Here is a 57671-nt window from a genome sequence, read left to right as displayed (position 1 = left end):
AGTCCGTCACCGCCCTCTCCGCCCTCCGCCTGCTGCCCCCCGCCGGCCGCAACCCCACCGGCCGCATCACCCTCGACGGCACCGATGTCCTCGCCGCCGACGAAACCGCGCTGCACCGGCTTCGCGGCGGCACCGCGGGCATCGTCTTCCAGGAGCCGATGACCTCGCTCAACCCGCTGCACACCATCGCCCGCCAGGTGGGGGAGGCGATCACCCTGCACCAGCCGCTCTCGGGCGGGGCGCTGCGCGACCGCGTGCTGCACCTGCTGCACCAGGCCGGCCTGCCCAATGCCGAGGAACGGCTGAACGCCTACCCGCACCAGCTCTCCGGCGGCCAGCGCCAGCGGGTGATGATCGCCGCCGCGCTCGCCAACGACCCCAGGCTGCTGATCGCCGACGAGCCGACGACCGCGCTCGACGTCACCATCCAGGCGCAGATCCTGGAATTGCTGCGGGACCTCAAGCGCCGCCTGGGCATGGCGATGCTGCTGATCACCCACGACCTGCAGATCGTCCGCCGCCATGCCGACCGCGTGGTGGTGATGAAGGACGGCGAGGCGGTGGAGCAGGGCGCGACCGATTCGGTCTTCGCCGACCCGCAGCATCCCTATACCCGCATGCTGCTGGCCACCGAGCCGCGCGGCCGCCCCGCCCCGGTGCCGGCGGGGGCCGGGCAGATCCTCGATGGCGACCGCATCAAGGTGCATTTCCCGATCCGCCGCGGCCTGCTCCGCCGCACGGTGGGTTTCGTGAAGGCGGTGGACGGCGTCAGCCTGGCCATCCGCGAGGGCGAGACCCTCGGCCTGGTCGGCGAGTCCGGCAGCGGCAAGACCACCCTCGGCCTCGCCCTGCTGCGGCTGGAGGACAGCCAGGGCACCATCCGCTTCGAAGGCCGCGACATCCAGCCGCTGTCCCGCGCCGCGCTGCGGCCGCTGCGCCGGCGCATGCAGATCGTCTTCCAGGACCCCTACGGCTCGCTCTCGCCGCGGCTCACGGCGGGGGAGATCGTCGGCGAGGGGCTGGAGGTGCACGAGCCCGGCCTGACCCGCGCCGCCCGCGACACGGCCGTGGCCCAGGCGCTGGAGGAGGTGGGGCTCGACCCCGCCGCCGCCGGCCGCTACCCGCACGAGTTCAGCGGCGGCCAGCGCCAGCGCATTGCCATCGCCCGCGCCCTGGTCCTGAAGCCCCGCCTGGTGGTGCTGGACGAACCGACCAGCGCGCTCGATGTCTCGGTCCAGGCCCAGGTGGTGGACCTGCTGCGCGACCTGCAGGCGCGGCACCGCCTGGCCTACCTGTTCATCAGCCACGACCTGCGGGTGGTGCGCGCCCTGGCCCACCGCATCATCGTGCTCAAGGACGGGGTGGTGGTGGAGGAAGGCGAGGCCGAGAGGCTTACCGCCGCGCCGGCCCAGCCCTATACCCGCGCCCTGATGGCCGCGGCATTCGATTTGCGTGCTCTCCGCACGACTGACCTGCGCGCCGTGGAGGGGACCCACCGCACGTGACGACCGAGTTGGACCGCCTGCGCGAGCTGCTGGATGCCGACAAGGCCAAGCTCGGCATCCATATCCGCAAGATGAACAGCCCGGGCACCCCGGTCTACCGGTCGCTGGAGAACGTGGTGCCGCCCGGGCTGATCCTGGTCGCCTCCTTCGCCGCCACCATGCTGGTCCACTTCTACCTTGGCGCCGCGATCCTCGCGGCCGGCTGCGCCTGGTGGCTGATGCGGCACCTGCCGCAGGTGAAGGACGGCGTCTTCGACCGGACCGCGGCCATGGTGCTGGCCAGCGAGAAGCAGTTCGACTTCTGGTGGTCGCAGGGTGTGCTCAGCCTCTATGCCAAGCTGCCGGACGGCAGCGAACGCGCGGCGACCCGCCGGCAGGACTGGCGCGCCTGGGTGCGCGACCTGCCCGACGGGCTGGAAACCCTGCCCAGCGGGCAGATGATGCAGGAGCAGTGATGGCCATTCTGCTGGCGACCAACAAGAGCGCCGCGGCAAGCACGGTCGAGGCCTGGCGGCAGGCGCTGCTCGCCGTCGATCCGGGGCTCGACATCCGCGGCCGGGACGAAGCCCCCGACCCGGCGGAGATCGACGTGGTGGTGATGTGGGGCGCGCAGGACCTGGCGGCGCTGCGGGCCTACCCGAACCTGAAGCTCATCTGTTCCATGGGCGCCGGCGTGGACCACCTGATGCGCCCGCCCGGGCCGCCGCCCGGCGTGCCGGTGGCGCGGCTGAAGGATGCGCGGCTGACCACGGGCATGACCGAATGGGTCCTGCTGAACGTGCTGCGCTTCCACCGCCAGGACCTGGACTACCGCGCCCAGCAGGCGGCGCGGATCTGGGACGAGCTCCCCGCCCCCGACACCGCCGGCCGCCGCATCGGCATCCTCGGCATCGGCGAGATCGGCGCGGCCTCGGCGAGGGCGTTGATGGCGCTTGGCTTCCCGGTCATGGGCTGGTCACGCGGGCCGAAGGACCTGCCCGGCCTGCAGGCCTTCCACGGGCCGGACGGGCTGGCGGCGATGCTGCCGCAGGCCGACATCCTGGTCTGCCTGCTGCCGCTGACGCCGGATACGCGCGGCGTGCTGAACGCGCGGACGTTGGGGCTGCTGCCGCGCGGCGCCTTCCTGGTGAACGGCGCCCGCGGCGGACATGTGGTGCAGCCGGACCTGCTGGCGGCGCTCGACAGCGGCCAAGTCGCCGCCGCCGCGCTCGACGTCTTCGAGCCCGAGCCGCTGCCGGCCGACCACCCCTTCTGGGCGCATCCACGGGTGATCATGACGCCGCATGCCGCCAGCATTACCATTCCGCAGTCGGCGGCGCCGCAGGTGGTGGAGAACATCCGGCGTGCCCGCAACGGACAGCCGGCGCTCAACCTGGTCGATTTCACACTTGGCTACTGAGACCCGCACGCAAGTAACGAGTACCGGGCAGGACCACCCCCTTGCGGTGGACCCATCCGTACCGCGGCCTGCGCAGCACCCACCCACCCAGAAATTGGGTGGGTGGCCCACATCAGCCGGCGCGGCGCGTTTCGCGGCCCTGGTCGGTATTCGCGGCCGGGGCGTCGCCCGACGACGCGTGCAGATGCGTCTCGGCCTCGGACATGATCTGCCGCATGTCGCGCAGGAAGGCGGTACCCTTCAGGGTCCGCTGCACGATCACGCTGCGGCGGTCCATCGGATCCACCTTGCGCCGCGCCAGATCCAGTTCGCCAAGGCGGTCAAGCGCCCGGGTGATGGCCGGCTTGGAGACGTTCAGTTCCGCCGCCAGGCCGCGCACGGTATGCGGGCCGTCGGTCAGGTAAACCGTCAGGAACACGCCGAGCTGGCGCGCCGACAGATCCGGACCATCCCGCCGCACCAGCGCGACGACCGTATCCCTCAGGATACCGACCAGTTGGTCGGGGTTGCTTTGTACCGCCATAGCTTCAATCCCCTCGCCCGTTATGGGCATTCTATGCTGACCGGCCCAAGGCCCATGCTCCCGGGTCGGCACAATCAGTTTGCAGGCACTACAGACGGGTAACGCATCCTGCTGTTGTGAGAGCCGTCCGACCCGAAAAGTTTCCACGGCATCTCGTTTTCGTTACCGGCCCGGCCCCGGTATGCCTCCGAACAGAGTCTCGATGGCGCCCACCAGCGCGCGTAGCGCCTGTGCTTCTCCGCCTTCCGGCCGTCCTGGCCGGTTGTTGTCGTTCCAGGCGTAGACGTCGAGATGGGCCCAACGCATAGCTCCCGGGACGAAACGACGCAAGAACAAGCCGCCGATGATCGCGCCCGCCATAGGACGCGACGAGACGTTGTTCAGATCAGCAACAGCGCTGTCGAGCCAGGAATCGTAGCCGCCATGTAACGGCAGCCGCCAGACCGGGTCGGCAGCAAGGTCACCGGCGGCGGACAGGACCGCCGCCAGCGCATCGTCCGGCGTCATGAGCGCCGGCAGGTCGGGGCCGAGCGCCACCCGCGCCGCCCCGGTCAAAGTGGCGCAGTCGACCAGCAGCTCCGGCTCCCGCTCCGCCGCGAAGGCCAGCAGGTCGGCCAGCACGAGCCGGCCCTCGGCATCGGTGTTGCCGATCTCGACCGTCAGCCCGGCCCGGGTACGCAGCACATCGAGCGGCCGGAAGGCATTGCCGGCCACCGCATTCTCCACCGCGCCGACCAGCACCAGCAGCCGCACCGGCAGGCCGAGCCGCATGACCAGCTCGGCCACGCCCAGCACCAGCGCCGCGCCGCCCATGTCCTTCTTCATCCGCAGCATGCCCGCCGCGGGCTTGAGGTCGAGCCCGCCCGAGTCGAAGCAGACCCCCTTGCCGCAGAGCGCGACCAGGGGCGCCTCCGGCCGGCCCCATTCCAGGATGGCGACGCGCGGCGTCCGCGGACTGGCCTGGCCGACCGCGGCCAGCGCCGGAAAGCCTTCCTCCAGCGCCGCGCCCTCGACGATCGTGCAGCGGCCGCCATGCCGCGCTGCCAGATCCTGCGCCGCCCAGGCAAGCTCGGCCGGGCCCAGCAGGTTCGGCGGGGTGTTCACCAGATCGCGCACCCGCAGTATGGCCGCGGCGGTGTGCTGTGCCCGCTCGGTCCCCGGCGGCGGCACCAGCCGCGCCGGCGCCCGGCCGGCCGGCTTGAAGCGGCCGTAGCGGTAGGCGCCCAGGGCCCAGCCGAGCACGGCATCCGCGCCATGCGCCGGATCTGCCAAGCGCCAAGTACTGCCGGCCGGCAGGGCATTCGCCAGGCCGCCGAAGGACCAGACGGTCGGTTCGGCCTCGCCCAGGCCGAGCACCGCACCGGCGACGCCGCCGCCGCCGGGCAGCAGGCGGACCTCCTGCGGCCGCGCCTCGAAGCCCGAGGCTTCGAGGAACCCGGCCGCCTCCGGCGCCAGCCGGTCGCGCAGCGCCGCCAGCCCACCGGGCGCGACGCAGTGGAGCGGCAAGGCAACGCTATCCGGCGGGGCTAGTCCATCGAGCGGCATACAATATCCCGGCGCGTGCGGCGCCTGAGCATCGCCGCAGCAGGGCGACGCCCCGGCGCCGGAATACTTCCGCTGAATTCATGCGGCGTTACGCGATTCCTGTCCAGTCTTGCGTGCCGCTGCCGTTTCGTTTTCCTGAGTCTGGATAGTTTGCGGGGCATCCATTGCCTGCAGATGCGCCTCGATCATCGGGACGGGGCAGGGCGAATCGGCTGGGACCAGGTCCCGCCACCCGGCGACTCCGGGCAGCCTGCCCGGGTTGCGGCGGATCAGCTCGGTCTTCAGGAAGGGGAAGCCCAACCGCCGCACCAGGGCATGCCAGAAATGGTGCGTCGGGTTCAGCGGCTGGCCCAGCAGCAGCGCCGCCCGCGCCGCCGGGTCGAGCGCCTCGAGGTCGCGCAGCAGCGGGTGGGAAGCGGCGAGCCGCGCCCGCTCATCCGGGTCGGCCAGTGCCGCCGCCACCAGCCGGTGGTAGCCGAACAGCGCCGCCACGTGGTGGCCGCGGCCGTGCATCCAGCGCGCCAGGCGCAATTCGCCACGCTGCACGACCAGCCATTTCGAATGGCTCATGTGCATGCCGGCCAGGAAGCCGAACAGGTCGCCCGTCGCGGCCGCGCCGCGCGCCAGCAGGAAGTAGCTCTGCAGGTGCGGGCCGCCCTGGATGCTCTCGGTCAGGCCGAACACCCCCTCCCCGCCCGCCCGCAGCGCGGCGAGCACCGGCGGCAGCGGCAGGATCGGGCCCAGCACGCTGTCGTTGGCCAGCAGCAATTCGGTGGCGCCGGGCCAGCGGCGCCGCGCCTCGACGGCCAGGTCCTGCCAGGCGCCGAAGTCGCGGCCGAAATTCCGTCGTTGCGCAACCAGGGCGCAATGCTGCCGGGCGGCCTGCCAGTCCGCCTCCGGCACTGTCCCGGCCATGCTGATGAAGACGATGGCGAAACCAGCCTCGGCCAGCCCGGCCAGCTGCCGCCGCACCATCTCGGACACCGTGCCCGCGGCGGCGAAATGCACGTAGAGCGCGACCGCCGCGGCACTGGGCCGCGGGTCCACCCCGGCTTCCAGCCGCAGCAACGGCGGCGCGCCGCCGCCGAGCGCACGGGCGGCGTCCTGCGGCAGGGCCCCGGCGATCTCCAGCCCCACCTGGCCGACCCGGTAGGCCAGCCGCCGCCATGTGCCGGCGGTGCTGTAGCCGTGGATGGCCCGGCGCAGCCCGGGATCCTGCGGGCTGAGCGGGGTGAGCATGTAGGGCAGTGGGGGGGCCGGCAGCGGCGGGACCTTCCGGGTGGGACAATCCCGGCGCTACCACGTGTCCGGCCGGCGCGGGTTCAGGAGGCCGGGAGACGCCCCCCCGGCATGGCCGGACAGCATACAACAGGGCGTGATGAGGCGGGCCGCTTTCCAGTCGATTCCAGGCGCTTGCCAGCCGAGCATGCCACGGCAACCGCCGCCTGACCGGGGCGTGACTCCCACGATCCAGGGCGGCGCCTATCAACCAAACCGATGGAATCCCTGCACCTGACCCTGAAACGCGGCTGGCGCGCCGCCTGGGAGCTGCTGCCAGACGAGCTGCTGCCGCTCCGCCTGCGCCTGGCCGGCCTGGCCCGGGCGCTGCTCGGCGAGCCGCCGACCGGCCGCTACGACCCGGAGGACCGGGCCGGCTATGCCGCCTGGATCGCCCGCTTCGACACGCTGTCGGCGGCCGACAGGGCGGCGATCCGCGCCCATGTCGCGGCGCTGCCGGCGGCGCCGCTGATCTCCGTCGTCATGCCGGCCCATGAGACGCCGGCGCCGCTGCTGCGTGCCGCCATCGCCTCGGTCGAGGCGCAGCTCTGGCCGCATTGGGAGCTCTGCATCGCCGACGACGCCTCGCCCTCCCCGCAGGTGGCGCAGGTGCTGGCCGAGGCGGCGGCGCGCGATCCGCGCATCCGCTGGGTTCGGCGGGCGACCAACGGCGATGTGGCGGCGGCGACCAACAGCGCGCTGGCCCTGGCGCGGGGCGACTATGTCGCGCTGATGGACCATGACGACCTGCTGCCGGACCATGCGCTGTACCAGGTGGCGGCCGAGATCGCGGCGCATCCGGAAGCCGAGGTCCTCTATTCCGACGAGGACCGGCTGGACGCCGCGGGCCGCCGCTTCGGCGCCTGCTTCAAGCCGGATTTCGATCCCGACCTGCTGCTCGGGCAGAACCTGGTCGGCCATCTCGGCGTCTACCGACGCGACCTGCTGACGGCGATCGGCGGGCTGCGGGAGGGCATGGAGGGCGGCCAGGACCATGACCTGGCGCTGCGGGCGACCGCCGCGGCTGGCCCGGGCACGGTGCGGCACATCCCGGCCATCCTGTACCATCGGCGGCTGACCGGGCGGCCGTCCCACCTCGCCCAGGCGCGGCTGGACCGCCGCATCGCGGCCAGCCGCCGCGCCGTGGCCGATGCGCTGGCGGCGCGCGGGATCGCCGCACGGCTGGAGCCGGCGCCGCTCGCGCCCGCGCATACCCGCGTCGTCTGGCCGCTGCCCGACCCGGCGCCGCTGGTCTCCGTCATCGTGCCGACCCGCGACCGGGCGGGGCTGCTGGCAACCTGCGCCGAGGGGGTGCTGGAGCGCACCGACTACCCGGCGATCGAGTTCCTGGTCGTCGACAACGGCTCGGTCGAGCCGGAGACGCTGGCCCTGTTCGACCGGCTGCGGGCCGATCCGCGCGTCCGCATCCTGGCGGCACCCGGCCCCTTCAACTACTCCGCGTTGAACAACCAGGCGGCGGAGATGGCGCGGGGCGAGATCCTGCTGCTGCTCAACAACGACATTGAGGTGATCGAGCCGCACTGGCTGCGCGAGATGGTGAGCCAGGCGGTGCGGCCGGAGATCGGCGCGGTCGGCGCCAAGCTGCTCTATGCCGATGGCAGGCTGCAGCATGGCGGCGTCGTCACCGGCGTCGGCGGGGTCGCCGACCACTACCTGCTGCGGGCGGCGCGCGACGATGCGGGCTATTGTAATTCCCTCGCCCTCGCCCGCGCCGCCGGGGCGGTGACCGGCGCCTGCCTGGCGCTGCGGCGCGCGGTCTACCGGGAGGTCGGCGGGCTCGACGCGGCCCAGCTTGTCGTCGCCTTCAACGACGTCGACCTTTGCGTGCGCATCCGGCAGGCCGGCTACCGCGTGCTCTGGACGCCCTTCGCCGAACTCTACCACCTCGAAAGCGCCTCCCGCGGGCAGGATCTGGCGCCCGAGAAGGCGCGGCGCTTCGCCGGGGAGATCGACACCATGCGCCGCCGCTGGGGCGACGTGCTGCTGCACGATCCCTTCTATTCGCCCTGGTTGAGCCTGGAAGGCGCGCATGGCGCCCTGGCGCGGCAGCCGCGGCGCATCCCGCCCTGGACGCCCTATATCGGCGCTCCCCATCCTCGCGCCACGGTCAGTCCCGCGCGGCGAGCCACGCCGCCGCCGCCCGCACCGAGGGCAGCACCAGCGTCCCCGGCGGGACCGCCGCAGCCGGATCCGCGCTGACCAGGATGCGGGTGTCGATGCCGGCGCGAAACCCGGCCTCGGCGTCGCCGGGCTGGTCGCCGACGATGATCGAGCCGGGCAGGTCGAGACCAAGCGCGGCGGCGGCATCCAGCAGCATGCCCGGCGCCGGCTTGCGGCGCGGCGTCGCGCGCCCCGGGTGGTCGGGGCAATGCTCGATCCGGGCGAGCGGCGTGCCGCGGGCGGCGAATTCGGCCGCGACCCACGCCATCAGCGCCTGGAAATCGGCTTCGGAGTAGAGGCCACGGCCGATGCCGGACTGGTTGGTGACGACCACCAGCAGCAGGCCGCGGCGGGTGGCCGCGGCGGCCAGGTCGAAGATGCCGTCGACGAAGTCGAATTCCTCCCGGCGATGGACATAGCCGTGGTCGAGATTGATGACCCCGTCGCGGTCGAGGAAGAGCGCGCGCCGGAGCATCAGGCGCGCGGAAACATCCGCCGCTCGATCATGGCGCAGATGGCGTGGCCGGCGACCTCGTGCGCTTCCTGGATCAGCGGCGTCGAACTGGCGGGAACGCAGAGGCAGAGATCGCAGAGCGCGGCGAAATCGGCACCGCCGGCGCCGGTGAAGCCGACCACCGCCATCCCCTTCGCCCGTGCCGCGGCCAAGGCGGCCAGGATGTTGGGCGAGCGGCCGGAGGTGGTGAGGGCGAACAGCACGTCGCCCGGGGCGCCCAGCGCCTCGACCTGCCGGGCGAAGAGGCGGTCGTAGCCATAGTCATTGCCGACCGCGGTCATGATCGAGCTGTCGGTGGTCAACGCGATCGCCGCCAGGCCGGGCCGGTCGTAGTGGAAGCGGGCGACCAGCTCGCCGGCCCAATGCTGCGCATCGGCCGCGCTGCCGCCGTTGCCGCAGAACAGCAGCTTGTGCCCGGCGCGCAGTGCCGCGACCGAGCGGTCGACGATGCCGGCGATGGCGGCGACGGCGGCGGCATCCTCGGCCATCCGCTGCAGCGTCGCGGCGGAATCGAGGATGGCGGCACGGATTTCGGCGGTCATGGAGCGCATCCGGTTGCGAGACGCCGGTCTAGGGCAGATCGCCACAGGGTGAAAATGCCCGGCGCCGTGAATCTGCTCCGCGCTTCAGGAGCCAGGGCATTTCCGGGCAGCGTGGGGATGTGCCGGCCCGCGAGCGGCATGGCTGGGGACGGTTGCCGGATGCCCGGCTCAGAAGTTGTCGCTGGTGCCTTCGGCCAGGGCAGTGATGGCCGCCACGTTCAGCAGCTCCACCTTGTGGTGCACCGGCTCGTGGATCCAGCCACGCTTGCGGAAGGCGGTCAGGCTGCGACTGACGGTTTCCAGGGTCAGGCCGAGGAAATCGGCGATGTCCGCCCGGGTCATCGGCATCTCGAGCACCTGACGCGGCTGGCCGCGACGGCGGCTGGCCTCGACGAGGGAAAGCAGGAACGCGGCGACCCGTGCCTCGGCCGAGCGGCGGCCGACGGTGACGAGCTGTTCCTGCGTCGCGGTGAGTTCCTGGACGCAGAGGTCGAGCATCCGGCGTTCCAGCTTCGGGTACCGGCGCAGCAGGCCGTCGAGCTGGGCGCGGTCGAGCCGGCACAGCTTGGCATCGGTCAGCAGCTCGGCATCGAAGGGGTAGTTCTTCAACGTGGTGTAGCCGATGACGTCGCCGGCGAAGCGGAAGCCGACCACCTGCTGCTTGCCGTCCGGCAACAGCCGCGACAGCTTGGCGAAGCCGTCGACCAGGGTGAAGATCCGACCGGCCGGGTCGCCCTCCCGGAACACCGCGCTATGCGCCGGCAGCACGAAATGCGTCGCCTCGGAGGTGATCTCGTCCAGCGCCGCGGCATCCAGCGGCTGGCAGAGCCCGGACACGCGGCTGCCGCATCGCTCGCAGGCCTGCCCGGCGGCATTCACCTCATGCGTCGGGTGCGGGGCGTCGAACGGGTTCAAGTGGGTCTCCGGTCCTCGGCCATCAGGCTAACCGAACGGCGCCTTCGAGCACAAGCCGTCGCTAATGCACGCGGTCGCCAATGTTCCCTAAGCGATACACGCATGGCGGGCCGAAGGGAAGGGTGATGACGGCACGGCCGCCGGCCGTGCCGTCATCCTGCGCGGTCAGCTGGCAGTCAGCACCAGCGACGCGGCGTTGAGCGTGACCGTGCCGGCCCCGGTGACCGCGGCCGGCTGCGCCAGTGCCGACCAGGTCAGCGGGTTGCCGCCGCTGGCGGCGTCGAACAGGCCGACATGGGTCAAGGTGCCGGCCGTGCCGGTGAAAGTGAAGCGAATGGCATCGGTGTTCTGCTGCGCCCCGGTGCCGGTGAAGGTCACCCGCTGCCGGGCATAGCCGGTGCCGGCAGGCTCGCCGACCAGGCCGGTGGCATCGGCGCCGCCGGTGCCGAGGCCGAGGAAGACTTGGCTGGGCAGCGCCGGCACCCGGGCGCAGAGGGCGCGGCCGAGCAGGTTCTTCGCATAATCGGTGAGGTCGGGCATGCGTCTCTCCTCTCAATCGGTGCAGGTGGGGTCAGGCATCCAGGGCATCGGCGAACCAGACCGTGCCGTCTTCGGCCGGCTGGGCGCGGGCCGCGGCGTAGAGCGTCGCGCTGGTCACCGCATGCAGGTCGGGCAGGCCGAGCGCAGCGGCCGTCGCGCGGTAGTTGAGCCCGGGCAGCGGCTGCTTGCCGGCGGCCCGCGCGTCGCGGCTCGGGTAGCCGTGCAGACGGAATTCGGCGATGCCGGCGGCATGGTCGATCTGGCAATGCGTCAACCGCCAATAGGCGGCGAGGAGACCCGTGTTGCGGATCTCGATCGGCTTCATCAGCGCCATGGATTGGTCTCCGGGGTGAAAGGGGGTCAGCCGACGACCTCGACCGAGAGGATGCGGGCGACCCAGTTGATCGATTTGCCGGCCGCGCCGGTGACGCTCAGCGACAGGCCGCCGTTGCTGGTGTCCGGCGCATGCACGACCCGCCAGGCCGTCGCCCCGCTGTCGCTGGCGGTCGGGCTGGCGGCGGTCTGCGACACGCCGGTGATCTGGGTGGTGGCCGCGCCGGTGCCGCGCTTCACCAGGAAGTCGCGGACCCAGAGCGCACTGTCGCCGACGGCCCCGGCCGTGCCGTCGACCTGGCGTGCCACGATCATGACGCGGACCGCGTAGGTCGCATCGTTCGGCAGGTTGACGAGGTTGGTGGCGCCCGGCGTGCCGCCATCCGCGGTCAGCACGGCGGGGGTCGCATCGGTGGTCTGCCGGCGGAGCACGAACTCCCCCGCCTGCGCATCGCCGTTGCTGGCGAAGCGGCCGGCGGACCAGGCACCCCGCGCATGCAGGCCGCGGCTGTCCGCCTGGACGCCGCCGGGCACCCAGCTGTACGGGCCGCCCGCGGTGTTGCTGTTGCCGCCGGCGACGGTGGCGGCGGTGGCGGAGGCGGTGTTGCCGCCGCCGCCGCCGATGGTGGCCTGGGTCGCGCTCGCCACCTGGTTGGGAGCGCTGCGGATGCCCTGCCAGTCGGTGGCGTTGGTCCCGCGCGGATTGCCGCCGGCGACGGTGGCGTCGGCCAATTGCTGCTGCGGCGGCCGCGACCAGGCCCAGGCGGTGGTGGCCAGCGCCGTGCTGTTGTCGGTCGCAGCCGGCGTCGGCGCGGTCGGGCTGCCGCTGAAGCCCGGCGAGGCGAGCGGCGCCGCGCCGGCGATGTCGGACATGGTCAGGACCACGTCGCCGATCCGGCCCGCCACGCTGGTCACCGGCGCCACGCCGCCGCCGCCCGATGCGGTGGAATAGCCCTGCGCCCGCACCCAGGCGGTGGTGGCCAGGGCGGAGGAATTGTCGGCCGCCGCGGCGGTCACGGTGCGGACCAGGCCGCTGCCCTTGGCGGTGACCCAGAAGTCGATATTGGCATCCGCCCCCTGCGCCTGGGCGGTGACGGCGCCTCCGGTGCCGCCGCCGGTCACCTGCAGGCGATTGGCCCCGGACAGCGGCGTCGCCACTTCCAGCGCATGGCCGCCCGGGGCGGCGCCGAGCGTGACCGTGCCGCCGGCGGTGGTGCGCAGCAATTCGGTGCCACCGGCGGCGGCGGCGAGGCTGCCGCCGGTTGGCTGGAACAGGCCGGTGTCGGCGCTGCCGAGCGCCAGGCCCGGCCGCGCGGCGCGGCCGGCCGGCGCGCCAAGGGCCAGGACCGCGTTGGTGCCGGTATTGACCAGCAGGTCCCCGTTGCCGCCTTCCAGCAGCGGCGGGCTGCCGAGATAGACACGGTTGGGCGCGGCGGCCCCGCTATCGCCCAGCAGGATCGCGGTGGATCCGTTGTTGCGGTAATTGTAGCGCACGCAACGCAGCGAGAAGACGTCCAGCCGGTTGCCGCTGCCGGCGATGCGGATGGCGTTGTCCTCGACCGCGTCGATGCGGAGATTGGCCGCCTGGATGCGGGTGTTGGAGGCATTGACGAAGATGCCGCTGCCGCCGGCCAGCGGCGGGCCGCCGGCGTTGAAGATCTCGCCCTGGTGGGTCAGGTTGGCGATCTGGCCATCGGTGCCGTTGGCCTCGACCCAGACGCCGTACTGGCAGAAATCGGTATAGGCTTGGCCGATGTAGAATTTGGTCGTGATGCCGCTGGCCGAGGACCCGAAGCGGAACATGCTGCGGTAGCCGAGCACGAAGGCCTGGTCGATGAAGACGCCGTCGCAGCGGCGGAAGACCATGGCGTCGCCGTTCGCCTGGGCCCAGCGGATGACATTGTTGTCGCTGGTCCAGAAGGGCCAGAAATGCACGCTGTGGATGCGTGGGATGTCCAGGCACTGGTCGATCTCGACGCCGGTGCGCAGCACCTGGCCGCGCAGCCGGCGGATGTCGAGCCGACCGGAATTCCGCGCGTAGATGCCGCGGGTGATGTTGCTGAGGAAGACGTTGTCGAAATCGACCCCACCGAGGCAGTCCTCCACCCGGAAGACGAAGTCGTAGTCGACCGGCGCCCAGGCGGCGTTCAGCGCGGCGGTGTGGTGCTGCGCCACGGCGATGTCGCGCACCGCCGCGCCCCGGGTGTAGATGCCGGTGAAGGTGAAGGGGGTGAAGCCGGTGGCATCGATCTTCAGCCAGGTGCCCTGGGCGGGGGACGGGCCTTCGGTGAAGCCGGCGCCCTGCAGCCGGATTGTGGCATCCGCGAGCACGATGGCGGAGGCGATGCGGTAGACCCGCGGGCCGAAGCTCAGCGTGCCGCCGCCCCTGGTCTTCAGGTCGTTGATCGCCGCCTGGATGGCGGGCGCGTCGTTGGTGACGCCGTCGCCCACCGCGCCGTAGTCGCGCACATGCGCGCCGCGGTCGGCCAGCACCGCGTTGCGGAGCTGCGCGACGGTGGCGCGGCGGGTCTCGAGGGTGGCGCCGCTGGATTGCACCAGCGGCGCGAGGTCCGCATCCGCGGGGGTGACGGCGGCGGGAAGCTCGCTGATCCTGACGTCGGGCATTGGTCTCCGGTCCGGAAGGGCGCGCAGCGGTGGGGCTGCGGGCGGATGGCGGGATGGGGCGGCGCGGCGCGGGTCAGCGCTTCAGCGGGTCGCCCGCCTCGGTGGCCAGGCCGTCGCCGGACTCGATCAGCAGGTGGGCGATGTCGGGCGCCACGCTGAAGCTGCGGGAGGTCTCGGCGATCGCCGGATCGGCGGCATCCTCCACCTGGATGCGGTAGCCGCTGCCGACCGGCGGGGCGGGAAAGCTGGTGGCGGCGAGGCCGCCCTGCACCGCCACGGCCTTGACCGGCGGGATGATGGCGCCGCTGGCGTCGCGCAGGCTGAAGACCACCTGGGCGATCGGCCCGGTGACGCTGGCGGAGACCGGGATGCTGCCGCCGGCGAGGATCCCGGCGGCGATCGGCGCCAGCAGGATGGTCCGCACCACGGCGGAGGCCGCTTGGCCGAAGCGGAAGCCCTGGGTGGCCGCGCGGAGCAGGGTGATCGGCCCGACCGCGCCGTCCAGCGTCACGCCGGTGCCGAGCACGGCATTGGAGCGGAAGGGCACCAGCGCCATGGCGTCCACGGTCTGCAGCACCATCAGGTCGCCGGGCTTCAGGCTGGCGGCGACCGGGGTGAAGTAGCCGGCGGCACTGACCACGGCACGGGTATCCGCGGTGCGGTAGTGCCAGAGATTGAAGGCGCTGGTCTGGAGCAAGGCATTGAGGTTGGCCGGGCTGAAGGGCACGGGGTTCTCTCCGTCTCGGCAGCGGCCGGTCGCGCCGGCGGGCCACGCGGCGCGGGTGCGCGGCGCGGGGGACCGGGTGCGGCGGGCTCGGATGGTGCGGGGGGAGCGTCGGGCGCATCTCGGCCGTCGGCGTGGTGGGGATAGCGCGGAGCAAGCCGCGCTGTCAAGGAAAATGATCCTAGTTTTGCGAATGATGGGACCGCAGTCTTCGGCAGGCGCTGCCGACCCTTCCGGAATCGCCGCGTCCTGCTAGCCTCGGCGCGACCCAACCGGAGCGGGATGGCGATGCGCCGAGGCCTTCTTCTTGCAGCCATCCTGGCCAGCCTGGCGGGCCTGCCCGCCGCGGCGCAGCCGGTGCTCAACGTCTACAACTGGACCGACTACATCGCCCCCTCCGTGGTCCAGCGCTTCCAGCAGCAGACCGGCATCCGCATCCGCTACGACGTCTACGACAGCCTGGAGACGCTGGAGGGCAAGCTCTCGGCCGGGCGGTCGGGCTACGACATCATCGTCCCGACCGGCGAGCCGACCTTCGCCCGGCTGGTGAAGGCCGGTGCGCTGCGGCCCTTGGATCGCGACAAGATCCCGAATTGGAAGAACCTCGACCCGCGGCTGATGCAGCGGGTGGCCACCGTCGATCCCGGCAACCGCTTCGGCGCGATCTATCTGTGGGGCACGGTCGGGCTCGGCATCAGGCTGGACAGGGTGCGGGCGCTCTGGCCGGAGGCGCCGCTCGACGGCCTCGATCTGCTGCTGAAGCCGGAGAATGCGGCGAAGCTGGCCAAATGCGGGCTGGCGGTGATGGACAGCGCGACGGACGTGCTGCCCTCGGTGCTGGCATGGCTGGGGAAGGACCCCGACACCACGGATGCCGCCGACCTGAAGGCGGCCGAGCAGGCGCTGCTGGCGATCCGGCCGCATCTGCGCGCCATCCCCGGCTCGGGCGCGCTGCTCGACATGCTGGCGAGCGGGGAGATCTGCGTCGCGCTGACCTATAGCGGCGACGTCATCCAGGCCGCGGCCCGGGCGCGGGAGGCGGCAAAAGGCGTCGAGCTCGGCTATGCCGCGCCGAAGTCGGGCGCGCATCTCTGGTTCGACCTGCTGGCGATCCCGGCCGACGCGCCGAACCCGGACGCGGCACAGGCCTTCATCGACTTCGTGCTGCAGCCGGAGATGATGGCGGCGATCACCAGCCAGGTGCGCTACCCCAACGCGGTGCCGGCCAGCCGGCCGCTGGTGGCAGAGGCGGTGCGGGACGACCCGAATGTCTACCCGTCCGAGGCGGCGCTGGCCCATGCCTTCGTCCCGGCCACGCCGAGCCAGGCCGCGGAGCGGGCGCGCACCCGGCTCTGGAGCCGCTTCCGGGCGGGGCGCTGAGGTTTTGGCGGCACCGATGGAGACCTCCGGGCCTGGCGGCTCCCCGGTCATCGGTGCCGCGCCGCTGCTGCGCATCGAGGGGGTGACGAAGCGTTTCGGCGCGACGCTCGCTTTGGACGCGCTGAGCCTCGACGTGGCGCCGGGCGAGTTCGTGGCGCTGCTGGGCGGCAGCGGATCCGGCAAGTCGACGCTGCTGCGGATCGTCGCCGGGTTCGAGACGGCGGAGGCCGGCCGCGTGCTGCTGCAGGACCGCGACATCGGCGCGCTGCCGCCGCATGCGCGGCCGGTCAGCATGGTGTTCCAGAGCTACGCGCTGTTCCCGCATCTGAGCGTCTTCGACAACGTCGCCTACGGGCTGCGCCGCGACCGGGTGGCGAAGCCGGAGATCGCCCGGCGGGTCGAGGAGGCGCTGGCCCTGGTCGGGCTGCAGGGCTTCGCGGCGCGGCGGCCGGCGCAGCTGTCCGGCGGCCAGCGGCAGCGCGTGGCGCTGGTCCGCAGCCTGGTGAAGCGCCCGCCGCTGCTGCTGCTGGACGAACCGCTGGGGGCGCTGGATGCCTCCCTGCGGGAACGCACGGGGCTTGAGCTGCGCGCGCTGCAGCGGGCGACCGGCGCGGGGTTCGTCATGGTGACGCACGACCAGGCGGAGGCGCTGGCGCTGGCCGACCGGGTGGCGGTGCTGCAGGGCGGGCGGGTGGCGCAATACGGCCCGCCGCAGGCGCTGTACGACCGGCCGGCGACAAGGCACGTGGCTGAATTCCTAGGTTCCGCGAATATCCTGGAAGGCCGGCCGCAGCCGGACGGGGCGGTGGCGTGCATCGCCGGCTGCCGGCTGCGCCCGGTGCAGCCGGCAGCCGCCTATGCCCTGCGGCCGGAGCGGATCCGGTTGGTGGCCGAGGCCCCGGCCGAGAACGGCGTGACGGCGCGGGTGCGCGAACTGGCCTATCGCGGCGACGGCTGGCTGGCGGTGGTGGCGTTGCCGGGCGGCGCGGAATGGCGGGTGGCGCTGCCGGCCGATGTGCCGCCGCCGGCGCCGGGGGCGGCGATCGCGCTCGCCTGGGCGGCCGAGAGCCTGGCGCCGCTGGCCGGATGATTCGCCGTGCGCTGATCCTGCTGCCGCCCTTCGCTTGGCTGCTGGTGCTGGTGGCGGCGCCGGTGGCGATCCTGGCTGCCATCGCGCTGAGCCGGGGCGCACCGGGGGTGCCGCCCTTCCTGCCGCCGGTGTCGCTGACCGAAGGCTGGCAGGGCAGCTTCGAGTCGCTGCTGACCCTGGTGCAGGACGGTTACTATGCCGGCGCCTTCCTGCGCTCGCTGGTGGTGGCCGGGGTGTCCGCGGCGCTGTGCCTCGGCCTGGCCTATCCCATGGCGCTGGGGATCGCGGCGGCGCGGGAGGGCTGGCGGCTGCCCTTGCTGGCGCTTGTGCTGCTGCCCTTCTGGACCGGCTTCCTGCCGCGCTTGGGTGCCTGGATCGGGCTGCTGCGGGATGGCGGCTGGGTGAACGGGGTGCTGATGCGGCTGGGACTGACGGAGGCTCCGCTGCCGCTGCTCTATAGCGATGCGGCGATGTATCTCGGCATGGTGCATGCGTATCTGCCCTTCGCCGTGCTGCCGCTGACCGCCACGCTGCTGCGGCGCGACCTGAGCGTGGAGGAGGCCGCGGCGGACCTGGGCGCCGGCCCCTGGGTGGTGTTCCGCACGGTGACGCTGCCCTTGAGCCTGCCCGGGGCGGCGGCGGCTTTCCTGCTGGTCTTCATCCCGGCGGCCGGGGAATACGTGATCCCGGAATTGCTTGGCCCGCCGGAGGCCTTGCTGGCCGGCCGCGTCTTGTGGGCCGAGTTCTTCCAGAACCGCGACTGGCCCCTGGCCGCGGCCCTGGCGGTGGCCCTGCTGGTCCTCCTGATCGTCCCGATCCGCCTGTTCCAGGGCTTGGATGAAGGGGGGTCTCGAAGGGGGGCTTCGCCCCCTTCGCGGGGTCCGGGGCGGCGCCCCGGGATATCGCCATGAAGCGGGCTGGCCTGGCCTTGGGCTTGGCTTTTCTCTGGCTGCCGATCTTGCTGCTGGTCGGTTACGCCTTCAGCGCCGACCGCATCCCCTTCCAGTGGGGCGGCTTCTCCCTGCGCTGGTTCCAGGCGCTTACGGCGAACGAACGCATGCTGGAGGCTGCCTGGCTGTCGCTGCGGATCGCCGCGGGCGCCGCGACGCTGGCGGTGCTGCTGGGCGGCATGGCGGGCTGGGTGCTGGCGCGGCACGGGCGGTTCCGCGGCCGGGCGCTGTTCGGCGCCCTGGCCGGCGCGCCGCTGGTCTTGCCGGAGGTGGTGACCGGCCTGTCGCTGCTGCTGCTGTTCGTGGTGCTGCAGGGCGCGGCGGAGGCGGCCTTCGGCTGGCAGGCCGGGCGCGGCGCGGCGACCGTGCTGCTGGCGCATGCGACGCTGGGCCTGGCCTATGTCGCCGTGGTGGTGCAGGCGCGGCTGGCCGGCCTCGACCCGGCGCTGGAGGAAGCCGCAGCCGACCTGGGTGCTGCACCCTTCACGGTATTCCGCACGGTGACCCTGCCGCTGATCGCCCCGGCGCTGGTGGCGGGCTGGCTGCTGGCCTTCACCCTGTCGCTGGACGACGTGGTGGTGGCCAGCTTCGTCTCCGGCCCGGCCGGGACGACGCTGCCGATGCTGGTCTTCTCCCAGTTGCGGGTGGGGCTGACGCCGGAGATCAACGCGCTGGCCGCCGTCATCCTGGCGGTGGCGGGGGTCTGCCTTGGCCTCGCGGCCGTCATTCTCGGGCGGAATGGCCGGGGTGGCGCTCGCGCGGGTTGAAGCGGCGGGGGGTGGCCTGTAGGGTCCCCGCCCTTCGCCAGACCACAGGCCCCTGTCCCATGAAGCTCATCGCCGACCGGCTCGACCGGATCTCCCCGTCCCTCACCATCGCCATGACCAGCAAGGCGCGGGCGCTGAAGGCGGCGGGCAAGGACGTCATCGGCCTGGCCGCGGGCGAGCCCGACTTCGACACCCCGGACAACGTCAAGGAGGCGGCGATCGCCGCCATCCGGCGCGGCGAGACGCGCTACACCGACGTCGCCGGCACGCCGGCGCTGCGCCAGGCGGTGGCCGCCCGTTTCAAGGCCGACCACGGGATCGACTACAAGCCGGAGGAAATCCTGGTCGCCACCGGCGGCAAGCAGGTGATCTTCGACGCCTTCCTCGCCACCATCCAGGCGGGCGACGAGGTCATCATCCCCTCCCCCTGCTGGGTCTCCTACCCGGACATCGTCGAGCTCGCCGAAGGCAAGCCGGTGATCGTCCGCGGCGACGAGAACATGGGCTTCAAGCTGCGCGCCGAGCAGCTCGAAGCCGCGATCACGCCGAAGACCAAGTGGTTCCTGCTGAACAACCCGTCCAACCCGACCGGTGCGGCCTATTCGGCCGAGGAACTGAAGGCGTTGACGGACGTGCTGATGCGGCACCCCGATGTCTGGGTCTTCACCGACGACATCTACAACAAGCTGGCCTATGACGGCTTTCGCCCGGCGACGGTGCTGGAGGTCGAGCCACGGCTGCGCGACCGCACCGTGACCATGAACGGCTGCTCCAAGGCCTATGCGATGACCGGCTGGCGGATCGGCTATGCCGGCGCGCCGGCGCACCTCATCAAGCAGATGGACAAGCTGCAGAGCCAGTCCACCAGCAACACCAGCAGCATCAGCCAGGCCGCGGCGGTCGAGGCGCTGACCGGGCCGCAGGAATTCATCGACACGATGAAGGTGGCCTACAAGCGCCGCCGCGACATGGTGGTGGAGATGCTGAACGCCGCCCAGGGCATCCGCTGCCACAAGCCGGAAGGCGCCTTCTACGTCTTCCCGTCCATGCAGGGCTGCATCGGCAAGACCACGGCGGGCGGCAAGCGGATCGAGACGGACGAGGATTTCTGCCTCGCCTTGCTGGAGGAGGAAGGGGTCGCCTGCGTGCACGGCACCGCCTTCATGTATCCCGGCTATTTCCGCATCAGCTACGCCACCAGCGACGACCAGCTGGTGGATGCCTGCACGCGTATCCAGCGCTTCTGCGCCGGGCTGAAGTAACACGATGCCCGAGCTCGCCCAGCGCCTGTCCGGCGTCCGCGTCTCGCCCTCCGCCGCCATGACGGCGAAGGCGCGGGAGATGCGGGCAAAGGGCATCAACGTCATCAGCCTGGCCAACGGCGAGCCCGACTTCGCCTCGCCCCGCCATGCGATCGAGGCCGCCTACCAGGCGGCGCTCGCCGGCGACACCAAGTACCCGCCGCAGGGCGGCACGCCGGCGCTGAAGGCGGCCATCGCGCGGAAGTTCAAGCGCGACAACGCCCTCGACTACACGGCGGACGAGATCATCGTCGGCAACGGCGGCAAGCAGGTGATCTTCAACGCCTTCATGGCGACGCTCGACCCGGGCGACGAGGTGGTGATCCCCTCGCCCTTCTGGGTCTCCTATGCCGACATGGCGAAGGTCGCCGGCGGCGTGCCGGTCACCGTCTCCTGCCCGCAGAACAACGGCTTCAAGCCGCGGCCCGAGGATATCGAGGCCGCCATCACGCCGCGGACCAAGTGGGTGATGCTGAACTTCCCCGGCAACCCGACCGGCGCGGTGCCCTCGCGGGAGGAACTGGCCGCGATCGGCGAGGTGCTGCTGCGCCACCCGCATGTCTGGGTGCTGTCGGACGACATGTACGAGCACCTGCTCTATGACGGGCACAAATTCAGCACGATCGCCGAGGTGACGCCCGGGCTGCGCGACCGCACGCTGACGGTCAACGGCTGTTCCAAGACCTATGCCATGACCGGCTGGCGCATCGGCTTCGGCGGCGGCCCGGCCGCCTTGATCCGCGGCATGTTCAACATGCAGGGCCAGGCGACGGCGGGCGTCTCCTCGGTCGGCCAGGCGGCGGCGGTGGCGGCGCTCGACGGGCCGCAAGATTTGGTGGAGACCCAGCGCGCGGCCTACGAGCAGCGCCGCGACATGGTGGTCGAGATGCTGAACGCGGCCCCCGGCCTCACCTGTCACAAGCCGGAAGGCGCCTTCTACGTCTTCCCGAACCTGGCGGGGTGCCTCGGCAAGACCAGCAAGGGCGGGCGGCGGATCGAGACCGACACCGACTTCGTCGCCGCGCTGCTGGAGGAGAAGCACGTCGCCGCGGTGCAGGGCGCCGCCTATGGCATGTCGCCGCACATGCGCATCTCCTACGCGACGGACACGGCCAGCCTGGCCGAGGCCTGCGGCCGCATCCAGGAGTTCTGCAAGGAACTGTCTTGATCCGGCCCGGGCGCGATTCCGACGCCGAGGGCTTCATCGCCCTGATCGGCGCCGCCTGGGCGGAATATCCCGGCTGCGTCCTGGACGTGGATGGCGAGGTGCCCGAGTTGCGGGCGCTCGCCACCCATTTCGCCGGCCAGGGCGGCGCGCTCTGGGTGGCGGAGCACGACGGGCAGGTCGCCGGCATGGTCGGCACCAGGCCGATCGAGGACGGCGGCTGGGAGATCTGCCGCATGTATTTGGCAGCTGGGGAACGCGGCAGCGGCCTGGCGCAGCGGCTGCTGGAGACCGCCGAGGCACATGCCAAGGCAGCGGGCGCCGAACGCCTCGTGCTGTGGTCCGATACGCGCTTCGACCGGGCGCATCGCTTCTACGAGAAGCAGTCCTATGTCCGGCAGGGCGCCATCCGCGCGCTGGGCGACCTCTCAAACTCGCTCGAATTCCGTTACGCCAAGCCGGCCCGCCGACTGGTGGTGAAGGCGCTGGACGCCGCCGCCGCGGCCAGCGCCGAACGCCGGCTGTCCGAGATCCTGATCGGCTGCGTCGAGGCCGGCGCCAGCGTCTATTTCCTGCCGCCGCTGGCGATGGAGGTCGCGCGCGGCTTCTGGCGCAATGTGGCGAAGGATGTGGCGACCGGCGGCCGGGTGCTGCTGGCCGCCTGGCTGGACGGCGCGCTGGTCGGCACCGCGCAGCTCGGACTCGACATGCCGCAGAACCAGCCGCACCGGGCCGACGTGGTGAAGGTGCTGGTCCACCCCGCCACCCGCCGCGCCGGCATCGGCCGCGCGCTGATGCGGCGGATCGAGGTGGAGGCGCAGGCGCATGGCCGCCGCCTGCTGGTGCTCGATACCGCCGGCGATGCGGGGGAGAAGCTCTACAGCGCGATGGGCTGGCAGGAAGCCGGGACGATCCCCGGCTTCGCGCTGGACGGCAGGGGCGGCGAGGTTGCGACCACCTTCTTCTGGAAACGCGTCTGAGACCAATGCCCGCATGGCATGACCTGCGGTGGGCGAAGCCCAACGAGCCGCCGGATGGCGCCCGCCGCGGATGCGGCGAGCGCCCGGCGCCTGAGGGCACGGCAAGCCATACCAACGGTCATTTTCAATGACCGTTGGCAGGACGCGCCTCAGAGGAAGCGGTCGAGCGCCGCCAGCACCTCCTCCGGCGCCTCCTCGGCCAGATAGTGGCCGCTGTTCACCGCGCCGCCGGTGAGCGGGCCGGAGGCGTAGTCCCGCCAGATCGCCAGCGCGTCGTACCAGCGCGGGATGGCGCCCTGGCTGCCCCACAATGCCAGTAGCGGGCAGGCGATGCGCTCGCCCGCGGCGCGGCTGGCGCGGTCGTGGTCGAGGTCGAGCGCCGTCGCGGCGCGGTAGTCCTCGCAGATCGCGGCGACGGTGCCGGGCTCGCGCAGCGCCGCCAGGTAGTCGGCCCGGGCCTCCGGATGGAAGAAGCCCTTGTCCTTCGGTTCGCGCGAGGTGTGCAGGTCGAACCAGTCCTCGGTGTCCCGCAGGATCATGCGCTCCGGCTTGTCGTGCGGCTGGGCCAGGAAGAACCAATGGTAGTAGCCCATGGCGAAGGCCATGTCGGTGCGCTCGAAATGCGCGAGCGTCGGGATGATGTCCATGGTGCAGAGCCGGTCCACCGCCGCCGGGTGGTCGAGCGTGAGGCGATGCGCCACCCGCGCGCCGCGGTCATGCGCCACCACGCGGAAGCGGTCGTGCCCCAGCCCCTGCATCAGCGCGACCAGGTCCTTCGCCATCTCCCGCTTGGCATAGTGGCGGCTGTCCGGCGTGACCGGCGGCTTGGAGGTGAATCCGTAGCCGCGGATATCGGGCGCGATGACGGTGAAGCGCCGCGCCAGCACCGGCGCCACCCTGTGCCACATGGCATGGGTCTGCGGGTTGCCGCGCAGCAGCAGCAGCGGCGGGCCGCTGCCGCCGCGGCGCAGGCGGATCTGCTGGCCATTGGCCGTGCGGGTTTCCAGCGTGAAGCCTGCGAAGAACATCGGTGCCTCCCTTTCCCGCATCCTGCTACGGCGTGCCGGTGACCGCCACCGCCGGCGTCGCCTCGGTCGCCTGCGGCGCCACCGCGGCCCAGCGGGTGCCGTCCCAGGCGCGGGCGAAAACCTCCACCGCGCCGTCCGGCGCGACGCGGATTTCGTTGAAGGCGTTCGGCTCCCCGCGCAGTCGGCGGGAGGTGGTGGTGGAGGAGAGCACCACCGTCAGCGGCCCTTCCGCCGCGGTGGTCGTCGCGGCGGTGCCGGTCGCCTGGGCGCCGGCCTCCCGCGCCGGGTCGGCCACGTCGCCGACATGCAGGTGGCCGGACAGCACCAGCCGCACTCCTTGCCGGGCGAAGGCGGCGAGCGCCCGCGCGGCGCCGCCGACCGCCCGCGCCTCGGGGTCGGCCCGCGGCGGCAGGAAGGGGTGGTGGGCGACGACGATGCGCACCAGGCCGGGCGGGAGTCCGGCCAGCCGCGCCTCGCAGCGGGCCAGGCGGTCGCGGCTGACCCGGCCGCGCGACCAGTCGGCATACCAGCCGCCACGCCGCGCGGTGTTCAGCCCGACCACGCCGACGCGGCCGTCCTGGAATACCGGCTCGGTCTCCGCCGCCACATGCCGGCGCCAGCGGGCATAGGGGTCGAGGTAGCGCTCGGCCAGCCAATAGGCGACCAGGTCGTGGTTGCCCGGCACCGCCAGCACCGGGGAGCGCAGCCCGTCGATGAAGGCCCGGGCGGCGACGAATTCCCGGGTCCGGGCGCGCATCGTCAGGTCGCCGCTGATGGCGATGAGGTCCGGCGGGTCGCGCACCAGCTCCTCGGCCAAAGCGGCGACGACCTCCGGCAGCTCGGCGCCGAAATGCAGGTCGGACAGGTGGGCGATGCGGTAGGCGGGCGGCACGGGCGGGGTCTCCCTCGGCCGCATCCCAACATCCCCGCGGCGGATCGGTTCGCGGGTCGGTTCGAGGACCGCCCCGCGGTCGGGGCCGGTTGACCGGGCGGCCGGCCCGCGCGAGCCTCCCGCCCCGAAGCCCCCGGGCCGAACCAAGGAGGAACACCATGTCCGAAGATAGCGCCCTGTTCGACAAGGGCCTGCCGATCCGCCGCGAGGTGCTGGGTGCCGAATACGTCGATGCCTCCATGGCCAAGGCCGACGACTTCATGATGGCCTTCCAGCGCGCCACCACCACCATCGCCTGGGGCTGGGCCTGGGGCGACCCGACCTTGGACCGCAAGACCCGCAGCCTGCTGAACTTGGCGATGCTGACCGCGCTGAACCGCGCGCCGGAGATCAAGCTGCACGTCAAGGGCGCGCTGACCAACGGCGTGACGGTCGAGGAGATCAAGGCGACGCTGCTGCACGCCACCGCCTATTGCGGCATCCCTGCCGGGCTCGACGCCTTCAAGGCGGCGCATGAGGTGCTGGTGAAGGAAGGCGCGCTGCCGGGGAGCAAGTGATGGCGGCCCCTATCAAGTCCGTCGCCTTCATCGGCATCGGCAACATGGGCTGGCCGATGGCGGCCAACCTGGTGAAGGCCGGCTTCGAGGTCTCGGTCTGCGACGCGCGGCCCGGCCATGCCGCGAAATTCGTGACCGAGGTCGGCGGCCATGCAGCGGCCGGCCCGGCCGAGGCGGCCAAGGGTGCCGACTGCGTCGTCACCATCGTCCCCACCAGCAAGCAGGTGGCGGACGTCGCGGCGCAGATCGCCCCGGTCCTGTCGAAGGGCGCCCTGGTCATCGACATGACCAGCGGCCAGCCCGGCAAGACGCGGGAGATCGCCGCCGACCTCGCGGCGCGCGGCGTCTCGATGATCGACGCGCCGGTCTCGGGCGGCGTGCCGCGGGCGAAGACCGGCGACCTCGCCATCATGGTGGGCGGGGAGGATGCGGATCTCGACCGCGCCGACCCGGTGCTGAAGGCAATGGGCACCAGCATCCACCGCTGCGGCGGCATCGGCGCCGGCCAGGCGATGAAGGCGCTGAACAACCTGGTTTCGGCCGGCGGCTTCCTGATGGGGATCGAGGCGCTGCTGATCGGCCAGCGCTTCGGCCTGGATGCGGCCAAGATGGTGGACGTGCTGAACGCGTCCTCGGGCATGACCAATTCCAGCCAGAAGAAGTTCAAGCAGTATGTGCTGAGCCGCCGCTTCGACGACGGCTTCGGGCTGGAGCTGATGGTCAAGGACCTCGGCATCGCCCTGGAAGTGGGGCGGGAGACGAATACGCCGACGCCCTTCTCGGCGCTGTGCCGGGAGATGTGGGCGGCCTCGCTCAGCGCGCTCGGCCCCGGCCACAACCACACCGCGTCGGCCCAGCTGTCGGAAAAGATGGCAGGTGAAATTCTGGGAGGGAACAAATGACCTGGGAAGCCTACGCCATCCGCTACGGCCGGCACGAACGGCCGGCGCAGTCCAACTTCCTGCTGCCGGTCGCCGACCCGCACGACGCCATGCCGCTCGACTACTTCGTCTGGCTGCTGCGCAACGCCGAAGGCCACGAGATCGTCGTCGACACCGGCTTCGATGCGGCCTGCGCCGAGAAGCGCGGCCGGACCCTGCACCGCAGCGTCGGCGACAGCCTGCTGGCGATGGACTGCGACCCGGCCAAGGTGCGCGACGTGGTCATCACCCACCTGCACTACGACCATGCCGGCAGCATCGAGATCTTCTCGAATGCGAAGATCCACATCCAGGACCGGGAGATGGCCTTCGCCACCGGCCGCCACATGTGCACCGGCTGCATCCGGGTGCCCTTCGAGGCCGACCATGTCGTCTCCATGGTCCGGGCGCTGTTCGCCGACAAGGTGCAGTTCCACGACGGCGAGGGCCAGGTCGCGCCCGGCGTCACCGTGCACCGCGTCGGCGGCCATTCCGACGGCCTGCAGGTGGTGCGGGTGGAGACGGCGCGCGGGCCGGTGGTCATCGCCTCGGATGCCATGCATTTCTACGCCAACGGCAGCACCGGCAACCCCTTCCCGATCATCTTCGACCTGGGCGCCATGACCCAGGGCTGGCGAATCGCCAGGAAGCTGGCCGGCGGGGACGAGGCCCGGGTGATTCCCGGCCATGACCCGGCGGTGCGCGACCGTTTCCAGCCGGTGGCGGGACAGGATGGCGAGGTGGTGGCGCTGCACCTGCCGCCAGTGGGGTAGAAGGCCGGGGAGGAAGTATCCTTCCTGGACCCTCCTCTATTTTTGTGGGCTTGGCACCTGCCGCGCGGCGGGTGCCAAGCCCACAAAAACCAAAAGCTGGGGTCTGGGGAGGAAATGCTTCTTCCTCCCCAAGCTTGCCTGCCTACCAGGACAGCGCCACGGTCGTCAGGAAGAACCCGATCAGCGCCAGCCCCATGGACAGGCCCGGCCAGTAGGGCCGGGCGCCCCGCTGCACCAGCAGCGCATTGGCGCCCAGCGACAGCACCAGCCCCGCCACCGGCAGGGTCCAGTGCATCTTCCAGAAGCCCCAGGCCAGCAGCACCAGCCAGAAGCCGAAGGCGGCGCGGCCGAGGATGTGGAAGACGTTGTCAGCCACCGCCGCCTCCGGCCGCAGGCCGGGGGTGGAGCAGCGCGCCTCGATGACGCCGGAAAGGGACAGCGCCATCAGCGCCAGGATGTAAGGCTGCATCCGCGGGGGTTTACTCGGCGCGGATGTTCGCCGCCAGGATCACCTCCCGCGCCCGGCCCGCTTCCTCGCGGATCGTCGCCGCGGTATCCGCCGGGGTGCCGCCGATCGGCTCCAGCCCCAATTCCATCAACCGGCGGCGGAAGGCTGCGTCGGCCAGGATGCGGTTGGTCTCCCGGTTCAGCCGCGCCACCACGGCTTCCGGCAACCCGGCCGGGCCCGCCAGGTAGTTGAAGGCGAAGGAATCGAAGCCGGGCAGCGTCTCGGCGATGGTCGGCAGGTCCGGCATCAGGCTGGACTTTTGCACACTGGCCACCGCCACCGCCCGGAGGGCGCCGCTCGCCCGGTGCTCGGTGTACAGCAGCAGCGTATCGACCAGGAACGAGATCCGCCCGGCGATCAGTTCCTGGATCGCCGGGCCGCTGCCACGGAAGGGGACATGCGTCACCTCGATGCCGGCCTTCAGCTTCAGCATCTCCCCCGCGAGGTGGGAGGAGGCGCCGATGCCGGAGGAGCCGAAGGTGAGTTCCCCCGGCTTCGCCTTGGCCAGGGCGATGAGGTCGGCGACGCTGCGAACCGGCAGGGATGGAGTCACCACCAGCAGGTTCGGCGCCCGCACCAGGCTGACGATCGGGGTGAAGTCGCGCTCGGCGTCGTAGGGCAGGCCGCGCATCAGGTACGGGTTGACGATCTGCGGCCCCGGCGTGCCGTAGAGGAAGCTGGTGCCGTCCGGCCGCGCCTTGGCCACCGCATCGGCGCCGATGGTCGCCCCGGCGCCCGGCCGGTTCTCGACGATCACCGGCTGGCCCAGCGCCGGCGCCAGCCGCTCCGCCAGCAGCCGGGCCAGCAGGTCCGAGGCACCGCCCGGCGCGAAGGGCACGACGATGCGGATCGGCCGGGTCGGCCAATCCTCGGCCCGGGCCGCGCCTGCCGCCAGCAGCCCGGCCGCACCCCGCAGCGCGCCGCGTCTTCCGAGCCTCATCGGCGTTCCCTCTCCTGTTCGTTGCGGCGAGCCTTCCGAAGCCACCCGGTGCTGTCAATCCGCGCCGGTGGGGTCGCCCCCTGGACAAAGCTGGCCTAGGCTCGACATCAAGCCCCAACCAACATCGCCGAAAGACCCCCATGCCCGACAGCAACATGCCGGACCTGTCCCGCCTGAAATTCGGCGTCGGCCAGGCCGTGCCCCGGCAGGAGGACCCGATCCTGCTGCAGGGCCGTGGCCGCTACACCGACGACATCAGCCTGCCCGGCGCGCTTTATGCGGTCATGGTCCGCAGCCCCTACGCCCATGGCGTGATCAAGGGGATCGAGACCGAGGCGGCGAAGGAGGTGCCCGGCGTGGTGGGCGTCTTCACCGGCGCCGACCTCGAGGGCCATGGCTACGGCCATATGCGCTGCGTGCTGCCGCTGAAGAATGCCGACGGCTCGCCGCTGAAGAACATCGACCGGCCGTCGCTGGCGATGGACAAGGTCCGCTTCGTCGGCGACCCGGTCGCATTCGTGGTGGCCGAGACGAAGCAGGCGGCGCGCGACGGGGCCGAGGCGGTCTTCGTCGACATCGACGTGCTGCCGGCGGTCACCGAGGCCTCGGCCGCCGCGGCCGCCGATGCGCCGCAGCTCTATGACCACCTGCCCGGCAATCTCTGCCTCGACTTCCACTACGGGGAGACCGAGAAGGTGGCCGCCGCCTTCGCCGCGGCCGCGCATGTGACCAGGCTGTCCATCCGCAACAACCGCGTGGTGGTCTGCGCGATGGAGCCGCGCAGCGCCATCGGCGAATACGATGCCGAGAGCGGCCGCTACACCCTGCATGTCGGCAGCCAGGGCGTCTTCGGGCTGAAGGGCCAGATGGCCAACGACATCCTCAAGGTGGCGCCGGAGAAGGTCCGCATCCTGACCGGCAATGTCGGCGGCAGCTTCGGGATGAAGGCCAGCGCCTATCCGGAATACCTCTGCCTGCTGCATGCCGCGAAGCTGCTGGGCAAGCCGGTGAAGTGGACCGACGAGCGGACCGGGTCCTTCCTCTCCGACAGCCATGGCCGCGACCACGAGGTCGATGCCGAGCTGGCGCTGGACGCCGAGGGGAAGGCGCTGGCCGTCCGGCTGACGGCCTACGCCAACATGGGCGGCTACCTGGCGACCGTCGCGCCGCTGATGGGCACCGGCAATTTCGTCAAGAACGTCCAGTCCAACTATGCGACGCCCTTGATTGAGGTGAACACCAGGTGCCTGGTGACCAACACCTCGCCGGTCTCGGCATACCGGGGCGCCGGGCGGCCGGAGGGCAACTACTTCTTCGAACGGCTGCTGGAGCAGGCGGCGAAGGAGACCGGCCGCAGCGCGATCGAGCTGCGGCGGATCAACCACATCAAGCCCGACGCCTTCCCCTTCAAGGCCTCGACCGGCAGCGTCTACGATAGCGGCGACTTCTCCGCGGTCCTCGATCAGGCGCTGCAGGCGGCCGACTGGGACGGCTTCGCGGCGCGCAAGGCCGAAAGCCAGGCGCGTGGAAAGCTGCGCGGCCGGGGGATCGGCAATTTCCTCGAATGCACCGCCCCGCCGATGAAGGAACAGGGCGAGATCCGCTTCGAGGCGGATGGCACCGTCACCATCATCACCGGCACCCTCGACTACGGCCAGGGCCATTGGACGCCCTTCGCCCAGGTGCTGCACAGCCAGCTCGGCGTGCCGTTCGAGAGCATCCGCCTGGTTCAGGGTGATTCCGACCTGCTGATCGCCGGCGGCGGCACCGGCGGTTCGAAGTCGCTGATGGCCTCGGGCGCGGCGATCGTCGAGGCGGCGCAACTCGTGATCGAGAAGGGCCGCACCGCAGCATCCCACATGCTGGAAGCCGCCGTCGGCGACATCGAGTTCGAGCGCGACGCCGAGGGCCTCGGCCGCTTCGCCATCGCCGGGACCGACCGCAGCATCGGCATCATGGAACTGGCCCAGCGCATCCGCACGGCGAACAATCCGCCGCCGGACCTGCCCACCAGCCTCGACGTCCGGCATGTGTTCGGCGAGGCGCCGCAGGCCTATCCGAACGGCTGCCACATCTGCGAGGTCGAGATCGAGCCCGAGACCGGCCACACCGAGGTGGTGCGCTACATGTCGGTCAATGACTTCGGGGTAATCGTCAACCCGCTGATGGTCGCCGGCCAGGCGCATGGCGGCATCGTCCAGGGCATCGGCCAGGCGCTGATGGAGCGCGTCTCCTATTCCGAGGAAGGCCAGCTGCTGTCCGGCAGCTACCAGGACTATTGCCTGCCACGCGCCGCCGACGTGCCGGATTTCGGCTTCGTCAGCCATCCCTCGCCCTGCACCACCAATCCACTGGGTGCCAAGGGCTGCGGCGAGGCCGGCTGTGCCGGGTCGCTGCCGGCGGTGATGAACGCGCTGGTCGATGCTCTGTCGGAGTTCGGGATCAGCCATATCGACATGCCGGCGACTCCGGAGGTCGTGTGGCGGGCGATCGCCGGGGCGAAAGCGGCCTGATCGAATGGCCGGCTCGAACAAATCTCGCTGAAGCGTGAGTCGCGCTATCTTTTTGCGCGTGTAAAGACTTTTGTTTGTCAAGGCACGGTTGTGAAATCACGCCCTGGCATTGAGCCGCAGCGACGTGGCGTTCGATGTGGTACATAAATCCCATAGTCCTTCGTCGCGAAACGATGCGGGCCGAGGAGGAGTAGAAGCATGACAAGGCTCACGGGACGCCGGGTGCTCGTCGTCGAAGACGAGGCATTGGTCGCCATGCTGGTCGAGGACGCGCTCCTCGATGCCGGGGCGTCGGTGCTCGGCCCGGCTGCGACCGTGTCCGAGGCGCTGCTGCTGCTGTCGAAGGAAAGCCCGGATGTCGCGGTGCTCGACCTGAACCTGGCCGGGGAGACCTCGACCCCGGTGGCCGACGTCCTGGCGCAGCGCGGCGTGCCCTTCGTGGTCGCCACCGGGTATGGCGCGGAAGGCCTGCCGCCGAGCCATGCGCATGTCCCGGTGCTGGCCAAGCCCTATGACCCGGACGACCTGACCGCCGCGCTTGGCCGGCTTTGCAACTGATGGGTGTGTCGTAAGCGAGCGAGGCCGGGAAGGAAGACGTATTTCCTCCCCGGCCTTGCTGGCATTTTATGGGTTGGACACCTGCATCGAACGGGGGAATACCTCCCCCAGCCTTGCTTAATATTGCGACAAAGCAACAAATACATCAGGGTTCGAGCCTGCTCTATGCTCCGGCCGCTGCCGCCATCGGCCAGGCCGCGGCCTCCGGCAGCCAGAGCAGCACCACCGTGCCTTGGCCAGGCCGGCTTTCGATCCGCAAGGCACCACCCGACTGCGCGGCGAAGCCATGCGCCATGGACAGGCCGAGCCCGCTGCCCTTGCCGACTTCCTTGGTGGTGAAGAAGGGTTCGGCGGCGCGCGCCAGGGTCGAGGCATCCATCCCCTCCCCGGTATCGGCAACCTGCAGCCGCACGTAAGAGCCCGGCTCCAGGCCCTGCGGGTTTCCGGCCGCCAGATGTTCCGCCGCCGCCTGGAGCAACAAGCTGCCGCCCTGCGGCATGGCATCGCGCGCATTCAGCGCCAGGTTGAACAGCACCATTTCAAGCTGCATGCGGTCCGCTTTCACCGGCGGCAGGTCGGGCGCTGCCTCGATCTGCAGCCGGATATCGGCGCCGAGCGATCCATGCAGCAGGGTCGCCAAGCCTTGCATCATCTCCGGCAGGACCACCGGGCTCGATTGCAGTTGATCCTGCCGGGCGAAGGCCAGCATGCGCCGGGTCAGGTCGGCGCCGCGTCCTGCGGCCTGCAGGGCCACCCCGGCATAGCGGTCCACCCGCTCCGGCTTGCCGCTGTTGGCAACCAGCATCTGCAGCGCCCCGGTCACGACCTGCAGCAGATTGTTGAAGTCGTGTGCCACCCCGCCCGTGATGCGGCCCAGCGCCTCCAGCTTCTGCGCCTCGCGCAGCCGCGCCTCGGCCATGTTCCGCTCGGTCATGTCGAACAGCACGGAATAGCTGTGGGCAAAACCGCCGTCCGCATCGTGCTCGGCCCGGGCGCGGAGCAGCACGTCCACCACCCGGCCATCGGCACGCACCATGCGGTACTCGACTTCGCGCATCTCGTCGCCGGTGCGCCGCAACTCCACCACCGCGGCCGCCCAGCGGGCGGCACTCTCCGGCAGCATGAAATCACCAGTCCGGCGGCCCAGCACCTCCTCCCGCCCATAGCCGAGGAAGGCCAGCCACTCGTCGCTCACCCGGACCAGCCGGCCCTCGGCATCCACCGAATGGAAGGCGGCCGGGGTGCGATCGTAGATGCGGCGCAGCTCGTGCTCGCGCGCCGCCAGCTCGGCGGTGCGCTCGGCCACCGCCCTCTCCAGCGCGGCCTTGTCGTGCAGCAGGGCCGCCTCGGCCCGCTTGCGGTCGGTCAGGTCGAGGATGAAGGCGATGGTGTTCTCGCGCGCCTCGCCGACCAGGGCGAAGCCGACCAGGACCGGCACCCGGCTGCCGTCGGGGCGCTGGTATTCCTTCTCGTACGGCGTGCAGGCGCCCTTCTCCCGCGCCTCGGCGATGCCCGCGGCATCGGCCGGCAGCCATTCCGGCGGAGTCAGCGCGTCCCAGCGCAGCGTCCCGGCCTCCAGCGCCGCGCGATCCGTGCCGGCCAGCCGCAGCAGGGCATCGTTGGCATCGAGGATCCGGCCATGGATATCGCCGCGCAGCACCCCGATCGGGTTGGCCTCCAGCATGGCGCGCAATTCGGCCTCGGCGACCCTGGCCTCGGTGACGTCCCGGTTCACGCCCAGCATGCGGGCCGGCCGGCCATCGGCGTCGCGCACCACCCGGCCGGAGGTCGCCATCCAGCGGGTGGCGCCGTCGGCGACGCGCCGGATGCGGTACTCGGCGGTGAAGGTACCGCTCTCGGTGGTCAGCGCGGCCCGCCGCGTGGCGATGATGCCGGCGCGGTCCGCCGGATGCAGCAGCGCCAGCCAGCCGGACAGGTCGGGTGGCGGCAGCGCAGGGTCGAGCCCGAACAGCCCGTATTGCCGCTCCGACCAGATATGCCGGCCGGTGGCGAGGTCGAGGTCCCAACTGCCGATCCCGCCCGCCTCCTGCGCCAGGCGCAGCCGCGCCTCGCTCTCCCGCAGCGCATCCTCGGCGGCGCGGCGGCCGGTGATGTCGCGCACCGCGCCAAGCGCCCGGGCCGGCTTGCCCGCAGGGTCGAAGAAGACCTCGCCGCGGTCGTGCAGCCAGCGGGTCCGGCCATCCGGCAGCAGGATGCGGTATTCCAGCGCATAGGGCCCGGCCTCGGCCAGGATGTGGCGGATGCGCTCGCGCAGCCGCGGCCGGTCCTCCGGATGCAGCCGGGCGAGCCAATGCTCGTAGCGCTCGGACCAGGTCTGGTCGCCCTCCGGCAGGGGCTGGCCGTGCAGCACGGCATATTCCCGCGTCGCCCGGCCGGTATCCGCCGAAATGTCCCATTCATAGGCGCCGATCTGCCCGGCCCGCTGGGCCAGGCGCAGCCGCTGCTCGCTCTCGGCCAGCGCCGCCTCGGACCGCCGGCAGTCGCCGAGCAGCCCGTCGAAGGCGCGGGCCAGCGTCACCGCTTCGGCGAAGCCGCTGCCGGGCGGCAGGGCGGTGCGGCCGCCCTCCCGCTGCTGCCGCGCCGCGGCTTCGGCCAGCCGGTGCAGCGGCAGGGCCAGCCAGGCGGCGGCGAACCAGCCGAGCAGCGCGGCGACCGCCGAGGCGGCGAGGCCGTAGAGCAGGATGTCGCGCTGCAGCGCCCCGGCCGGCGCCAGGGCCTGGGCAGCCGGCCGGCGCGCCAGCACCTGCCAGCCGAGGCCGGGCCAGCCCAGGCCAGGACCATCCCGCCATCCCTCGGTCGGCTGCAGCGCGGCGAGGAAGCCGGCACCGTCCGGGAAATCCACCAGGTCGCGGCGGATCGAGGCAGTCTCCAACCCGCGGCCGAGCAGCGCGGCGGGTCCCAGCAGCACTTCCCCGGTGCGGGAGAGGATGAGGACCTCCGGCTCCCCCGGCCGCGGCGTGCCGACCACTGCGGCGGCCCAGCGCCAGTCCAGATGCGCGGCGACGATGCCGACCAGTTGCCCGTCCGCCCCCTGCACCGGAGCTGCGAGGTCGATCAGGCGGAGCGGCGCCGTGTCGCCCATCCGCCTGGCCAGCATCGGGGCCTCGTGCACATCCTCGACCACCGGGCCATGCATCGCCGCCGGCAGGAAGGGCAGGCCGGAGGCGTCCTGGCCTTCCAGCGCCTCCCGGCTGTCGACCACGACATGCCCGTCCGGGCCGATGAAGGCGAGCAGGGCATAGTCGGCATAGGTGTCGTGCAGGTGCCGCAGGATGCTGCGGCGCTGCTCCGGCGGGGTGGCGGGGTCGCGCATCGGCGGCAGGCGGGTGGCAACCTGCACGTCGCGCCAGCGCGCCGCCATGCCGCGGTCCAGCCGTTCGGCGACGCGGGCGGCGGCGCTGTCCAGCATGGCGAATTGGTTCGTCTCCACTCGTCGCGACGCGGCCTGCCCCGCCAGCAGGCTCGTGGCCAGGGCGGCAAGCAGGGCGATGCCGCCGAAGGCGGCGGCCAGGATGAGGCGGAGAGGCGGGTGGGACAGCGCCATGTCTTGGAAGGGTGGGCCACGCTTGTATCCGTCGGCAGTCCACCCGGGAGTCACATGGCTGTCAGGTTCGATTCCGTGCGGTGCGGATCGCCCGGCGCCCTAAACCGCGGCGCTGTGCCGCCCGGCGCCGGTGCCGAGATAGCCATCGAAACAGGCCGCGACATGGCGGACATGCCGGCGGCCGGCCGCGGTCAGCCGCAGCAGGTCGGGGGTGAGGTCAAGGATGCCGTCGGCTTCCAGCGGGGCGAGCGCCGGCCGCACCTCCGCCACCAGCGCCGGCGGCAGGGCGGCGAGGTCGAGGGCGAAGTCGCACATCACCCGCTCGATGCAATGGCGCCGCAACCGGTCCTCGGCGGTGGTCGCCCGGCCACGGCGGATCGGCAGCTCGCCAGCCTCGACGGCGGCGACCCAACGGCGCTCGTTCGGCTCGTTCTGGGCATAGCCGGCGGCCGCGATCCCGCCGATCGAGGAGGCGCCCATGCCCAGCAGCGCCGGCGCGGCGTCGGTGGTGTAGCCCTGGAAATTGCGCTGCAGGGTGCCGTTGGCAGCGGCGACCGCCATCGGGTCTTCCGGCCTGGCGAAGTGGTCGAGACCGATCGCCCGGTAGCCGGCGGCGACCAGCACCTGCTCCGCCGTCTCGGCCTGCCGCAGGCGTTCCAGGGCGCCGGGCAGGTCCTCGGTGTGGATGGCGTTCTGGTGCGGCTTCATCCAGGGCACATGGGCATAGCCGAAGACCGCGACCCGGTCGGCGCCGAGCTCGGCGGCGAGGCGGGCGGTGGCGGCGACCTGGGCGCCGGTCTGGCCGGGCAGGCCATACATGAGATCCAGGTTGATGGCCTTGATCCCGGCGGCGCGCAGCCAGCCGACGCCGCGGGCGACGACCTCCTCGGTCTGGACGCGGCCGATGCGGCGCTGCACCGCGGGCTCGACGTCCTGCACCCCGAAGGAGGCGCGGGTGATGCCGGCCTCGGCCATGGCGGCGACGATCTCCTCGTCCAGCACCCGGGGGTCGAGCTCGATGGCCAGCTCGGCATCGGGGCGGAAGCCGAAGCTGGCACGCAGCCCTGCGAACAGGCTGCGCAAGCCCGCCGCCCCCAGCGTGCTGGGGGTGCCGCCGCCGAGATGGAGCGATGCGACGCCGGCATGGGCGGGGAGCGCCGCGGCCAGCAGCGCGGCTTCCTTGAGCAGCGCGGCGCCATAGCGGGCGATGCGGTCGGCGCTGCGGGTGACCGAGGTATGGCAGCCGCAATACCAGCAGAGCGAGCGGCAGAAGGGGATGTGGAGATAGAGGCTGAGCGGGTCCTGCGGCCGGATGCCGCTGAGCCAAATGCGGTACTCGGCTTCCCCCAGCGGGCCGAAATGCGGCGCAGTGGGGTAGGAGGTGTAGCGCGGGAGATTGGCCAGCGCGTAGCCGATGGGGATGGACCTGCTCATGGGCCCATGCTGGCGCGGGTCGGACGGGGTGTGCCTTGCGCGGGATCAAGCAGGCGGCAGGTGCACCGCCAGCCAAAGCGTCTCCTGCGTCGGATCCGTCCAGGCGACACGGTGCCGGCAATGGGCCGGGATCACTGCCCAATCGCCCGGCGCCAGGGGCCGTTCGGCCCCATCGGCGAAGCCGAGCCGGGCGGCGCCGGCCAGCAGCAGGACGAATTCGTCCTCCGCCTGGTCGTACCATTCGCCGGACGGGTCGGCCTGGCCGCGGGAGGCGATGCGCACCACCCGGGCGCCGCCGCCGGTCAGCAACTCGGTGAAGGCTTCGCCACCCGGCGGCGCGGCCTGGCCCGCGCCGATCCTGCCGAAGCGCGGCGCGCTCAGGCCGCCCTCGCCGCGAAGCCCGGCGCCACCGGGGCGGCGCAGACCCCCGCCGCCTCCAGCACCACGGCGGCGCGGAACAGCAGCGCCTCGGTCCAGGGCCTGCCGATCAGCTGCACGCCGATCGGCAGCGCGCCCTCGGCGTTCGGCACCGGGGCGGTCACCACCGGCAGGCCGATCCCGCTGATCGGCTGGGTGAACAGGCCCATCGAGGGCCTGAGCGGCACCTGCACCCCGTCCAGCTCCAGCATCTCCTGGCCGATCGGGGTCGCCGGCACCGGCGTCGCCGGGGCCAGCAGGATGTCCCAATCCGCCAGCAACGCCCGCATGGAGTCCCGCGCCAGGCCGCGCACCCGCTGGGCGTGGTTCACCCAGGCGGCCGGCAGCAGGGCGCCGGCCAGCAGGCGGTCCTGGGTCAGCGGCTCGTACTCATCGAACCGGTCGCGCAGGGTTGGCAAATGCAGCGCGCCACCCTCGGAGGAGGTGATCAGGAAGGCCGCGGCGCGGCAGGCCTCGGCCATGTCCCATGCCACCGCCTGTCTCGCCCCCAGCGCGGCGGCCACCGCAGCAACGGCCCGCCGCGCGGCGTCCGATTGCTGCCGTCCGAACCAGCCGCCCAGCACCGCCACTCGCAACCCGGCCAGCCCGCGGCCAAGGCCCGGCGTCACCGCCTCCGGCGGCTGTGGCGATTGCGCCGGGTCGTCCGGATCGAGCCCCTGCAGCGCATCATAGGCCGCCGCCAAATCGCCGACGCTGCGGGCGAAGGGGCCGACATGGTCGAGCGAATAGACGAAGGGGAAGGAGCCGTGCCGAGACAGCCGCCCATAGGTCGGCTTCACCCCCCAGATCCCGTTGAGGGAGGCCGGCACGCGGATCGAGCCGTTGGTGTCGGTGCCGAGGCTGATCGGCACCAGCCCCGCCGCCACCGCGGCGCCCGAGCCGCCGGAGGAGCCGCCCGCGATCCGCGCCAAGTCATGCGGGTTCCGCGCCGGCCCGTCATGGCTGTTCTCGGTGGTGAAGCCATAGGCGAACTCGTCCATGTTCAGCGCGCCGACGCAGACGGCGCCGGCGGCTTCCAGCTGCCGCACCAGGAAGGCGTCGCGCGTGGCGGGCGGCGCGGTGCGGCGGATCCTGCTGCCGGCGAGGGTCGGGAGGCCCGCCAGGTCGAACAGGTTCTTCGCCGCGAAGGGCACCCCGGCCAAGGGGCCCGGCGCGTCGCCGGCGGCGATGCGTGCATCGACGGCAGCGGCAGCGGCCAATGCCCGCTCGGCAAGCACGGCGGTGAAGGCGTTCACCGCCGGGTTGTGGGCGGCGATCCGGGCCAGCGCGGCTTCCACCGCCGCCACCGCAGTGGTCTCGCCGGCGCGGATGCGGGTGGCGAGGTCGAGGGCCGGGTTGCTCATGGCCGGTAGACCGGCGCCGGCTCGGCCGTTTCGGTCGGCTCCACCGCGAAGGCCGGTGCGGCGATCCGCACCACCAGCGCCAGCGCCGCGGCGACCCGCGCCTGCCGTTCCGCATCAAGCATCAGTCCCACGGCGGGAGCCACGGCCGCGACATGCGCGGCAGGATCGAAGCGATCGGGGTCAAGCATCGTAGGCCTCCTCGGACGGGTCGCAGCCTCCCATGCCGGAATCGTGCCGCCTAGCATCCGAACCATCTCACGCATCGGTGATGCCGCCGATCCCGCCCCACGGCGTTTCGCGCCGGACATGGCTACGGGGGTACCTATGGCGTCTCGACGCGGCGGCAAGCCGAAGACCATGGCGCGCGCCATGGCCGAACCGGTCATGGCCGAGCCGCAGGCGCCACCGGCCCTGCCGCGATCCGCAGTGACGGCGCCGCGGCTGTACCTGCTGCATCCGCTGCTGGTCGGGCCCATGCCGGCCTGGGACGCGGCTTTCGCGCGGGTGGCGGGGCTTGGCTTCGACGCTGTGCTGCTCGCCCCGGTCTTTGCCCCGGGGCCGAGCGGGAACATCTTCCAGCTCTCGGACCCCGATGCGCCGCACCCCATCCTGGAGGCACCGGGCGATGCCATCTCGGCGCTGGCGGACCTCGCCGCGAAGGCGAAATCGGCCGGCCTGGCGCTCTATCTCGACATCGTGCTGGACCGGGTTGCGGAAGGCGGCGCATTCGAGGCGTCTCATCCCGACTGGTTCGCCACCGAGGCCCGCTCCGGCCTGCCCGACCCTCGTCAGACTCCGCCCGAGCGCGGCACCACCCGCGCCCGCTGGGAGGATCCGGCGGTGGCCGAGGCCCTGGGCGCCTGGTGGGAGGCGCGGCTGCGTCGCTTCGCTGAGGCCGGCCTCGCCGGCTTCCGCTGCGATTCGCCGACCCGGGTGCCGACCGCCATCTGGCGGCGGCTGACCGCGGCCCTGCCGCAAGCCCGGTTCCTGGCCTGGACCGCCGGCGTCCCCGCGCCCGAACTGCCGGCCCTGGCCGGGGCCGGCTTCGCCGCGGTCTTCGACAGCCTGGGCTGGTGGGATGTCGACGGCGCCTGGCTGGTCGAGGAGGCGGCGCGGCTTGCGGCGCTCGCCCCGATCATCTCGACCGTCGAGGCGCCCTTCGGCCCGCGCCTGGCGGAACGCGACGCCGACGCCTGGACGGCGGAGCGCGCGGCGCGGCGGCACCTGACCCTGGCGGCCGGGCTGGGCGCCGGGCTGCTGGTGCCGATGGGGTTCGAATATGGCGCGAGGCGGCCGCTGGACCCGGCGCGCGACCGGCCGGGCGATTGGGACTGGCTGCAGCGGCAAGCCAGCTTCGACCTTTCGGCGGCACTGCGCTCGGCCAACGCGGCGATCGCGGCGCGGTCGCTGGCGCGGGCGGAGCTGCGGCCTTTGTCCGGCTCCGGCGCGCCGGTCGTCGCTTTGCTGCGGGCGGCCGGACCGGATGCACGCGACGCCCAGGCGGCGACGCTGGTGCTGGCCAACCCCGACTTGCGGCAGGGAGCGAGCGTGACGCTCGCCACCCTGTTGCCCGGCACCGGCGGCGCCTTCACCCGGTTCCGGCCGCTCGCGCCGGCAGGCGCCGCGGCGCTGACGCCGACCGCGGTGGTGCAGCTCGACCCCGGCGAGGTCCGGCTGTTCGAGGCCGAGGCGCCGCGGCCGATCCTCACGGCCGCGCCGGCTGCCCCCCCCACGCCCGATGCCCCGCCCGAGGCAGGCGTGCTCGCCGCCGCGGCGTCGCCGCGGATCGGGATCGAGGCCGTCTCCCCGGCGGTGGACGAGGGCCGCTTCCCGGTGAAGCGGATCGTCGGCGAGGTGGTCGAGGTCACCTGCGACCTGATCTGCGACGGCCATGACCAGCTCGGCGCTGTGCTGCTGTGGCGTGCGGCGGATGACGCGGCGTGGACCGAGGTGCGGATGGCGCCGCTCGGCAACGACCGCTGGATGGCGCGCTTCCCGCTGGAACGCATGGGCCGCTACGTCTTCGCGGTGGAGACCTGGCATGATGCCTTCGCCAGCTTCCGCTACGAGCTGGAGAAGAAGCACGCCGCCAACGTCCCGATCGGACTGGAGCTGGAGGAAGGCCGCATCCTGGTCACCCGCACCGGGGAACGCGTGGGCGGCGCGGTCTCGGCGCTGGCCGAGCGGCTGCAGGGCGCGGCGGATGCGGATCGGTTGACGGTGCTGCTCTCGCCCGAGACGGCGGCGCTGATGGCCGCCGCCGACGACCGCCCCTTCCACACCCGCAGCGCCGAGATGCCGCTGGAGGCCGAGCGCACCGGCGCCGGCTTCGCCAGCTGGTACGAGCTCTTCCCGCGCAGCCAGTCCGGCGTCGCCGACCGGCACGGCAATTTTGACGACGTCATCCGCCGCCTGCCGCATATCCGGGCGATGGGCTTCGACGTGCTGTATTTTCCGCCGATCCACCCGATCGGCACCGCTTTCCGCAAGGGGCGCAACAATACGCTGACGCCGGGGCCGGACGATCCCGGCAGCCCCTATGCGATCGGCTCGGAGGATGGCGGGCACGACGCCATCCATCCGCAGCTCGGCACGCTGGAGGACTTCCGCCGTCTGGTCGCCGCGGCGCGCGAGCAGGGGCTGGAGCTGGCGCTGGATTTCGCGGTGCAGTGCAGCCAGGACCACCCCTGGCTGAAGCAGCACCCGGAGTGGTTCGACTGGCGGCCGGACGGCTCGATCAAGTATGCCGAGAACCCGCCAAAGAAGTACCAGGACATCGTCAACGTCGATTTCTACAACGAGGGTGCGGTGCCTTCGCTGTGGGTGGCGTTGCGCGACGCGGTGCGCTTCTGGGTGGAGCAGGGCGTGCGGCTGTTCCGGGTGGACAACCCGCACACCAAGCCCTTCCCCTTCTGGGAATGGCTGATCGCCGATATCCGCTCGACCTGCCCGGACGCCGTCTTCCTGGCGGAGGCCTTCACCCGGCCCAAGGTCATGTACCGGCTGGCCAAGATCGGCTTCGGCCAGTCCTATACCTATTTCACCTGGCGGAACGACAAGGTGGCGATCCAGGACTACCTGGAGGAGTTGACGACCACCGCGCCACGCGACTTCTTCCGTCCGCATTTCTTCGTCAACACGCCGGACATCAACCCGCCCTTCCTGCAGACCGGCGGCCGGGCGGGCCATCTGATCCGGGCGGCGCTGGCCACCACGCTGTCCGGGCTCTGGGGCATGTACCAGGGCTTCGAGTTGTGCGAGGCGGCGCCGCTGCCGGGCCGCGAGGAATACCTGGACTCGGAGAAATACGAGATCCGCGTCTGGCCGGACCGCCGGCCGGGCGACATCGTCGAGGAGATCACGCGCCTGAACATGATCCGCCGTGCCAACCCGGCCTTGCAGACGCATCTGGGCGTGGCCTTTCATAACGCCTTCAACGATCAGGTGCTCTGGTACCGGAAGGCCACAGCGGACCGGGGGAATGTGGTGCTCTGCGCAGTCAGCCTCGACCCGCGCAACGTGCAGGAAGCGGCGGTCGAACTGCCGTTGTGGGAATGGGGCTTGCCGGACAACGCGGCGCTGGAGGCGGAGGATCTGATGACCGGGCGGCGATTCACCTGGACCGGCAAGGTGCAGCGATTGCGACTGGACCCCGGGGCGCTGCCCTTCGGCATCTGGCGCGTGCGCCCGGCGGGAGGCATCTGATGGCCCGCGACAACGGCGACAGCGCCGATCTCCGCCACGCCCGCAAGGCAGCGGATGCGCGCGAGCCGCAATGGTACCGTGACGCGGTCATCTACCAGCTGCACGTGAAAAGCTTCTTCGACGCCAACGACGACGGCATCGGCGATTTCGCCGGGCTGCTGCAGAAGCTCGACTACATCGCCGAACTCGGTGTCGACACGCTGTGGCTGCTGCCCTTCTACCCCAGCCCGCTGCGAGACGACGGCTATGACATCGCCGACTATCGCGGGGTCAACGAAAGCTACGGATCGCCGCAGGACGTCCGCCGCTTCGTGCGGGAAGCCCATGCGCGCGGGCTGAAGGTGATCACCGAGCTGGTCATCAACCACACCAGCGACCAGCACCCCTGGTTCCAGCGGGCGCGCGCCGCCCCGCCCGGCTCGTCCCACCGCGACTACTATGTCTGGTCGGATACCGACCAGAAGTACCCGGACACGCGGGTCATCTTCCTCGACACCGAGAAGTCCAACTGGACCTTCGACCCGGTGGCCGGGCAATATTTCTGGCATCGCTTCTACAGCCACCAGCCGGACCTGAATTTCGAGAATCCGCGTGTGCTGTCGGAAGTGCTGAACGTGATGCGCTACTGGCTGGATATCGGCATCGATGGGCTGCGGCTGGACGCGGTGCCCTACCTGCGGGAGCGCGAGGGCACCAACAACGAGAACCTGCCCGAGACGCACGAGGTGCTGCAGCGCATCCGCGCCAAGCTCGACCAGGGCTACCAGGGCCGCCTGCTGCTGGCCGAGGCCAACCAGTGGCCGGAGGACACCCAGCAGTATTTCGGCGCCGGCGACGAATGCCACATGGCCTTCCACTTCCCGCTGATGCCGCGGATGTACATGGGCATCGCGCAGGAGGACCGCTTCCCGATCACCGACATCCTGCGGCAGACCCCGGACATCCCGGAAGGCTGCCAATGGGCCATCTTCCTGCGCAACCACGATGAACTCACGCTGGAGATGGTGACCGACCGGGAGCGCGACTATCTCTGGTCGACCTATGCCGCCGACAAGCGGGCGCGCATCAACCTCGGCATCCGTCGCCGGCTGGCGCCGCTGCTGGAGCGCGACCGCCGCCGGATCGAGCTGATGAACGGCCTGCTGCTGTCGATGCCCGGCACGCCGGTGATCTACTACGGCGACGAGATCGGCATGGGCGACAACATCTTCCTGCGCGACCGCGACGGCGTGCGCACGCCGATGCAGTGGTCGCCCGACAGGAACGGCGGCTTCAGCAAGGCCGACCCGGCCGCGCTGGTGCTGCCGCCGCTGCAGGACGCGATGTACGGCTACCAGGCCGTCAACGTGGAGACCCAGGCGCGCGACCCGCATTCGCTGCTGAATTGGATGCGGCGCATGCTGGCTGTGCGCAAGCGCAGCCGGGCCTTCGGCCGCGGCGCGATGCGGCTGCTGTACCCGGCCAACCGAAAGGTCCTGGCCTATGTGCGGGAGCACGAGGAGGACACCATCCTCTGCGTCTTCAACCTCTCGCGCTCGGCCCAGGCGGTCGAGCTCGACCTCGCCGCCTTCGGCGGGCGGGTGCCGGTCGAGATGCTGGGCGGCACCAGCTTCCCGCCGATCGGCCAGCTGCCCTATCTGCTGACCCTGCCGCCCTACGGCTTCTACTGGTTCGTGCTGGCGACGGAGAAGGCGCTGCCGCCCTGGCATGTCCCCACGCCGGAGTCGCTGCCTGACCTCCGCACCCTTGTCCTGAAGGCCGACGTGAAGGAATTGCTGGGCGACGCCGTGCGCGGCGACCTCGAACAGAATGTCCTGCCGGAATACCTGCCGAAGCGCCGCTGGTTCGCGGCCAAGGGCGAAAGGCTGGACGGGGTGCGGCTGACCGCCATCGCCGCCCTGCCGGAAGCCAAGGGCGCCGTGGTGCTGGCCGAGGTGGAAGCCCGCCTGCCGGGACGCACTGAGGGCTATTGCCTGCCGCTGGCCGGCGTCGAGGATACCGAAGGCGTCGGCCCGCTTGCCGCGCAGCTCGCTTTGGCGCGGTTGCGGCAGGGCCGCCGCGTCGGCTTCCTGACCGACGCCTTCACCGACAACCGCATGCCGCCGGCGGTGATGCACGCGCTGCGCGAGGGTTTGGCGCTGCCATGCGACGACGGCGAGATCCGCTTCCACGCGACCTCCCGCCTGGCCGACATCGCCGTTGCCGATAACCCGGAGATCAGGCGCCTGTCGGCCGAGCAGTCCAACTCCTCCCTGATTTACGGGGAGCAGGTGGTGCTGAAGATCATCCGCCGCATCAACCCCGGCATCCACCCGGAAGCCGAGGTGACGCGCTACCTGACCGAGCAGGGCTTCGCCAATATCGCGCCCTTGCTCGGCGAGGTGGTACGCACCGCGGCCGACGGCACGCCGCACACGCTCATGCTGGCGCAGGGCTTCGTGCGGAACCAGGGCGATGGCTGGGGCTGGACGGCGGATTGGCTGGCCCGGGCGGTGGACGAGGCGGCGCTGACCGCCACGCCGCCGGAGGATCCCTTCGCCGGTTACCTGTCCTTCGCCGCCGCGCTCGGCACGCGCCTGGGCGAATTGCATGCAGCATTGGCCCGGCCGACCGACCAGCCCGACTTCGCGCCGGAGCTGGCGACCGAGGACGACCGCGCCGCCTGGGCCGCCGGCGCGCTGGCGCAGCTCGAGCCAGCGCTGGAGCTGCTTGCCACCGGCACCGCGCTCCCGGCGGATGCCGTGCCGCTGGCGGAACGCGTGCTGGCCAAGGCCGACGCGCTGCGCGAGGCGACCTACCGCCTGGCGCAATCCGCTGACGGCGCGCTGAAGACCCGGGTGCATGGCGACTTCCACCTGGGCCAGGTGCTCGTGGCGCAGGGCGATGCCGTCATCGTCGACTTCGAGGGCGAGCCGGCCCGGCCGCTGGAGGAACGCCGCGCCAAGGGCAGCCCGTTGCGCGACGTCGCCGGCCTGCTGCGCAGCTTCGACTATGCGGCACATGTGGCCACCGCGACCGAATCCTCGGCCGCCTCCGTCGCGGCGCCGACCGAGCGCCGCGCCGCGCTGATCGGCCGGTGGCAGCAGGAAACCGAACGCGCCTTCCTTGAGGCCTACCGGGCGGTCGAGACGGCCGCCGCCAACCCCTGGGTGCCCGCGGGCGCCGAGGCGGCGCTGATCGATCTCTTCCTGATCGAGAAAGCGGCTTATGAAATCCGCTATGAAGCGGCGAATCGCCCGGCCTGGATCGGTGTCCCGCTCCGTGGCCTGGCGACCCTGGCGGAACGGATCACGGCATGAATCAGGCGTTCGAAGCGTTGGCCGCGGGTCGCCACGGCGACCCGTTCTCCCTGCTTGGCCCGCATGACGGCGAGGTGCGGGCCTTTCAGCCAGGCGCCCGCGGCGTCACCGTGCTGGCGCGGGACGGCGGGGCGGAGCTGGGCCGGCTGGAACAGGTGCACCCGTCCGGCATCTTCGCCGGCAAGGTGTCCAGCACCGTGCCCTACCGGCTGCGCGTCGAATGGCCCGGCCTGCCGCAGGAGACCGAGGACCCCTACAGCTTCGGGCTATTGCTTGGCCCCCTGGACATGCATCTCTTTGCCGAAGGCCGCCACTTCGAATTGGCAAAGGTCTTCGGCGCGCAGGCGATGGTGGTGGACGGCATCCCCGGCGTGCGCTTCGCGCTCTGGGCGCCGAATGCGCGGCGCGTTTCGGTCGTCGGCGACTTCAACGGCTGGGACGGCCGGCGCCATGCGATGCGTCTGCGCGCCGAGGCGGGCATCTGGGAATTGTTCATCCCGCGCCTGCTGCCCGGCACCACCTACAAGTATGAATTGCTCGGCGCCGACGGCAGCGTGCTGCCGCTGAAGGCGGACCCGCTGGCGCTGGCCACGGAACACCCTCCCGCCACTGCGTCCCGCGTCATGGACCCGGCACCCTTCGCCTGGACCGATGGCGACTGGATGGCCAGGCGCGGCGCGGCGCAGGCGGTGGATGCGCCAATCTCGATCTACGAGGTGCATGCCGGGTCCTGGTGGCATGACGCGGAAGGCCAGTCGCCGGACTGGGACCGGCTGGCGGACCGGCTGATCCCCTATGTCCAGGGCATGGGCTTCAGCCATGTGCAGTTCCTGCCGATCATGGAACACCCCTTCGGCGGATCCTGGGGCTACCAGCCGCTGTCGATGTTCGCGCCCTCCGCGCGGTTCGGTGCGACCACCGGCTTCGCGCATTTCGTCGATCGCGCGCATGCCGCCGGCATCGGCGTGATCCTTGACTGGGTGCCGGCGCATTTCCCGACCGATGCGCATGGGTTGTACGAGTTCGACGGCACCCATCTGTACGAGCACGCCGACCCGCGCGAGGGGTTCCACCAGGACTGGAACACCGCGATCTACAATTTCGGCCGCAACGAGGTGCGCGGCTTCCTGCTCGCCAGCGCCATCCACTGGCTGGAGCACTTCCACGTCGACGGCCTGCGCGTCGATGCCGTGGCCTCCATGCTGTACCGCGACTATTCGCGGAAGGCCGGCGAATGGATTCCCAACCGCCATGGCGGGCGGGAGAACCTGGAAGCCGTCGCCTTCCTGCAGGAGATGAACGCCGTCATCGCCGAACGCTGCCCGGGCGCGATGGTGATCGCCGAGGAAAGCACCTCCTGGCCCGGCGTCACCCGGCCCACCGGCGAAGGCGGCCTCGGTTTCGACTATAAGTGGAACATGGGGTGGATGCACGACACCCTGCACTATATCGAGCAGGACCCGGTCAACCGCAAATACCACCACGACAGCATGACCTTCGGCTTGGTCTATGCCTGGTCCGAGCATTTCGTCCTGCCGCTCAGCCATGACGAGGTGGTCTACGGCAAGGGTTCGATGCTGCGGAAGATGCCGGGCGACCCCTGGCAGCAATTCGCCAACCTGCGCGCCTATCTCGGCTTCATGTGGACCCATCCGGGCAAGAAGCTGATCTTCATGGGCATCGAGATCGCCCAGCCGGCCGAATGGAATCACGATGCGGCGCTGGCTTGGCCGTTGCTGGACGACCCGCGCCACCGCGGCATCCAGCGCCTGGTGGGCGACCTCAACGCCGCCTATCGACGCATCCCTGCGCTGCACCGGCACGATGCCTCGCCCGATGGCTTCCGCTGGGTGGTCGGTGACGACAGCGCGCAGAGCGTCTTCGCCTTCCTGCGCTTCGGCGCGGCGGGCGATCCGCCGGCGCTGGTGGTCGTCAACCTCACGCCGGTGCCGCGGCAGGCCTACCGCATCGGCGTGCCGCAGGCCGGCCTGTGGCACGAGGTTCTGAACAGCGACGGCGCCGCCTATGGCGGGACCAACAGCGGCAATGGCGGATCGATCGCAACCGAGTCCGTGCCGAGTCACGGCTTCGCCGATAGCCTGTCGGTTTTCCTGCCGCCGCTCGCCACGCTGATCCTCGTGCCCTAAGCCAGGGGATGGCGCCCTTCCCGACGCGGCTGCTGCCCGGCCGGCCTGATCCGATCGGAGCGAACTGGGATGGGCTGGGGGTAAACTTCGCCGTCTTCTCGGCGCATGCCGAACGGATCGATCTCTGCCTGTTCGATCCCTCCGGCCGGCGCGAATTGGCCCGGCTCCCGCTACCGGAATGCACCGACGAGGTCTGGCACGGCTACCTGCCGGAAGCCCGGCCGGGGCAACTCTACGGCTACCGCGCCTATGGGCCATACGAGCCGCGGCGTGGCCACCGCTTCAATCCGCACAAGCTGCTGCTCGACCCCTATGCCCGGCAGTTGCACGGCGAGTTGCGCTGGTCCGACGTGCTGCTCGGCTATCGTCCCGGCGGCGGCCGCACCGACCTGTCCTTCGACCGCCGTGACAGCGCCCCGGCCATGCCGAAAAGCGTGGTGGTGGACGACAGCTTCGCCTGGGGCGACGACCGCAACCCGTGCACCTCCTGGGACCGCACGGTGATCTACGAGGCGCATGTGCGCGGCCTGACCATGCGGCGCGAGGACATCGCCGTACGCGAACGCGGCACCTTCCGCGCCCTGGCCGATCCGCGCGTCATCGAACACCTGCAGTCGCTCGGCGTCACCGCGATCGAATTGCTGCCGATCCAGGCCTTCGTGCAGGACCGGTTCCTGGTGGCCAAGGGCTTGCGCAACTACTGGGGCTATTCGACCCTGTCCTTCTTCGCCCCGGAGCCGCGCTACCTGATCGAATCCTGGATGCGGAACGAGCTCAAGGTGGCCGTCCGCCGCCTGCACGGCGCCGGCATCGAGGTGATATTGGACGTGGTCTACAACCACACCGCAGAGGGCAGCGAGTTGGGCCCGACGCTGTGCTGGCGCGGGCTCGACAATGCCTCCTACTACCGGCTCGTGCAGGGTGACGAGCGGCACTGCGTCAACGACACCGGCACCGGGAACACGGTGAACCTGTCGCACCCACGCGTGCTGCAGATGGTAATGGACAGCCTGCGCTACTGGGTCACCGAGTACCGCATCGACGGCTTCCGCTTCGACCTCGGTACCATCCTCGGGCGGGAGAACAACGGCTTCGATCCCGGCAGCGGCTTCTTCGACGCCATCCGGCAGGACCCGGCGCTGTCACGCGTCAAGCTGATCTCGGAACCCTGGGATATCGGGCCGGGCGGCTACCAGCTCGGAAACCACCCGCCCGGCTTCGCTGAATGGAACGACCGCTTCCGCGACGGCATCCGCCGCTTCTGGCGCGGCGACAGCGGCATGCGGGCGGAGATGGCGGCGCGGCTGACAGGGTCCGCCGAGTTGTTCGACCGGCGCCGGCGGCGGCCCTGGGCCAGCGTGAACTACGCCGCCTCGCATGACGGCTACACGTTGCGCGACACGGTCAGCTACGAGGCGAAGCACAACCAGGCCAATGGCGAAAACAACCGCGACGGCCACGACGCCAACCACAGCCGCAACTGGGGGGTGGAAGGCGAGACGGACGACCCGGCGATCCGCGCCACCCGCATGGCGGTGCTGCGGGCGATGCTGGTCAGCGTCTTCGCCTCGGCCGGGACGCCCATGCTGCTGGCGGGTGACGAGATGTGGCGCACCCAGGGCGGCAACAACAACGCCTATAACCAGGACAACGAAACCAGCTGGATAGACTGGACGTTGGCTGCCACGCCGGAGGCCGAAGCGCTGCGGCGCTTCACCACGCGGCTGATCGCGTTGCGCCGGCGGCTGCCGCCGCTGCGTCCGGCCACCTTCCTGCATGGTGCGACGGAACTTCGGCCCGGCCTGAACGACATTGCCTGGTTCGACCAGCATGGAAAGCCGATGACCCCCGAAGCCTGGAACGAGACCGAGGCGCGCACCCTGGCGCTGCGCCGCGCCGCCGTGGCGGAGGATGGCAGCCTGGACGTCACCCTGCTGTTGCTGAACGCCGACAGCGCCGGCCATGCCTTCGCCCTGCCGAAGCCGCCACTGGACTGGCGGTTGATGCTGGACAGCGGCCACCCGGCCGCGCCGGAGCGGCCCGTCCTGGACGAGGCGATGCCGGTCGCCCCGCACGGCGCCGTGCTGCTGGCGGCGAGTCTGCCATGACCGGGTTCGCGCAACAGACCCGCTGGGGCGCGACGCTGCTCGCCCCCGACCGGACCCATTTCCGACTCTGGGCGCCCGACGCGTCCCAGGTGATGCTGGAAGCGGAGCAGCACGCGCCGCAAGCGATGAACGCCCAAGGCGATGGCTGGCACGAGGTGGTGGCCCCGCTCGGCGCCGGCACGCAGTACCGCTTCCGCGTCTCGGCCGACCTGGCGGTGCCCGACCCGGCTTCGCGGCTGCAGGCTGGCGACGTGCACGATGCCTCCGTCGTCGTCGACCCCTGCGCCTATGCCTGGCGGCACGCGGACTGGCGGGGCCGCCCCTGGCACGAGGTGGTGCTGTACGAGTTGCATGCCGGGGCCATGGGCGGCTTTGCCGGCGTCCAGGCAGCGCTGCCGCGGCTGCACGACCTCGGCGTGACGGCGATCGAGCTGATGCCGATTAACGACCATCCCGGCAGCCGCAATTGGGGCTACGATGGCGTCCTGCCCTATGCGCCGGACACCACGCTGGGCACGCCGGACGAATTGAAGTCGCTGATCGATGCCGCGCATGGCATGGGCCTGATGGTCTTCCTTGATGTCGTCTACAACCATTTCGGCCCGGACGGCGCCTATCTGCACGCCTATGCCAAGTCCTTCTTCGATGAGGGCATCCACACCCCCTGGGGCGCCGCGATCGACTTCAAGAAGCCGCCCGTGCGCGACTTCTTCGAGGACAACGCGCTGTTCTGGCTGAACGAATACCGATTCGACGGGCTCCGCTTCGATGCCGTGCATGCCATCGCCGAGGCCGATTGGCTGGACGTGCTCGCCGCCCGCATCCGCCGCGAGATCCCCGATCGCCATGTCCACTTGGTTCTGGAGAACGAGCGCAACGGTGCCCGCCACCTCAAGCCATCGGGCGATTTCGACGCGCAGTGGAACGATGACGGCCACAACATCCTGCACCCGCTGCTAACCGGCGAGCGTGAGGGTTATTACGAGGATTTCGCCGAATCGGGCGCCGAGAAGCTGGCAACCGTGCTGTCCGAAGGCTTCCTGTTCCAGGGCCAGGTCTCCGGGCATCTCGGCGCGCCGCGCGGCGAGCCTTCCGCCCACCTGCCGCCGACCGCCTTCGTGCTGTTCCTGCAGAACCACGATCAGGTCGGCAACCGTGCCTTCGGTGAACGCCTGCCGGCGCTGACCGACCACGCGACACTGGAAGCGGCAGCAGCGCTGCTGCTGTTGTCGCCGCAGATCCCCATGCTGTTCATGGGCGAGGAATGGGGCGCCACCGCGCCCTTCCTGTTCTTCACCGACCACAATGCCGAACTCGCCCCGCTGGTCACCGCGGGACGGCGCAAGGAATTCGCCAAATTCGCCGTTTTCCAGGATCCGGCGACCCGGGAACGCATCCCCGACCCGAACGCGGAAGCCACCTTTCACGCCTCGATTCCCGACCCGGCCGAGGCGACCCGCCCGCCGCATGACGGCATCCTGGCGCTGCACCGCCGCCTGCTGGCCATCCGCCATGCGCGCATCGTCCCGCATCTGCCTGGTGCCCGGGCGCTGGGCGCCCAGGCGATCGGCGAGAAGGCGGTGCTGGCCCGCTGGCGGCTCGGCGACGGCAGCACCCTGGCCATCGCCACCAATCTGGGTGCCGATCCGGTGCCCTGCGATGCCGCCGGCGCGCCGCTGTTCGAAAGCCGGGCCGGCGCCTTGGCCGAGGGCAGGCTGCCGGCGCGCTGCACGGTCGCCCTGATGGCCCGGCCGGGGCAGGATGGCGCCGCATGACCAGGGGGCCAGCATGACCACCGACGACGACCTGCGCAGCATGGCGGAGGCGGCCGGCATCGCCACCGCCTGGCGCGACGTGCGCGGCCAGGAGAAATCCGTCGCCCCCGACACGCTGCGCGCGGTGATGGCAGCCCAGGGCTTGCCGGCGGATGCGGGGGAGGCACGCGTGACCCTGCGCGCCCTGGCCGACCGGCTGCCGCCGCTGATCACCATGACCACCGGCCCCGACGGCGTGCGGATCCCCGGCGCGGAGATCGGCCACCGCTTCCGCCTGGATATCGAAGGCGGCGGCCGGATCGAAGGCCATCTGGAGGAAGGCTGGGGCGGCGAGGCAAGGCTGCCCGGCGTGTCCACCCCCGGCTACCACCGGCTGCACCTGGACGATGCGCATTGCATCGTCGCCGCGGCCCCGGCGCGCTGCGTCTCGCTCGCCGATCTCGGTGCCGCGGCACATGGCGGCACGCTGCCCTGGGCCCTCGCGGCGCAGATCTATTCGCTGCGCTCGCCGCGCGACATGGGCATCGGCGATTTCGGCGGCGTCGCCGCGCTGGCGCGGGCCGCCGGCCGGCGCGGCTGCGCCGCCATCGCGGTCAGCCCGGCGCATGCGCTGTTCTCGGCGGATGTGGGGAAGTACGGGCCCTACTCGCCGTCCTCCCGCATCTTCCTCAATGTCCTGCACGCCGATCCCGCCGCTGCGCTGGGCGACATCGCGGACGATTCCGGCCCGGCGGACGGTCTGATCGACTGGCCCTCCGCCGCCCGGCGCAAGCTGGCCCGGCTGCGCACGCTCTACGCCAAGGCCGCCGACCACCCCGGCTTCGTGGACTACCGCAACGAAGCCGGGACTGCGCTGGAATCGCATGCCCGGTTCGAGGCGCTGCACGCCCATCTGCTGGCGCGCGAGCCTTCGCTGTGGAACTGGCGCGACTGGCCGGCCGAGTTCCAGGCGCCGGACAGCCCCGGCGTCCAGCGCTTCGCCCGCGACAACCCAGCCGAGGTCGCCTTCCACGCCTTCTGCCAATGGCTGACCGATGCCTCCCGCGGCGCGGCGCAGCAGGCGGCACGCGAGGCCGGGATGCCGATCGGGCTGATCGCCGACCTCGCCGTCGGCACCGATGGCGGCGGCAGCCATGCCTGGTCGCACCAGCGTGCCATCCTGCCCGATGTCACGGTCGGCGCACCACCGGACATCTTCTCGCCGCTCGGCCAGGATTGGGGGCTGACCGCATTCTCCCCGCTGGAGATGAAGGCCGGCGGCTTCGGCGCCTTCCTCGAACTCGCCCGCGCCGCCTTCCGCCATTCGGGTGGCGTGCGGGTCGATCATTGCATGGGGCTGCAGCGGCTCTGGGTCGTGCCGCGCGGTGCGGGCCCGGCCGAGGGCGCCTATCTGCGCTTTCCCGTGGACGACCTGGTGCGGCTCCTCGCGCTCGAATCGCACCGCCACCGGGCGATCGTCATCGGCGAGGATCTCGGCACCCTGCCCGAGGGTTTCCTCGACCGCATGGAGGAGGCCGGCATCCTCGGGATGAAGGTCCTTTGGTTCGAACAGGAGCAGGACGGCCGCTTCCGCCCACCCGCCGATTGGCCGCGCAACGCCACGGCGATGACCACCACGCACGACCTGCCGACGGTGGTCGGCTGGTGGCAGGGCCGCGACATCATGTGGCGCGCCGAGCTCGACCGCTTCCCCGACGTGGCGACGGCGAAGCGCGAGGAGGTGCGGCGTGGCGAGGAGCGTACCGCGCTCTGGGCCGCCTTCCGCGAAAGCGGTGCCGCCAGCGGCGACCCGCCGGGGCTGCAGGATACCGATGCGGTGGTGGATGCCGCACTGGCCCATGTCGGCGCCGCCAGCTGCGCCCTGGCCATCCTGCCGCTCGAGGATGCGCTCGGCCTGCCGGAACAGCCCAACCTGCCCGGCACGGTCGAAGAGCATCCGAATTGGCGCCGCCGCCTGCCCGGCGATGCCGCGACGGTGCTGGACGACCCCCTGGTGGCACGGCGGTTGGACCGTTTCGCGCAGGCCAGGCCTCGCGCCCAGGAAACCTGAGCGCTCCGGCTGCATTGGCTCCGCGTGTTGAAGGCGGCGCGTGGCGCCGCTGAGCTGACGGAGACCGACCCATGGCGAACCCGCCGCGTGACACAGGCCCGGCGGGCCTGCGCGCCACCGCGCGCCTGCAATTCCATGCCGGCTTCACGCTGGACGATGCCGTGCCACTGGTGCCCTATCTGGCCCAGCTCGGCATAAGCCATCTCTATGCCTCCCCCATCCTGAAGGCGCGGCCGGGCTCGATGCACGGCTACGACATTGTCGACCACAACCAGATCAACCCGGAATTGGGCGGCGAGCCCGCGCTGCGCCGGCTGGTGGCGGCGCTGACGGACGCCGGGCTCGGCCTGATCATCGATATCGTGCCGAACCACATGGGCGTCGGCGGCGCCGACAATGCCTGGTGGCTGGATGTGCTGGAATGGGGCCGGCAGAGCCCTTATGCCGGCTTCTTCGACATCGACTGGGATCCGCCGGACCGCGCGCTGGCGAACCGCATGCTGGCGCCCTTCCTCGGCGCGCCCTATGGCGAGGTACTGGCCTCGGGCGACCTCAAGCTGCAATTCGACGCTGCCGACGGGCGCTTCCATGCGCAGTATTTCGAGCACCGCTTCCCGATCGCGCCGCAGCACTACCACCACATCCTGCAGGCCTCGGGCGACCCGCGGCTGGCCGATTCCGCCCTGGAGTTCGGCCGCACCGGGCTGCGCGACCGCGCCCTGGCGCGCGAACAGGCCGCGGCCCTGCGTGCCGCGCTGGCTGCCCGCGCCGCGACGCCGGACGGCGGCGCCGGCATCGCCGCAGCGCTCGCCGCGCACGACGCCACCACCGAGGACGGCCGCCGCGCGCTGCACCGGCTGCTGGAACGCCAGCACTACCGGCTCGCCTGGTGGCGCGCCGCGGCGGACGAGATCAACTGGCGCCGCTTCTTCGACATCACCTCTCTGGCCGGCCTCAGGGTCGAGGAGCCGGAGGTGTTCGACGCCACGCATGACCTGGTCCTGAAGCTCTATGCCGAGGGCGTGGTGGACGGCATGCGGATCGACCACGTGGACGGCCTGGCCGACCCGCGCGGCTATTGCCGCAAACTCTACCGCCGCATGCAGGCGGTACGGCCGGACCGCGAGCCGATGATCTGGGTGGAGAAGATCCTCGCCCCTTTCGAGACGCTGCGCACCGATTGGTCGGTCGACGGCACCACCGGCTACGACTTCATGGACGAGGCCAGCGGCGTGTTGCACGACCCGGCGGGCGAGGCGCCGCTGACCGCGTTGTGGGCCGAGCAAACCGGCCGATCCCCGCTGTTCGAGGAGGAAGCCAAGCAGGCACGACGGCAGATCCTGCGCGACAACCTCGCCTCCGAGCTGAACGCCACCGCCGCGGCGCTGAAGCGGGTGGCGGCGCGCGATCTGGCGACGCGGGACTTCACCCTCACCGGCCTGCGCCGCGCGCTGGTCGAGGTGCTGGTGCACTTCCCGGTCTACCGGCTCTACATCTCGACCGGCGGACGCTCGGCGGAGGACAAGCGCATCCTCGACTGGGCACTGGCCGGGGCGCGGCGGACGGTGCGCGCTGCCGACCGGCCGCTGATCGAGTTGCTTGATGCCTGGCTGGGCGGCGATCCACCCCGCAGCCTGCCTCCGGTGCTACGGCGCGACCGGCTGGCGGCCGCGGTGCGGTTCCAGCAGCTCTCGGCCCCGGTCGCGGCGAAAAGCGTGGAGGACACCGCCTTCTACCGTTACGGCCGGTTGATCTCGCGCAACGAGGTTGGGTCCGATCCGGCCCGCTTCGCCGTGCAGCCGGCCGGGTTCCATGGCGCGGCCCGCGCCCGGGTGAAGAATTTCCCGCGTGCCCTGCTGGCGACCGCCACGCATGACCACAAGCGCGGCGAGGATGTCCGTGCCCGCCTGGCCGTGCTGTCCGAGTTGCACGGCGAATGGACCGCCGCCGTGCAGCGCTGGTCGCGTTTGAATGCCCCGCTCCGGCGCGACCTGCCGGACGGTGCCGCGCCGGGGATGAGCGCACAGTTGATGCTGTACCAGACCCTGGTCGGCGCCTGGCCGCTGGGCCTGGCGCCGGAGGACGAGCCGGGGGTCGTGGCCTTCCTCGAGCGCGTGGCCGCCTGGCAGGAGAAGGCGCTGCGCGAGGCCAAGCGCCGCACCGAATGGGCGGTGCCCAACGCCGAATACGAAACAGCGTGCCAGGAATTCATCACCGCCATCATGGCACCCGACCGCGCAAGCCGCATGCGGGCGGAGATCGCCGCCTTTGCCTCCCGGATCGCGCCCGCGGGCGCCATCAACAGCCTGTCACAGACGCTGCTCCGCTGCACCGCGCCGGGCGTGCCGGACCTCTACCAGGGCACCGAGTTCTGGGATTTCTCGCTGGTCGACCCGGACAACCGCCGGCCGGTGGACTGGACGGCGCGCCGCGCTGCACTGGATGACGCGGTGCCGGTTGCAACCCTGCTGCAATACTGGGACGACGGACGAATCAAGCAGGCGGTCATTGCCCGCACCCTGGCGCACCGGGCCGCGCAACCGGCATTGTTCGCCGCGGGCGACTACCAGCCCGTGCTGGTCGAAGGACCGCTCGCCGCCCATGTCCTCGCCTTCCTCCGCACCCATCGCGGCCGGGCCGCGCTGACCGTCGTCACCCGGCTGCCGGCGACGATCCTGAAGGATTCGTCGTTGCCGCTGCTGCCGGCGGCGGAATGGAGCGGAACCGATCTCCGTCTGCCGGCTTCATGGCAGGCACGGCACTGGCGGGATGCGCTGACCGGGGAGGGTCTGCGCGCCCAGGGCGACCGCTTGCCCGTCGGGCAGGTGCTCGCACAACTTCCGGTGGCGTTGCTGGAGGTGGGATGAGCCGCATCGTCGTCGTCTCCAACCGCGTGCCGGTGCCGCAGGGCAATGCCGGCCAGGCCGGGGGGCTGGCGGTCGCGCTCCTCGGGCTCATGCAACGTCGCGGCGGCCTGTGGTTCGGCTGGAGTGGCGCGGTGACCGAAACCGCCGCCCCGCCAGGGCTGACCCAGCGTGGCGGCGTCGGCTACGCGACCATCGACCTGACAGAGGCCGAGCATCGCGGCTACTATACCGGCTACAGCAACGGCGTGCTCTGGCCGATGCTGCACAGCCTGCCGCATCTGATGAGCTTCCGCCGCCAGGACCTCGACGTCTATCGCAAGGTCAACCGCCGCTTCGCCGACAACCTGGTGCCGTTGCTGCGGCCAGACGACCGCATCTGGGTGCACGACTACCACCTGATGTCGCTGCCCGGTGCGCTGCGGCAGCGCGGCGTGCTCGGGCCGACCGGCTTCTTCCTGCATGTCCCCTTCCCGGCGCCGGAAGCTGCCGCCGTGGCGCCTGGCATCCGTGGCCTGGTGCAGGACGTGCTGGCCTGCGACCTGCTCGGCTTCCAGACCGCGACGGACCGGGACAATTTCGCCGCCACCGCGGTTGGCTTCGCCGGGGCCGTGCGCACCGGCGATCATTACGTGGAACTCGGCGGCCGGCCGGTCCGGCTGGGCGTTTTCCCGGCGGAGATCGCCGCGCCGGAATTCGCCGCCACCGCGGCGGCGCAGGCGGAGACCGAGCCCTACCGGCTGCTGGCACGCTCGGTGCGCGGCCAGGCCTTGCTGCTGGGTGTCGACCGGCTGGACCCGACCAAGGGCCTACCGGAGCGGCTGGAGGCCTTCCGCCGCGTGGTCGCCCGCCGCCCGGCGCGCAGCCTGACCATGCTGCAGATCGCCGCGCCTTCGCGCGAGGATGTGGCGGCCTATCGCCGGCTGCGGCAGGAGATCGACTCGGCGGCCGGCAGCATCAACAGCGAGTTCGGCGAGCCCGATTGGACCCCGCTGCGCCTGCTGGCGCGGCCGCAGACGCGCGACACGGTGGCAGGCTTCATGCGGCTGGCCCGGGTCGGCATCGTCACGCCGATCCGTGACGGCATGAACCTGGTGGCAAAGGAATACATTGCCGCGCAGGACCCGGCCGACCCCGGCGTGCTGGTACTGTCGCGCTTCGCCGGGGCGGCGGCGCAGCTTGACTCCGCGCTGTTGGTGAACCCGCATGATGCGGAGGGCATGGCGGAATCCATCGCCGCCGCGCTGGACATGCCGCTGGCCGAGCGGCGGATGCGCTGGCAGGCCGCCTGGGCGGCGATCGCCGAGACCTCGCCGGAGGGCTGGGGGCAGGATTTCCTGCGCAGCCTGGCGCCCGAGGCGCTGGAGCGGATGCCCGTGGCGGGGACTGCGTAGGGCTGGGTTCTCGGGGAGAGAGGTGGTGAGATCGGGGAGAAAGAGGCATTGCTGCCCCGAACTTCCACGTTGGTTTTCCGAGCCCGGCACTCGCCGCGTGGCAGTGGTGACCCTCAAATATGGACAAGGGTCGGACGCGGTGTCCATCCGGGACATACTTCCTCCCCGGCCCTGTCTCATATCATTGAGAAAACTCGAGTTTTGCCGGGGATTTGCTTACGCCCGACGCAGCCGGATGACCCGGCCGGCACGGTTCAGCCGATAGCGGCGGCCAGCCCAGGTGATCTCCCGGCCGAATGCGCTGCCAAGCCAAGCAGCCAGCGCCAGCAGCCCGGCCGCAGGCCAGTGCCAAGCGCCGCGGCCGAGTACGTGGCGGGCAGTTGTGGCGGATCGGGGCGGCAGGACCGCCTTGGCGATGGCATCGCGCAGGCGGATGCGGACCCCGTGCAGCAGCATGGCGAGGCCGATGCAGCCCAGCGCCGTTGGATCGCCCGCCGACACGCCAGCCAGCGCCGCGACGCCACCCAGCACCGGCAACACCACGCCCAGCCCCACCAGACACCAGAAGATCGGCAGGTGCAGCCGCAGCAGGCGGTACTGCCG

At 71.4% G+C, this 57671-nt stretch carries 44 protein-coding genes (2 of these 44 cut by a window edge); 24 read left to right on the top strand and 20 right to left on the bottom strand.

What is annotated here, in order from left to right:
- The 3 genes in view from ACFQS7_RS20100 to ACFQS7_RS20090 are tightly spaced (each overlapping or abutting the next) and all read left to right on the top strand, a layout consistent with a single transcriptional unit that may run on beyond the window.
- On the top strand, window positions 1-1505 hold the 3' portion of the coding sequence (locus tag ACFQS7_RS20100) for an ABC transporter ATP-binding protein (RefSeq protein WP_380068911.1). 124 nt of this gene lie to the left of the window's left edge; the window shows 1505 of its 1629 coding nt (coding positions 125-1629); the start codon falls outside the window, past its left edge; its stop codon occupies window positions 1503-1505.
- Window positions 1502-1960 (top strand): hypothetical protein, encoded by a 459-nt coding sequence (locus tag ACFQS7_RS20095; protein WP_380068910.1) that lies wholly within the window; start codon window positions 1502-1504, stop codon window positions 1958-1960. Before ACFQS7_RS20100 ends, ACFQS7_RS20095 begins: the two co-directional genes overlap by 4 nt.
- Window positions 1960-2904 carry a 2-hydroxyacid dehydrogenase gene (locus ACFQS7_RS20090; RefSeq protein WP_380068909.1) on the top strand — a complete coding sequence of 315 codons (945 nt, stop codon included), beginning with the start codon at window positions 1960-1962 and terminating at the stop codon, window positions 2902-2904. Before ACFQS7_RS20095 ends, ACFQS7_RS20090 begins: the two co-directional genes overlap by 1 nt.
- 112 nt (window positions 2905-3016) lie before the next feature.
- Here the strand turns inward: ACFQS7_RS20090 and ACFQS7_RS20085 are convergent, their stop codons facing one another.
- The 3 genes from ACFQS7_RS20085 to ACFQS7_RS20075 form a co-directional block, all read right to left on the bottom strand.
- On the bottom strand, window positions 3017-3427 hold the full coding sequence (locus ACFQS7_RS20085) for a MarR family transcriptional regulator (RefSeq protein WP_380068908.1): 411 nt from the start codon (window positions 3425-3427) through the stop codon (window positions 3017-3019).
- A 162-nt stretch (window positions 3428-3589) separates the two neighbouring features.
- The gene (locus tag ACFQS7_RS20080; RefSeq protein ID WP_380068907.1) at window positions 3590-4933 is read right to left on the bottom strand and encodes a leucyl aminopeptidase family protein; all 1344 of its coding nucleotides are present in this window, start codon (window positions 4931-4933) and stop codon (window positions 3590-3592) included.
- 117 nt (window positions 4934-5050) lie between these two features.
- On the bottom strand, window positions 5051-6211 hold the full coding sequence (locus tag ACFQS7_RS20075; RefSeq protein ID WP_380068906.1) for a hypothetical protein: 1161 nt from the start codon (window positions 6209-6211) through the stop codon (window positions 5051-5053).
- 258 nt (window positions 6212-6469) lie between these two features.
- On the opposite strand from ACFQS7_RS20075, the gene ACFQS7_RS20070 reads away from it, so the two are divergent.
- Window positions 6470-8470 (top strand): glycosyltransferase family 2 protein, encoded by a 2001-nt coding sequence (locus ACFQS7_RS20070; RefSeq protein WP_380068905.1) that lies wholly within the window; start codon window positions 6470-6472, stop codon window positions 8468-8470.
- Here the strand turns inward: ACFQS7_RS20070 and ACFQS7_RS20065 are convergent.
- The 7 genes from ACFQS7_RS20065 to ACFQS7_RS20035 all read right to left on the bottom strand — a co-directional run bounded on the left by ACFQS7_RS20065 (window position 8379) and on the right by ACFQS7_RS20035 (window position 14627).
- A complete protein-coding gene (locus ACFQS7_RS20065; RefSeq protein ID WP_380068904.1) occupies window positions 8379-8906 on the bottom strand; it encodes an HAD-IIIA family hydrolase in 528 nt (175 codons plus the stop codon). The genes ACFQS7_RS20070 and ACFQS7_RS20065 overlap by 92 nt on opposite strands.
- Window positions 8906-9487, bottom strand: coding sequence for an SIS domain-containing protein (locus ACFQS7_RS20060; RefSeq protein WP_380068903.1), 582 nt, complete (start codon window positions 9485-9487; stop codon window positions 8906-8908). Before ACFQS7_RS20060 ends, ACFQS7_RS20065 begins: the two co-directional genes overlap by 1 nt.
- 168 nt (window positions 9488-9655) lie before the next feature.
- On the bottom strand, window positions 9656-10402 hold the full coding sequence (locus tag ACFQS7_RS20055; RefSeq protein WP_380068902.1) for a Crp/Fnr family transcriptional regulator: 747 nt from the start codon (window positions 10400-10402) through the stop codon (window positions 9656-9658).
- A 165-nt stretch (window positions 10403-10567) separates the two neighbouring features.
- Entirely contained in the window at window positions 10568-10942 is a 375-nt protein-coding gene (locus tag ACFQS7_RS20050) for a hypothetical protein (protein ID WP_380068901.1), read from the bottom strand.
- Between the two features lie 31 nt (window positions 10943-10973).
- Entirely contained in the window at window positions 10974-11276 is a 303-nt protein-coding gene (locus ACFQS7_RS20045; RefSeq protein ID WP_380068900.1) for a hypothetical protein, read from the bottom strand.
- Between the two features lie 26 nt (window positions 11277-11302).
- On the bottom strand, window positions 11303-13900 hold the full coding sequence (locus tag ACFQS7_RS20040; protein WP_380068899.1) for a glycosyl hydrolase family 28-related protein: 2598 nt from the start codon (window positions 13898-13900) through the stop codon (window positions 11303-11305).
- A 73-nt stretch (window positions 13901-13973) separates the two neighbouring features.
- Window positions 13974-14627, bottom strand: coding sequence for a hypothetical protein (locus ACFQS7_RS20035; protein WP_380068898.1), 654 nt, complete (start codon window positions 14625-14627; stop codon window positions 13974-13976).
- Window positions 14628-14912: 285 nt separating this feature from the next.
- Between ACFQS7_RS20035 and ACFQS7_RS20030 the strand changes: the two genes are divergently transcribed.
- The 7 genes from ACFQS7_RS20030 to ACFQS7_RS20000 are packed head-to-tail and all read left to right on the top strand — an operon-like array spanning window position 14913 to window position 22257.
- Entirely contained in the window at window positions 14913-16004 is a 1092-nt protein-coding gene (locus ACFQS7_RS20030) for an extracellular solute-binding protein (RefSeq protein WP_380068897.1), read from the top strand.
- Window positions 16005-16020: 16 nt separating this feature from the next.
- Window positions 16021-17094 carry an ABC transporter ATP-binding protein gene (locus tag ACFQS7_RS20025; RefSeq protein WP_380068896.1) on the top strand — a complete coding sequence of 358 codons (1074 nt, stop codon included), beginning with the start codon at window positions 16021-16023 and terminating at the stop codon, window positions 17092-17094.
- On the top strand, window positions 17091-18005 hold the full coding sequence (locus ACFQS7_RS20020) for an ABC transporter permease (RefSeq protein WP_380068895.1): 915 nt from the start codon (window positions 17091-17093) through the stop codon (window positions 18003-18005). Before ACFQS7_RS20025 ends, ACFQS7_RS20020 begins: the two co-directional genes overlap by 4 nt.
- On the top strand, window positions 18002-18811 hold the full coding sequence (locus tag ACFQS7_RS20015; protein WP_380068894.1) for an ABC transporter permease: 810 nt from the start codon (window positions 18002-18004) through the stop codon (window positions 18809-18811). The genes ACFQS7_RS20020 and ACFQS7_RS20015 overlap by 4 nt, the downstream gene beginning before the upstream one ends.
- 59 nt (window positions 18812-18870) lie before the next feature.
- Complete coding sequence (locus tag ACFQS7_RS20010; protein WP_380068893.1) at window positions 18871-20073, top strand: pyridoxal phosphate-dependent aminotransferase; 1203 nt, start codon at window positions 18871-18873, stop codon at window positions 20071-20073.
- 4 nt (window positions 20074-20077) lie between these two features.
- On the top strand, window positions 20078-21280 hold the full coding sequence (locus tag ACFQS7_RS20005) for a pyridoxal phosphate-dependent aminotransferase (RefSeq protein ID WP_380068892.1): 1203 nt from the start codon (window positions 20078-20080) through the stop codon (window positions 21278-21280).
- Window positions 21277-22257 carry a GNAT family N-acetyltransferase gene (locus ACFQS7_RS20000; RefSeq protein WP_380068891.1) on the top strand — a complete coding sequence of 327 codons (981 nt, stop codon included), beginning with the start codon at window positions 21277-21279 and terminating at the stop codon, window positions 22255-22257. The genes ACFQS7_RS20005 and ACFQS7_RS20000 overlap by 4 nt, the downstream gene beginning before the upstream one ends.
- Window positions 22258-22406: 149 nt before the next feature.
- Here the strand turns inward: ACFQS7_RS20000 and ACFQS7_RS19995 are convergent, their stop codons facing one another.
- On the bottom strand, window positions 22407-23285 hold the full coding sequence (locus tag ACFQS7_RS19995; RefSeq protein WP_380068890.1) for an alpha/beta fold hydrolase: 879 nt from the start codon (window positions 23283-23285) through the stop codon (window positions 22407-22409).
- A 25-nt stretch (window positions 23286-23310) separates the two neighbouring features.
- Window positions 23311-24177, bottom strand: coding sequence for a metallophosphoesterase family protein (locus tag ACFQS7_RS19990; RefSeq protein WP_380068889.1), 867 nt, complete (start codon window positions 24175-24177; stop codon window positions 23311-23313).
- A gap of 158 nt (window positions 24178-24335) precedes the next feature.
- Between ACFQS7_RS19990 and ACFQS7_RS19985 the strand changes: the two genes are divergently transcribed.
- The 3 genes from ACFQS7_RS19985 to ACFQS7_RS19975 are packed head-to-tail and all read left to right on the top strand — an operon-like array spanning window position 24336 to window position 26427.
- Window positions 24336-24734, top strand: a complete 399-nt coding sequence (locus tag ACFQS7_RS19985) for a carboxymuconolactone decarboxylase family protein (RefSeq protein ID WP_380068888.1) — start codon at window positions 24336-24338, stop codon at window positions 24732-24734.
- On the top strand, window positions 24734-25636 hold the full coding sequence (locus tag ACFQS7_RS19980; protein ID WP_380068887.1) for an NAD(P)-dependent oxidoreductase: 903 nt from the start codon (window positions 24734-24736) through the stop codon (window positions 25634-25636). Before ACFQS7_RS19985 ends, ACFQS7_RS19980 begins: the two co-directional genes overlap by 1 nt.
- Window positions 25633-26427, top strand: coding sequence for an N-acyl homoserine lactonase family protein (locus ACFQS7_RS19975; RefSeq protein ID WP_380068886.1), 795 nt, complete (start codon window positions 25633-25635; stop codon window positions 26425-26427). Before ACFQS7_RS19980 ends, ACFQS7_RS19975 begins: the two co-directional genes overlap by 4 nt.
- 142 nt (window positions 26428-26569) lie before the next feature.
- Here ACFQS7_RS19975 and ACFQS7_RS19970 read toward each other — a convergent pair whose 3' ends face one another.
- Window positions 26570-26896, bottom strand: a complete 327-nt coding sequence (locus tag ACFQS7_RS19970) for a hypothetical protein (RefSeq protein ID WP_380068885.1) — start codon at window positions 26894-26896, stop codon at window positions 26570-26572.
- A gap of 10 nt (window positions 26897-26906) precedes the next feature.
- On the bottom strand, window positions 26907-27875 hold the full coding sequence (locus tag ACFQS7_RS19965; RefSeq protein ID WP_380068884.1) for a Bug family tripartite tricarboxylate transporter substrate binding protein: 969 nt from the start codon (window positions 27873-27875) through the stop codon (window positions 26907-26909).
- Window positions 27876-28015: 140 nt separating this feature from the next.
- Here ACFQS7_RS19965 and ACFQS7_RS19960 point away from each other — a divergent pair, with 140 nt between their 5' ends.
- A complete protein-coding gene (locus ACFQS7_RS19960; RefSeq protein WP_380068883.1) occupies window positions 28016-30388 on the top strand; it encodes a xanthine dehydrogenase family protein molybdopterin-binding subunit in 2373 nt (790 codons plus the stop codon).
- A 198-nt stretch (window positions 30389-30586) separates the two neighbouring features.
- A complete protein-coding gene (locus ACFQS7_RS19955; protein WP_380068882.1) occupies window positions 30587-30946 on the top strand; it encodes a response regulator in 360 nt (119 codons plus the stop codon).
- 163 nt (window positions 30947-31109) lie between these two features.
- Here the strand turns inward: ACFQS7_RS19955 and ACFQS7_RS19950 are convergent, their stop codons facing one another.
- The 5 genes from ACFQS7_RS19950 to ACFQS7_RS19930 form a co-directional block, all read right to left on the bottom strand.
- Entirely contained in the window at window positions 31110-34511 is a 3402-nt protein-coding gene (locus ACFQS7_RS19950) for a PAS domain-containing protein (protein WP_380068881.1), read from the bottom strand.
- Between the two features lie 99 nt (window positions 34512-34610).
- Window positions 34611-35945, bottom strand: coding sequence for an oxygen-independent coproporphyrinogen III oxidase (hemN, locus tag ACFQS7_RS19945; RefSeq protein ID WP_380068880.1), 1335 nt, complete (start codon window positions 35943-35945; stop codon window positions 34611-34613).
- Between the two features lie 45 nt (window positions 35946-35990).
- Window positions 35991-36254, bottom strand: a complete 264-nt coding sequence (locus tag ACFQS7_RS19940; protein ID WP_380068879.1) for a cupin domain-containing protein — start codon at window positions 36252-36254, stop codon at window positions 35991-35993.
- A gap of 68 nt (window positions 36255-36322) precedes the next feature.
- On the bottom strand, window positions 36323-37726 hold the full coding sequence (locus tag ACFQS7_RS19935) for an AtzE family amidohydrolase (RefSeq protein WP_380068878.1): 1404 nt from the start codon (window positions 37724-37726) through the stop codon (window positions 36323-36325).
- Window positions 37723-37914, bottom strand: coding sequence for an AtzG-like protein (locus ACFQS7_RS19930; protein ID WP_380068877.1), 192 nt, complete (start codon window positions 37912-37914; stop codon window positions 37723-37725). The genes ACFQS7_RS19935 and ACFQS7_RS19930 overlap by 4 nt, the downstream gene beginning before the upstream one ends.
- Window positions 37915-38050: 136 nt before the next feature.
- Here ACFQS7_RS19930 and ACFQS7_RS19925 point away from each other — a divergent pair, with 136 nt between their 5' ends.
- From ACFQS7_RS19925 to ACFQS7_RS19890, 8 genes are all read left to right on the top strand, one after another.
- A complete protein-coding gene (locus ACFQS7_RS19925; RefSeq protein ID WP_380068876.1) occupies window positions 38051-41431 on the top strand; it encodes a maltotransferase domain-containing protein in 3381 nt (1126 codons plus the stop codon).
- Window positions 41431-44730, top strand: coding sequence for a maltose alpha-D-glucosyltransferase (gene treS / locus ACFQS7_RS19920; protein WP_380068875.1), 3300 nt, complete (start codon window positions 41431-41433; stop codon window positions 44728-44730). Before ACFQS7_RS19925 ends, treS begins: the two co-directional genes overlap by 1 nt.
- A complete protein-coding gene (gene glgB / locus ACFQS7_RS19915; protein WP_380068874.1) occupies window positions 44727-46877 on the top strand; it encodes a 1,4-alpha-glucan branching protein GlgB in 2151 nt (716 codons plus the stop codon). The genes treS and glgB overlap by 4 nt, the downstream gene beginning before the upstream one ends.
- 8 nt (window positions 46878-46885) lie before the next feature.
- Window positions 46886-48985: a glycogen debranching protein GlgX gene (glgX, locus tag ACFQS7_RS19910; protein ID WP_380068873.1), complete on the top strand. Its 2100-nt coding sequence runs from the start codon at window positions 46886-46888 to the stop codon at window positions 48983-48985.
- Window positions 48982-50760, top strand: a complete 1779-nt coding sequence (gene treZ, locus ACFQS7_RS19905; RefSeq protein WP_380068872.1) for a malto-oligosyltrehalose trehalohydrolase — start codon at window positions 48982-48984, stop codon at window positions 50758-50760. Before glgX ends, treZ begins: the two co-directional genes overlap by 4 nt.
- Window positions 50761-50773: 13 nt before the next feature.
- Window positions 50774-52810, top strand: coding sequence for a 4-alpha-glucanotransferase (gene malQ, locus ACFQS7_RS19900; RefSeq protein WP_380068871.1), 2037 nt, complete (start codon window positions 50774-50776; stop codon window positions 52808-52810).
- A 71-nt stretch (window positions 52811-52881) separates the two neighbouring features.
- Window positions 52882-55677, top strand: a complete 2796-nt coding sequence (gene treY / locus ACFQS7_RS19895) for a malto-oligosyltrehalose synthase (protein ID WP_380068870.1) — start codon at window positions 52882-52884, stop codon at window positions 55675-55677.
- The gene (locus tag ACFQS7_RS19890) at window positions 55674-57068 is read left to right on the top strand and encodes a trehalose-6-phosphate synthase (RefSeq protein ID WP_380068869.1); all 1395 of its coding nucleotides are present in this window, start codon (window positions 55674-55676) and stop codon (window positions 57066-57068) included. The genes treY and ACFQS7_RS19890 overlap by 4 nt, the downstream gene beginning before the upstream one ends.
- A gap of 216 nt (window positions 57069-57284) precedes the next feature.
- On the opposite strand, the gene ACFQS7_RS19885 is transcribed toward ACFQS7_RS19890, so the two are convergent.
- On the bottom strand, window positions 57285-57671 hold the 3' end of the coding sequence (locus ACFQS7_RS19885; protein ID WP_380068868.1) for a glycosyltransferase. It continues 792 nt past the right edge of the window; only the last 387 of its 1179 coding nucleotides appear in the window; its start codon lies off the right edge, out of view — the gene reads right to left on this strand; its stop codon occupies window positions 57285-57287.

The sequence above is a fragment of the Dankookia sp. GCM10030260 genome (assembly GCF_042666655.1).
Classification (GTDB): domain Bacteria; phylum Pseudomonadota; class Alphaproteobacteria; order Acetobacterales; family Acetobacteraceae; genus Paracraurococcus.
Note: the sequence above shows the minus strand (reverse complement) of the source record. Positions and strands in the feature narration are given on the sequence as shown.

Coding starts and splice junctions, on each gene's coding strand:
- ACFQS7_RS19995 (WP_380068890.1), bottom strand. CDS start 23,285: ATGTTCTTCGCAGGCTTCACGCTGGAAACCCGCACGGCCAATGGCCAG.
- ACFQS7_RS19960 (WP_380068883.1), top strand. CDS start 28,016: ATGCCCGACAGCAACATGCCGGACCTGTCCCGCCTGAAATTCGGCGTC.
- ACFQS7_RS20020 (WP_380068895.1), top strand. CDS start 17,091: ATGATTCGCCGTGCGCTGATCCTGCTGCCGCCCTTCGCTTGGCTGCTG.
- ACFQS7_RS19980 (WP_380068887.1), top strand. CDS start 24,734: ATGGCGGCCCCTATCAAGTCCGTCGCCTTCATCGGCATCGGCAACATG.
- ACFQS7_RS20050 (WP_380068901.1), bottom strand. CDS start 10,942: ATGCCCGACCTCACCGATTATGCGAAGAACCTGCTCGGCCGCGCCCTC.
- ACFQS7_RS20085 (WP_380068908.1), bottom strand. CDS start 3,427: ATGGCGGTACAAAGCAACCCCGACCAACTGGTCGGTATCCTGAGGGAT.
- ACFQS7_RS19925 (WP_380068876.1), top strand. CDS start 38,051: ATGGCGTCTCGACGCGGCGGCAAGCCGAAGACCATGGCGCGCGCCATG.
- ACFQS7_RS20045 (WP_380068900.1), bottom strand. CDS start 11,276: ATGGCGCTGATGAAGCCGATCGAGATCCGCAACACGGGTCTCCTCGCC.
- ACFQS7_RS19935 (WP_380068878.1), bottom strand. CDS start 37,726: ATGAGCAACCCGGCCCTCGACCTCGCCACCCGCATCCGCGCCGGCGAG.
- ACFQS7_RS20030 (WP_380068897.1), top strand. CDS start 14,913: ATGCGCCGAGGCCTTCTTCTTGCAGCCATCCTGGCCAGCCTGGCGGGC.
- ACFQS7_RS20005 (WP_380068892.1), top strand. CDS start 20,078: ATGCCCGAGCTCGCCCAGCGCCTGTCCGGCGTCCGCGTCTCGCCCTCC.
- ACFQS7_RS19955 (WP_380068882.1), top strand. CDS start 30,587: ATGACAAGGCTCACGGGACGCCGGGTGCTCGTCGTCGAAGACGAGGCA.
- ACFQS7_RS20010 (WP_380068893.1), top strand. CDS start 18,871: ATGAAGCTCATCGCCGACCGGCTCGACCGGATCTCCCCGTCCCTCACC.
- ACFQS7_RS19965 (WP_380068884.1), bottom strand. CDS start 27,875: ATGAGGCTCGGAAGACGCGGCGCGCTGCGGGGTGCGGCCGGGCTGCTG.
- hemN (WP_380068880.1), bottom strand. CDS start 35,945: ATGAGCAGGTCCATCCCCATCGGCTACGCGCTGGCCAATCTCCCGCGC.
- ACFQS7_RS20075 (WP_380068906.1), bottom strand. CDS start 6,211: ATGCTCACCCCGCTCAGCCCGCAGGATCCCGGGCTGCGCCGGGCCATC.
- ACFQS7_RS19950 (WP_380068881.1), bottom strand. CDS start 34,511: ATGGCGCTGTCCCACCCGCCTCTCCGCCTCATCCTGGCCGCCGCCTTC.
- ACFQS7_RS19970 (WP_380068885.1), bottom strand. CDS start 26,896: ATGCAGCCTTACATCCTGGCGCTGATGGCGCTGTCCCTTTCCGGCGTC.
- glgX (WP_380068873.1), top strand. CDS start 46,886: ATGGCGCCCTTCCCGACGCGGCTGCTGCCCGGCCGGCCTGATCCGATC.
- ACFQS7_RS20060 (WP_380068903.1), bottom strand. CDS start 9,487: ATGACCGCCGAAATCCGTGCCGCCATCCTCGATTCCGCCGCGACGCTG.
- treZ (WP_380068872.1), top strand. CDS start 48,982: ATGACCGGGTTCGCGCAACAGACCCGCTGGGGCGCGACGCTGCTCGCC.
- treY (WP_380068870.1), top strand. CDS start 52,882: ATGGCGAACCCGCCGCGTGACACAGGCCCGGCGGGCCTGCGCGCCACC.
- ACFQS7_RS20065 (WP_380068904.1), bottom strand. CDS start 8,906: ATGCTCCGGCGCGCGCTCTTCCTCGACCGCGACGGGGTCATCAATCTC.
- ACFQS7_RS20015 (WP_380068894.1), top strand. CDS start 18,002: ATGAAGCGGGCTGGCCTGGCCTTGGGCTTGGCTTTTCTCTGGCTGCCG.
- ACFQS7_RS19930 (WP_380068877.1), bottom strand. CDS start 37,914: ATGCTTGACCCCGATCGCTTCGATCCTGCCGCGCATGTCGCGGCCGTG.
- ACFQS7_RS20090 (WP_380068909.1), top strand. CDS start 1,960: ATGGCCATTCTGCTGGCGACCAACAAGAGCGCCGCGGCAAGCACGGTC.
- ACFQS7_RS19890 (WP_380068869.1), top strand. CDS start 55,674: ATGAGCCGCATCGTCGTCGTCTCCAACCGCGTGCCGGTGCCGCAGGGC.
- glgB (WP_380068874.1), top strand. CDS start 44,727: ATGAATCAGGCGTTCGAAGCGTTGGCCGCGGGTCGCCACGGCGACCCG.
- ACFQS7_RS20025 (WP_380068896.1), top strand. CDS start 16,021: ATGGAGACCTCCGGGCCTGGCGGCTCCCCGGTCATCGGTGCCGCGCCG.
- ACFQS7_RS19985 (WP_380068888.1), top strand. CDS start 24,336: ATGTCCGAAGATAGCGCCCTGTTCGACAAGGGCCTGCCGATCCGCCGC.
- ACFQS7_RS19975 (WP_380068886.1), top strand. CDS start 25,633: ATGACCTGGGAAGCCTACGCCATCCGCTACGGCCGGCACGAACGGCCG.
- ACFQS7_RS20070 (WP_380068905.1), top strand. CDS start 6,470: ATGGAATCCCTGCACCTGACCCTGAAACGCGGCTGGCGCGCCGCCTGG.
- treS (WP_380068875.1), top strand. CDS start 41,431: ATGGCCCGCGACAACGGCGACAGCGCCGATCTCCGCCACGCCCGCAAG.
- malQ (WP_380068871.1), top strand. CDS start 50,774: ATGACCACCGACGACGACCTGCGCAGCATGGCGGAGGCGGCCGGCATC.
- ACFQS7_RS20040 (WP_380068899.1), bottom strand. CDS start 13,900: ATGCCCGACGTCAGGATCAGCGAGCTTCCCGCCGCCGTCACCCCCGCG.